Source organism: Derxia lacustris (assembly GCF_002105195.1).
In the GTDB taxonomy this organism is placed as follows: Bacteria; Pseudomonadota; Gammaproteobacteria; order Burkholderiales; family Burkholderiaceae_E; genus Derxia; species Derxia lacustris.
The window spans coordinates 627,998-677,282 of sequence record NZ_MUHU01000008.1; the positions used below are offsets into that span (position 1 = coordinate 627,998).

The 49,285-nt window shown below is 68.4% G+C and carries 49 protein-coding genes and 2 riboswitches (1 of these 51 only partly in view); of the genes, 23 read left to right on the top strand and 26 right to left on the bottom strand.

The window, feature by feature from the left end:
• From uca to B9P64_RS09425, 11 genes are all read right to left on the bottom strand, one after another.
• Window positions 1-2,165, bottom strand: the 5' portion of a protein-coding gene (uca, locus tag B9P64_RS09375) for an urea carboxylase (RefSeq protein WP_085315939.1). The gene continues 1,507 nt to the left of window position 1, outside the view; 2,165 of the gene's 3,672 nt are visible here — the first part of the coding sequence; the start codon lies at window positions 2,163-2,165; its stop codon lies off the left edge, out of view.
• A 72-nt stretch (window positions 2,166-2,237) separates the two neighbouring features.
• Window positions 2,238-2,933, bottom strand: coding sequence for an urea amidolyase associated protein UAAP2 (locus tag B9P64_RS09380; RefSeq protein ID WP_085315940.1), 696 nt, complete (start codon window positions 2,931-2,933; stop codon window positions 2,238-2,240).
• Between the two features lie 11 nt (window positions 2,934-2,944).
• Window positions 2,945-3,679: an urea amidolyase associated protein UAAP1 gene (locus B9P64_RS09385; RefSeq protein ID WP_085315941.1), complete on the bottom strand. Its 735-nt coding sequence runs from the start codon at window positions 3,677-3,679 to the stop codon at window positions 2,945-2,947.
• Complete coding sequence (locus B9P64_RS09390; protein WP_085315942.1) at window positions 3,676-4,521, bottom strand: ABC transporter ATP-binding protein; 846 nt, start codon at window positions 4,519-4,521, stop codon at window positions 3,676-3,678. Before B9P64_RS09390 ends, B9P64_RS09385 begins: the two co-directional genes overlap by 4 nt.
• A 7-nt stretch (window positions 4,522-4,528) precedes the next feature.
• Complete coding sequence (locus B9P64_RS09395) at window positions 4,529-5,395, bottom strand: ABC transporter permease (RefSeq protein ID WP_085315943.1); 867 nt, start codon at window positions 5,393-5,395, stop codon at window positions 4,529-4,531.
• Between the two features lie 65 nt (window positions 5,396-5,460).
• Window positions 5,461-5,594, bottom strand: a riboswitch (guanidine-I (ykkC/yxkD leader).
• Window positions 5,595-5,664: 70 nt separating this feature from the next.
• Window positions 5,665-6,141, bottom strand: coding sequence for a helix-turn-helix domain-containing protein (locus B9P64_RS09400; protein ID WP_085315944.1), 477 nt, complete (start codon window positions 6,139-6,141; stop codon window positions 5,665-5,667).
• Window positions 6,138-6,902, bottom strand: coding sequence for an SDR family NAD(P)-dependent oxidoreductase (locus B9P64_RS09405; RefSeq protein ID WP_085315945.1), 765 nt, complete (start codon window positions 6,900-6,902; stop codon window positions 6,138-6,140). Before B9P64_RS09405 ends, B9P64_RS09400 begins: the two co-directional genes overlap by 4 nt.
• Window positions 6,899-8,065, bottom strand: coding sequence for an aromatic ring-hydroxylating oxygenase subunit alpha (locus B9P64_RS09410; protein ID WP_176256778.1), 1,167 nt, complete (start codon window positions 8,063-8,065; stop codon window positions 6,899-6,901). The genes B9P64_RS09405 and B9P64_RS09410 overlap by 4 nt, the downstream gene beginning before the upstream one ends.
• Before the next feature lie 34 nt (window positions 8,066-8,099).
• On the bottom strand, window positions 8,100-9,461 hold the full coding sequence (gene glnT, locus B9P64_RS09415) for a type III glutamate--ammonia ligase (protein ID WP_085315947.1): 1,362 nt from the start codon (window positions 9,459-9,461) through the stop codon (window positions 8,100-8,102).
• 41 nt (window positions 9,462-9,502) lie between these two features.
• A complete protein-coding gene (locus tag B9P64_RS09420; RefSeq protein ID WP_085315948.1) occupies window positions 9,503-10,291 on the bottom strand; it encodes a FadR/GntR family transcriptional regulator in 789 nt (262 codons plus the stop codon).
• A gap of 78 nt (window positions 10,292-10,369) precedes the next feature.
• Window positions 10,370-11,431, bottom strand: coding sequence for an alpha/beta fold hydrolase (locus B9P64_RS09425; protein WP_085316031.1), 1,062 nt, complete (start codon window positions 11,429-11,431; stop codon window positions 10,370-10,372).
• A 179-nt stretch (window positions 11,432-11,610) separates the two neighbouring features.
• Window positions 11,611-11,739, top strand: a riboswitch (guanidine-I (ykkC/yxkD leader).
• A gap of 47 nt (window positions 11,740-11,786) precedes the next feature.
• Here B9P64_RS09425 and B9P64_RS09430 point away from each other — a divergent pair.
• The 9 genes from B9P64_RS09430 (at window position 11,787) to B9P64_RS09470 (ending at window position 21,293) form a co-directional block, all read left to right on the top strand.
• Window positions 11,787-12,812, top strand: a complete 1,026-nt coding sequence (locus tag B9P64_RS09430; protein WP_085315949.1) for an ABC transporter substrate-binding protein — start codon at window positions 11,787-11,789, stop codon at window positions 12,810-12,812.
• A 23-nt stretch (window positions 12,813-12,835) separates the two neighbouring features.
• Window positions 12,836-13,867, top strand: a complete 1,032-nt coding sequence (locus B9P64_RS09435; protein WP_085315950.1) for a fatty acid desaturase family protein — start codon at window positions 12,836-12,838, stop codon at window positions 13,865-13,867.
• 55 nt (window positions 13,868-13,922) lie between these two features.
• Window positions 13,923-14,702, top strand: coding sequence for an SDR family NAD(P)-dependent oxidoreductase (locus tag B9P64_RS09440; protein WP_085315951.1), 780 nt, complete (start codon window positions 13,923-13,925; stop codon window positions 14,700-14,702).
• On the top strand, window positions 14,702-15,628 hold the full coding sequence (locus tag B9P64_RS09445; RefSeq protein ID WP_085315952.1) for a DMT family transporter: 927 nt from the start codon (window positions 14,702-14,704) through the stop codon (window positions 15,626-15,628). The genes B9P64_RS09440 and B9P64_RS09445 overlap by 1 nt, the downstream gene beginning before the upstream one ends.
• Entirely contained in the window at window positions 15,625-16,404 is a 780-nt protein-coding gene (locus B9P64_RS09450) for a creatininase (protein ID WP_085315953.1), read from the top strand. The genes B9P64_RS09445 and B9P64_RS09450 overlap by 4 nt, the downstream gene beginning before the upstream one ends.
• Window positions 16,405-16,443: 39 nt before the next feature.
• Window positions 16,444-17,268: an N-acyl homoserine lactonase family protein gene (locus B9P64_RS09455; protein WP_085315954.1), complete on the top strand. Its 825-nt coding sequence runs from the start codon at window positions 16,444-16,446 to the stop codon at window positions 17,266-17,268.
• 82 nt (window positions 17,269-17,350) lie between these two features.
• Window positions 17,351-18,181, top strand: coding sequence for an alpha/beta fold hydrolase (locus B9P64_RS09460; protein WP_085315955.1), 831 nt, complete (start codon window positions 17,351-17,353; stop codon window positions 18,179-18,181).
• Window positions 18,168-19,640, top strand: coding sequence for a PAS domain-containing sensor histidine kinase (locus tag B9P64_RS09465; RefSeq protein ID WP_085315956.1), 1,473 nt, complete (start codon window positions 18,168-18,170; stop codon window positions 19,638-19,640). The genes B9P64_RS09460 and B9P64_RS09465 overlap by 14 nt, the downstream gene beginning before the upstream one ends.
• Window positions 19,641-19,694: 54 nt before the next feature.
• Window positions 19,695-21,293, top strand: a complete 1,599-nt coding sequence (locus tag B9P64_RS09470; RefSeq protein WP_085315957.1) for an ABC-F family ATPase — start codon at window positions 19,695-19,697, stop codon at window positions 21,291-21,293.
• Window positions 21,294-21,380: 87 nt separating this feature from the next.
• On the opposite strand, the gene B9P64_RS09475 is transcribed toward B9P64_RS09470, so the two are convergent.
• The 3 genes from B9P64_RS09475 to B9P64_RS09485 form a co-directional block, all read right to left on the bottom strand.
• Window positions 21,381-22,367 (bottom strand): EpsD family peptidyl-prolyl cis-trans isomerase, encoded by a 987-nt coding sequence (locus B9P64_RS09475; protein WP_085315958.1) that lies wholly within the window; start codon window positions 22,365-22,367, stop codon window positions 21,381-21,383.
• Between the two features lie 97 nt (window positions 22,368-22,464).
• Window positions 22,465-22,968 (bottom strand): PEP-CTERM sorting domain-containing protein, encoded by a 504-nt coding sequence (locus tag B9P64_RS09480; protein ID WP_085315959.1) that lies wholly within the window; start codon window positions 22,966-22,968, stop codon window positions 22,465-22,467.
• A gap of 715 nt (window positions 22,969-23,683) precedes the next feature.
• Complete coding sequence (locus tag B9P64_RS09485) at window positions 23,684-23,923, bottom strand: hypothetical protein (protein WP_085315960.1); 240 nt, start codon at window positions 23,921-23,923, stop codon at window positions 23,684-23,686.
• A gap of 105 nt (window positions 23,924-24,028) precedes the next feature.
• Here B9P64_RS09485 and B9P64_RS09490 point away from each other — a divergent pair, with 105 nt between their 5' ends.
• Window positions 24,029-25,087, top strand: coding sequence for an RNA methyltransferase (locus tag B9P64_RS09490; protein ID WP_085315961.1), 1,059 nt, complete (start codon window positions 24,029-24,031; stop codon window positions 25,085-25,087).
• Here the strand turns inward: B9P64_RS09490 and B9P64_RS09495 are convergent.
• Entirely contained in the window at window positions 25,071-26,642 is a 1,572-nt protein-coding gene (locus B9P64_RS09495; protein WP_085315962.1) for a methyl-accepting chemotaxis protein, read from the bottom strand. The genes B9P64_RS09490 and B9P64_RS09495 overlap by 17 nt on opposite strands.
• A 163-nt stretch (window positions 26,643-26,805) precedes the next feature.
• Complete coding sequence (locus tag B9P64_RS09500) at window positions 26,806-28,953, bottom strand: TonB-dependent receptor family protein (protein ID WP_085315963.1); 2,148 nt, start codon at window positions 28,951-28,953, stop codon at window positions 26,806-26,808.
• Between the two features lie 193 nt (window positions 28,954-29,146).
• On the opposite strand from B9P64_RS09500, the gene B9P64_RS09505 reads away from it, so the two are divergent.
• Window positions 29,147-30,238 carry a potassium channel family protein gene (locus B9P64_RS09505; RefSeq protein WP_085315964.1) on the top strand — a complete coding sequence of 364 codons (1,092 nt, stop codon included), beginning with the start codon at window positions 29,147-29,149 and terminating at the stop codon, window positions 30,236-30,238.
• A gap of 12 nt (window positions 30,239-30,250) precedes the next feature.
• Here the strand turns inward: B9P64_RS09505 and B9P64_RS09510 are convergent, their stop codons facing one another.
• Complete coding sequence (locus tag B9P64_RS09510) at window positions 30,251-31,267, bottom strand: zinc-binding alcohol dehydrogenase family protein (RefSeq protein WP_085315965.1); 1,017 nt, start codon at window positions 31,265-31,267, stop codon at window positions 30,251-30,253.
• Window positions 31,268-31,364: 97 nt separating this feature from the next.
• Here B9P64_RS09510 and B9P64_RS09515 point away from each other — a divergent pair, with 97 nt between their 5' ends.
• Window positions 31,365-32,321 (top strand): LysR family transcriptional regulator, encoded by a 957-nt coding sequence (locus B9P64_RS09515; protein ID WP_085315966.1) that lies wholly within the window; start codon window positions 31,365-31,367, stop codon window positions 32,319-32,321.
• Between the two features lie 51 nt (window positions 32,322-32,372).
• Here B9P64_RS09515 and ftsB read toward each other — a convergent pair whose 3' ends face one another.
• The 5 genes from ftsB to B9P64_RS09540 form a co-directional block, all read right to left on the bottom strand.
• Window positions 32,373-32,741: a cell division protein FtsB gene (ftsB, locus tag B9P64_RS09520; protein ID WP_085315967.1), complete on the bottom strand. Its 369-nt coding sequence runs from the start codon at window positions 32,739-32,741 to the stop codon at window positions 32,373-32,375.
• A gap of 28 nt (window positions 32,742-32,769) precedes the next feature.
• Window positions 32,770-34,053: a phosphopyruvate hydratase gene (gene eno, locus B9P64_RS09525; RefSeq protein WP_085315968.1), complete on the bottom strand. Its 1,284-nt coding sequence runs from the start codon at window positions 34,051-34,053 to the stop codon at window positions 32,770-32,772.
• A 21-nt stretch (window positions 34,054-34,074) separates the two neighbouring features.
• Window positions 34,075-34,359 carry a DUF1330 domain-containing protein gene (locus B9P64_RS09530; protein ID WP_085315969.1) on the bottom strand — a complete coding sequence of 95 codons (285 nt, stop codon included), beginning with the start codon at window positions 34,357-34,359 and terminating at the stop codon, window positions 34,075-34,077.
• A 96-nt stretch (window positions 34,360-34,455) separates the two neighbouring features.
• Entirely contained in the window at window positions 34,456-35,310 is an 855-nt protein-coding gene (gene kdsA / locus B9P64_RS09535; RefSeq protein WP_085315970.1) for a 3-deoxy-8-phosphooctulonate synthase, read from the bottom strand.
• Between the two features lie 49 nt (window positions 35,311-35,359).
• Window positions 35,360-37,051, bottom strand: a complete 1,692-nt coding sequence (locus B9P64_RS09540) for a CTP synthase (RefSeq protein WP_085315971.1) — start codon at window positions 37,049-37,051, stop codon at window positions 35,360-35,362.
• A 158-nt stretch (window positions 37,052-37,209) separates the two neighbouring features.
• Here B9P64_RS09540 and B9P64_RS09545 point away from each other — a divergent pair, with 158 nt between their 5' ends.
• Window positions 37,210-37,965, top strand: a complete 756-nt coding sequence (locus B9P64_RS09545) for a heparan-alpha-glucosaminide N-acetyltransferase (RefSeq protein ID WP_085315972.1) — start codon at window positions 37,210-37,212, stop codon at window positions 37,963-37,965.
• Window positions 37,966-37,977: 12 nt separating this feature from the next.
• On the opposite strand, the gene B9P64_RS25655 is transcribed toward B9P64_RS09545, so the two are convergent.
• The 4 genes from B9P64_RS25655 to B9P64_RS09565 all read right to left on the bottom strand — a co-directional run bounded on the left by B9P64_RS25655 (window position 37,978) and on the right by B9P64_RS09565 (window position 40,067).
• Entirely contained in the window at window positions 37,978-38,148 is a 171-nt protein-coding gene (locus tag B9P64_RS25655) for a hypothetical protein (protein WP_176256780.1), read from the bottom strand.
• Between the two features lie 173 nt (window positions 38,149-38,321).
• On the bottom strand, window positions 38,322-38,663 hold the full coding sequence (locus B9P64_RS09555) for a hypothetical protein (protein ID WP_139826225.1): 342 nt from the start codon (window positions 38,661-38,663) through the stop codon (window positions 38,322-38,324).
• Window positions 38,664-38,690: 27 nt separating this feature from the next.
• On the bottom strand, window positions 38,691-39,647 hold the full coding sequence (gene hslO / locus B9P64_RS09560) for an Hsp33 family molecular chaperone HslO (protein WP_085315975.1): 957 nt from the start codon (window positions 39,645-39,647) through the stop codon (window positions 38,691-38,693).
• 15 nt (window positions 39,648-39,662) lie between these two features.
• Window positions 39,663-40,067 carry a hypothetical protein gene (locus tag B9P64_RS09565; RefSeq protein WP_085315976.1) on the bottom strand — a complete coding sequence of 135 codons (405 nt, stop codon included), beginning with the start codon at window positions 40,065-40,067 and terminating at the stop codon, window positions 39,663-39,665.
• 78 nt (window positions 40,068-40,145) lie between these two features.
• Between B9P64_RS09565 and B9P64_RS09570 the strand changes: the two genes are divergently transcribed.
• The 10 genes from B9P64_RS09570 (at window position 40,146) to B9P64_RS09615 (ending at window position 49,155) form a co-directional block, all read left to right on the top strand.
• On the top strand, window positions 40,146-40,946 hold the full coding sequence (locus tag B9P64_RS09570) for a ferritin-like domain-containing protein (protein ID WP_085315977.1): 801 nt from the start codon (window positions 40,146-40,148) through the stop codon (window positions 40,944-40,946).
• A 218-nt stretch (window positions 40,947-41,164) separates the two neighbouring features.
• A complete protein-coding gene (locus tag B9P64_RS09575) occupies window positions 41,165-41,800 on the top strand; it encodes an OmpW/AlkL family protein (protein ID WP_235839940.1) in 636 nt (211 codons plus the stop codon).
• A gap of 135 nt (window positions 41,801-41,935) precedes the next feature.
• The gene (locus tag B9P64_RS09580; RefSeq protein WP_085315979.1) at window positions 41,936-42,826 is read left to right on the top strand and encodes an alpha/beta fold hydrolase; all 891 of its coding nucleotides are present in this window, start codon (window positions 41,936-41,938) and stop codon (window positions 42,824-42,826) included.
• Window positions 42,823-43,719, top strand: a complete 897-nt coding sequence (locus B9P64_RS09585; protein WP_085315980.1) for a 3',5'-nucleoside bisphosphate phosphatase — start codon at window positions 42,823-42,825, stop codon at window positions 43,717-43,719. The genes B9P64_RS09580 and B9P64_RS09585 overlap by 4 nt, the downstream gene beginning before the upstream one ends.
• Before the next feature lie 17 nt (window positions 43,720-43,736).
• Window positions 43,737-44,363: an L-threonylcarbamoyladenylate synthase gene (locus B9P64_RS09590; RefSeq protein ID WP_085315981.1), complete on the top strand. Its 627-nt coding sequence runs from the start codon at window positions 43,737-43,739 to the stop codon at window positions 44,361-44,363.
• Window positions 44,364-44,415: 52 nt separating this feature from the next.
• Window positions 44,416-45,069 carry a site-2 protease family protein gene (locus B9P64_RS09595; protein WP_085315982.1) on the top strand — a complete coding sequence of 218 codons (654 nt, stop codon included), beginning with the start codon at window positions 44,416-44,418 and terminating at the stop codon, window positions 45,067-45,069.
• A gap of 39 nt (window positions 45,070-45,108) precedes the next feature.
• Complete coding sequence (locus tag B9P64_RS09600; protein WP_268877144.1) at window positions 45,109-46,302, top strand: tryptophan--tRNA ligase; 1,194 nt, start codon at window positions 45,109-45,111, stop codon at window positions 46,300-46,302.
• Window positions 46,303-46,359: 57 nt separating this feature from the next.
• Window positions 46,360-47,241 (top strand): 4-hydroxy-tetrahydrodipicolinate synthase, encoded by an 882-nt coding sequence (dapA, locus tag B9P64_RS09605; RefSeq protein ID WP_085315984.1) that lies wholly within the window; start codon window positions 46,360-46,362, stop codon window positions 47,239-47,241.
• Window positions 47,242-47,270: 29 nt separating this feature from the next.
• Window positions 47,271-48,359 carry an outer membrane protein assembly factor BamC gene (bamC, locus tag B9P64_RS09610; protein ID WP_235839941.1) on the top strand — a complete coding sequence of 363 codons (1,089 nt, stop codon included), beginning with the start codon at window positions 47,271-47,273 and terminating at the stop codon, window positions 48,357-48,359.
• 19 nt (window positions 48,360-48,378) lie between these two features.
• Complete coding sequence (locus B9P64_RS09615; RefSeq protein ID WP_085316032.1) at window positions 48,379-49,155, top strand: MBL fold metallo-hydrolase; 777 nt, start codon at window positions 48,379-48,381, stop codon at window positions 49,153-49,155.
• Window positions 49,156-49,285: the final 130 nt, after the last annotated feature.

The following is a 49,285-nucleotide window of genomic DNA, read 5'->3' on the forward strand; positions in this document are numbered from 1 at the left end:
AAGCCGCCGAGGCTCGGGCCGTCGGGGCCGAGCAGCACCGGCATGTCGCCGGTGAAGTCGATCGAGCCGATCGCGTAGGCGTTGTCATGCAGGTTGGACGGATGCAGGCCGGCTTCGCCGCCGTCGCTGCGCGCCCATTGCGGCCTGGGGCCGATCAGGCGCACGCCGGTGCGGCTGGAGTTGTAGTGCACCTCCCACGCGGTGCCGAACAGCATCTCGATGTCGGCCGGCGTGAAGAAATCGGGCGCGCCATGCGGGCCGTAGAACACGCCGATCTCCCAGTCGTGGGGCAGCGCGGGCAGCTCGATGCGTGGTGCGGCTTGTGGCGGCGCGGCGCTGGCTTCGCCCAGATGCAGCATGTCGCCGGTGCGCAGCGCGCGGCCGCCGTGGCCGCCGACCTGGCCGAGGGTGAAGGTGCTCTTGCTGCCGAGGTAGTCGGGCACGTCGATGGCGCCCGCGAGCGCCAGATAGGCGCGCACGCCGCTGCCCGCCGCCCGGCCGATGGCGAGCGTGCTGCCGGCGGCAATCTCGTGCGCCATGCCGAAGGCCAGCGCTTGCGGTGCCGCGCCGTCGATCGAGCTGAGCGTCGCCTCCATCGCCGCGCCTGCGAGCGCGATCCGCGCCGCGCAATGAAAGCGCAGCACCGGCCCGGCCATCGTGATTTCGAGCCCCGCCGCGCCCTCGTCATTGCCGACCAGCCGGTTGGCAATGCGCAGCGACAGGTCATCCATCGGCCCCGACGGCGGCATGCCCACATCCCAGTGGCCGAGCCGGCCCGGCCAGTCCTGCACCGTGGTCTGCACGCCGGGCTCCAGCACTTCCACCGCGCGCTGCGCGAATGCGAAGCCGCCGAGCCAGCGCGTCGTCTGCTCGCCGCGCGCGAAGGTGTCGCTGGCCGCGATGGCGCGCAGATAGCCGAGATTGGTCTCGATGCCGCCGATGCGCGTGGCTGCGAGCGCCGCGCCCAGCTGCGCGATGGCGGTGTCGCGGTCGGCGGCGGTGACGATGAGCTTGGCGATCATCGGGTCGTAGTTGGGCGGCACCAGGCTGCCGCGCTCGATCCAGGTTTCCACGCGCGCGTCGGCGGGCCAGGCCACTTCGGTGAGCAGCCCGCTGCTGGGCTGGAAGTTGCGCGCCGGGTCTTCGGCGTAGAGCCGCGCCTGGATCGAATGGCCGCTGAACTCGGGCACGAAGCCGCTCAGGTCCAGCTCGCCGGCGGCCTGCCTGACCATCCATTCCACCAGGTCGATGCCGGTGATCTGCTCGGTGACGCCGTGCTCCACCTGAAGCCGCGTGTTCACCTCCAGAAAGTAGAACTCGCCGCTCGCCACGTCGTAGACGAACTCGACCGTGCCGGCCGACTGGTAGCCGATGCTGCTGCCGAGCGCCGCCGCCGTCGCATGCAGCCGGCCGCGCTGGTCGGCGCTCAGGCCGGGCGCAGGCGCTTCTTCCACCACCTTCTGGTTGCGCCGTTGCAGCGAACAGTCGCGCTCGCCGAGCGCCACCACCTTGCCGCGACCGTCGCCAAAGATCTGCACCTCGATGTGGCGCGCCTGCTCGATGTACTTCTCGACGAACATGCCGCCGGACTTGAAGGCGCTGGTCGCAAGCCTTTGCACGCTGGCGTAGGCGGCGTCGAGCGCGGCGGCATCGCGCACCAGCTGCATGCCGATGCCGCCGCCGCCGGCCGTGCTCTTGAGCATGACCGGGTAGCCGATGCGCGCCGCCTCGGCCCGCGCCGCCTCCACATCGGGCAGCAGCCCCGAGCCCGGCGACAGCGGCACGCCGGCGGCGAGCGCCAGCGCGCGCGCCGTGTGCTTGAGGCCGAAGTCGCGCATCTGCGCTGGCGTCGGGCCGATGAAGACGATGCCGGCCGCGGCGCAGGCCTCGGCGAACTCGGCGTTCTCGGACAGAAAGCCGTAGCCCGGATGGATTGCCTGCGCGCCGGTGCGCCGGGCCGCGTCGAGGATGAGATCGACGCGCAGATAGCTCTCGCTGGCAGGCGCCGGGCCGAGCCGTACCGCCTCGTCCGCTTCGGCAACGTGAAGCGAATGCCGGTCGGCATCGGAATGGACGGCAACCGATTGCACGCCCATGCGGCGCAGCGTGCGGATCACGCGGCAGGCGATGGCACCGCGATTGGCGATCAGAACCTTGTCGAACATCGAAGCTCGCAGCGCGGGTCGTCCCGCGACGTGTGAGGAGGCGGACGGCGGGTCGTCCCGCCGTCCGGTGCTTCAGGCGAGCACGGTGGCGGGCGCATCCCAGATGAGCAGTTGCACCGGCGTGGGATTCCAGCCGTTGCAGGGGTTGTTGAGCTGCGGGCAGTTGGAGATGAGGCAGACCACGTCCATCTCGGCGCGCAGCTCGACGTACTTGCCCGGCGCCGACACGCCGTCTTCAAACGTGAGCCCGCCCTGCGGCGTGACCGGCACGTTCATGAAGAAGTTGATGTTGGCGGCGATGTCGCGCTTGCCCAGGCCCAGCCGCGCGAGCGGGCCGCCGGCGCAGGCACAGCGTGCCAGCGTGCGCAGATAGGTATCGCGGCAGCTGTGCATCGGGCGCTTGTCGAGCGCATAGCGCACGGTGTTGCTCTCGGCCGCGCAGGCGCCGCCGAGCGTGTCGTGGCGGCCGCAGGTGTCGGCGACGATGGTCAGCATCGGCTGGCCCTCGTTGCTCATCAGCACGCTGCCGGCGGTGAGGTAAAGGCCGCCTTGCGCCGCAATCGTGTCCTGCGCGCTGTAGCGCTCGGTCGGGTCGGCGGCGCTGAAGAACAGCGTGTCGACCGCCTGATTGCCTTCGATGTCGAAGATGCGGAAGGTCTGGCCGGCCTTGATCTCGTGCAGCCAGCCTTCGCCGGCCGGCACGGTCTCGATGTACGCGGCGTCTTCGGCGCGCAGCGCGCTCTCGACGAGGTTGAAGCTGGTGGTCATCGTCGCGCTCCTCAGGCCGCGTAGAAGCGTTCGGTGTTGATGAAGCCGCGCATGTTCTCGGGGCAGTGCAGGCGGCAGGCGTCCTCCGGGCCGGCGGTGCCGGAGCGCCAGGCTTCGATGCGCACCGGGCCGGGCGCATAGCCGGGCGACGGGTCGAGCGCATGCGGCGCGGCCGACAGCACGACGAGGCAGCTCATCTCGAAGCGCAGATCGACCTGCGCGCCGGCCTTGCGGTGGCCGGCGTCGAAATGCAGCGCGCCGGCGTCATCGGCCACCACCTTGCTGAACAGGTTGAACGTGGCGCCGAGGTCCTTCTTGCCGAGCCCGTATTTGCCCAGCTCGATCAGCAGCCCGTCGCGGCCGTTGCGGAACATGCCATTGCGCGCTTCCTGATAGCTGCATTCGCCGTACTTCTTTGCGATGCCGGCGGCGTCGCTCGGACCGCAGAGCGGGTCGTGCCAGCCCAGGCTGTCGGCGGCAATCGAGGCCATCACCCGGCCCATGTCGGAATAGAGCGCATGGCCGGCCGTCAGGTGCGCCGTGTGCTGGGCCTTGAGCGTGTCGGGCAGGTTGTAGCGCTCCAGCCTCTCCTCGGCGTTGAACAGGATCAGCGCCAGGTTGGCGCGGCCTTCTAGGTCGGTAAAGCGCAGCGTGGTGCCGCGGCGCACCACGCCGGACCAGTGGGTGCCGCCCGGAATGTCGGCATCCCAGAGCAGCAGTTGCGGCTTGATGGCGGGCAGGCTCATGCGTCTGCCTCCAGTGCCGTGCCGGCGGTGAGCTTGTCGAGCAGGTCGAGATCGGTCTTCATGCCGGAGGTTTCGCGGATGCGTTCGAGAATGGTTCGCTTGAGCGCGAGGAAGTCGGGGGCGAGCTTCATGTCCTGCGTGCGCTGGGCCGGCAGCGGCACGGCATGGATGCTGTCGATGCGGCCCGGACGCGGCGCCAGCACCACCACGCGCGAGCCAAGGTAGATCGCCTCGTCCACGTCGTGGGTGACGAAGACGATGGTGGTCTTCTCGACCTTGGCCAGATGACGGATCAGGTCGTGCATCACGTCGCGCGTCTGCGCGTCGAGCGCGCCGAAGGGCTCGTCCATCAGCAGGATCGGCGGGCGCGGCATGAGGGCGCGCGCGATGGCCACGCGCTGTTGCATGCCGCCCGACAGCTGGTTGGGCCAGGCGTCGCGCACATGGCCGAGGCCCATCACGCGGATCAGCGTGTCGGCACGGCCGCTGGCGGCCTCGACGCTGGCCGAGGTGGAGTCGGCCGTGTGCGCCTTGAGCTTGCGCGAGAAGCGGATGTTGTCGGTGACGCTCAGCCAGGGGTAGAGGCTGTAGTGCTGGAACACCATCGCGCGGTCCACGCCGGGGCCGTCGACCGGCACGCCGTCGATGCAGACATCGCCGCAGGTGCGCGTCTCAAGCCCGCCGATGATGCGCAGCAGCGTGCTCTTGCCGCAGCCCGACGCGCCGACCAGCGTGACGAACTCGCCCGGCTCGATGCTCAGGTCGATGCTCTCCAGCGCGTCGGGCCCGCTGCTGCCGGCATAGCGCTTGTTGAGGCCGATGACGTTGATATGCCTTGCCATGTTCGCCTCAGCGCAGGTAGAGCCAGGGGAAGGCCCGGCGATGCAGGGCGCGAAAGGTCTGGTCCATCGCGAGGCCGATGAGGCCGATCACGATGATCCCGGCGAAGATCTTGTCGGTCTGCAGATAGCGCTGCGCCTTCATGATCGAGTAGCCGAGGCCCGAATTGGCCGCCACCAGCTCGGCCACCACGAGGTAGGTCCAGGCCCAGCCCATGGTCACGCGCAGGGTGTCGAGTAGCGCCGGCTTGGCCGACGGGATGATGACTTCGGTGAGCAGCTCAAGCCGGGTCGCGCCCATGGTCTGCGCTGCCTCGATCTGCTGCATCGGCACGCGGCGCACGTCCTCGGCCATCATCAGCACCATCTGGAAGAAGGTGCCGATGAAGATGATCGCGATCTTCGAGCCCTCGTCGATGCCGACCCAGATCATCACCAGCGGGATGAAGGCGGCGGCCGGCATGTAGCGGATGAAATCGGTCAGCGGCTCGAACATGGCCTGCACTGGCCGGTAGCTGCCGATGAACACCGCGAGCGGCATGGCGATGACGGCCGACGCCAGCCAGCCGCCGGTCACGCGATAGATGCTGATCCAGGCGTCGGCGGCGAGGTCGTCGTTGAGCCATTCCCAGCCGCGCTCGACCACGCTGAACGGGCCGGGCATGAAGTGCGGATCCATGATTTCGCTGGCCGCGAGCAGCCACCAGCCGAACAGCGGCACGACCAGGCCGAGCGTGGCAAAGATCCAGAACTGCCGGCGCGTGAGTGCGCCGCGGATGATCCAGATGCTGGGCGCGGCAGGCTTGCGCGCGACGACTGCGGCCTTGATGGGCGGCGGTGCGGGGCGGCTGCCGTCCGTGGACGCGAGAGGGGGCATGCGGGGCTCCAGGGGTTGGCGAAGGGCAATGCGCGGAGGGCGGCAGGCAAGGAACCTGTTTCGCGTCCTCCCGGGCTTTTGTCCCTCCGTGGAGCCCCGCGAAGGGCTTGCGCCCGGCGGGACCGGGTAGCTCTCGGACCAGACATGCATGGCGTTTGCATCTTTTGCGCCCTGCATCGGAACCCTAGCGACCCTCAAGTTCGGTGCAGTGAACTGCGCCTCTCCGTGACGACTGGGTTAGCAGATGGCGTGCCAGCGCCAAAAGTGTTTCAGGCCGATGGCGGCGCGGCGCGGCGGACGCGATCCGCACGGCTTTCGTGCATGGCGCTGCCGCTGCGCACGCGGATCGGGCGGGCGGTCTCGCGGCGCAGGCGCGCGGCGAAGTCGGCCAGCTCGCGCGGGCCGGGCGGCGCGCGATGCACGAGAAAGTACTGCTCGCCGTCGGCGGCAAGCGCGACCAGCGCGGTTGGCGATCGATCGGGCGAGGCCGGGTCGGCGCGCAGCGCCAGCGTCGCGCACGGCAGGCCGGCGACGCCGAGCGCCATGGCAGCCGGCTTCTTGTGCAGCAGGCCCCAACGCTTGAGCAGCAGGCCGGCTTCGCGCTCGCTCATCGGCGCGTGGCCGAGCTGGGCCGCGAGCCTTGCCAGCGCACGCCGGCTCCAGAGCGCATGGTCGATATCGCATTGCTCGGGCGTGAGCACGCAGACGAGGCGGCGCAGCGCGTCGAGCAGCGGCGCGTCGTTCACAGCGCCGCTCCGAGTCCGCCATCGACATAGAGGATCTGGCCGTTCACATAGCGCGCGCCGTCGCCGCAGAGGAACACCGCCGCGCCGACCAGATCGTCGAGCTCGCCGAAGCGGCCGGCCGGAATCTTGGGCAGCATCGCCGCCTGCCAGCCGGGCGCCTCGTAGAAGGCGTCGGTCATGGCGGTGCGGAAGTAGCCGGGGCCGATGGCGTTCACGCGCAGGCCGAGCGGTGCCCATTCGGTGGCGAGCGCGCGCGTCAGGCCGAGCACGCCGTGCTTGCTCGCGCAATAGGGCACGGCGGTCGGGATGCCGAACTGCGACGCGATGGAGCCGATGTTGACGATGGCGCCCGGCGCGCCGCGCTTGAGCATGAGCCGCGCCGCCGCCTGGGCGCAGAAGAACGGCGCCTTGAGATTGGTGTCGACGATGCGGTCCCAGACGGCTTCTTCAACGTCGAGCGAGGCGCAGACCTGCTCGACGCCGGCGTTGTTGACCAGCGCATCCAGCCCGCCGAGCCGCTCGGCGAATTGCGCGAAGGCTGCGCCGACAGCCGCGCCATCGGTCACGTCGAGCGTGAGCGCCACGCACTCGGCGCCGAGCGCCTCGATCTCGCGCGCCGTCTGCGCCAGATCGGCCTCGGAGCGCGCCGCAATGCCGATCCGCGCCCCGGCCCGTGCCAGCCCGAGCGCCAGCGCCTTGCCGATGCCCCGGCTCGCGCCGGTCACGATCACCGCCTTGCCGGCGAGCGCTGCCGTCGTCATGCCGTGACCTTGGCCGCCACATAGCGGTTGAGCTGCCAGATCGCCTTCTCCAGATGGCTCAGCCGGCCCGGCTTGACCATGCCCGAGTGCGCGCCGATCTGCTGCATCGCGTTGACGCCGATGTCCTCCAGATTGATCGCATGCTGGATCGCGGTCTGCTGCGCGATGACCTCGTCGTAGTTCTCCATCTGCAAGGTGTCGGGATGCAGCAGCACATAGGTTTGCAGCAGCGTGCGGTCGGCCGCCACCGGCTGAACGCGGAACCAGATCACGCGGTCCGGCATCACATGCATCAGGTGGAAGGGGTAGACGTAGTAGAGCCGGAATGCCTGCTGCTCGGACTCGCCGCTCAGCCCCGGAAAGTGCGGCAGGCCGTACTGGAAGGCCACTTCCTCGCGGCCCGGGCGTGGCGCCGCATGGCCCAGCGTCCAGGCCGGCCGGCTGTCCTCGACCCAGCTCATGCGCGCCGGGAAATTGGGCTCGAAGCTGGCCGCGTGCGCGCCGAGATGGTGGTAGCACTCCATGAAGGTCTCGACCACGATCTTCCAGTTGAACTCGCATTCGTACTGAAGATCGATTGCCAATGCCAGTTTGTCGGTCTGCCAGCTCGCCATGCTGGCCGCCATGTCGGCGATCTGCGGCGCGAGCGATTCGGCCTTGCCGTCGAGGTTGACGTAGACGAAGCCGCCGATGACCTCGCTGCGGTATTCGGGCAGCGGATAGTCGGCGGCGTCGAAGCCGCGCGCTTCCTCCATCAGCGGCGCGTTCAGGCATTTGCCGTCGAGCGCAAAGGTCCACTTGTGGAACGGACAGGCAAAGCTGCGTGCATTGCCGCAGCCTTCCACCAGCGGTGCCCAGCGGTGCGGACAGATGCGCGACAGCACGCGGATGCGCTCGCCGTCGTTGACGATGACCATCAGCTCGCCGAGCAGGTTGAGCGTCTGATAGTCGCCCTTGCTGCGCAGCTGGCTCACATGCGCCACGCAGATCCAGCCCGGCTTGAAGATCTTCTCGACCTCCAGCGCGAACAGCCCCGGATGCGTGTAGGCCGACGGCGGAAAGGTCTGCGCCTCCTCCAGCGGCTGGCTGCCGATGCGCGCCACTTCGGCGAGCAGCGCGTCGAGGCTGGCGGCGTTGGGTTGGAAGTCGATCACGTTGCCCATGTGGCGCTCCTGATGGCGGCGTTGTCGAGGAAGGTCAGAGGAATTTGAGATAGCGGTCGAGTTCCCAGTCGGAGACATGGTTGTGGTACTCGACCCATTCGCGCCGCTTGAAATCGATGAAGCTTTTGGCCATGAGCGGGCCGAACACCTTGTGCGACAGCGGATCGGCCTCGAAGGCATCGACCGCGTCTTCGAGGTTGCGCGGCAGCCAGCGGATGCCCTTGTCGCGCAGCTCGGCGTCGGTGTAGCGGTACATGTTTTCGAGATGGGGCGGGCCGGGTTCGAGCCGCTCCTTGATGCCTTCGAGCCCGGCCGCGAGCAGCATCGCCGCGCCCAGATAGACGTTGCTGCTGATGTCGGCGGCGCGGCATTCAACCCGCCCGCCGGCGAGCGGAATGCGCAGCATGTTGGTGCGGTTGTTGTTGCCGTAGCAGACGAAGATCGGCGCCCAGGTAAAGCCCGAGGACGAGCCCTGGCGGATCAGCCGCTTGTAGCTGTTGACCGTCGGCGCGATGGTGGCGCAGATGGCCGGCGCGTGTTTGAGCACGCCCGCGATGAAGTGATAGGCCAGCTCGCTCACGCCGCAGCCGCGCGGATCGTGCGCGGTCTTGAACAGGTTCTCGCCGGTCTCGATGCTGGCCAGCGACATGTTGTAGTGCGCGCCGCTGCCGGTGCGGTCGGCGAAGGGCTTGGGCATGAAGGTGGCGTACCAGCCGCGCTTCTTCGCCATCTCGTTGACCATCAGCCGGAACAGCGTCACGCGGTCGGCCATGGTCATCGCGTCGGCATACATGAAGTCGGTCTCGAACTGGCCGTTCGCGTCCTCATGGTCGAACGAGTACACGTCCCAGCCCAGCTCGTTCATGGCCGTGACGATCTCGTCGACGATGCCGTAGTTGTCGAGCAGGCCGCGCACGTCGTAGCAGGGCTTGGCCAGCGTGTCGCCCTCGGCGATGGGCACGGGCTTGCCGTCGGGTCCGTCCTTGAGGATGAAGAACTCGGTCTCGATGCCGAGGTTGAAGGTGTAGCCCATCGCGGCGGCTTCATCGGTCACGCGCTTGAGGATGTTGCGCGAGCAGGCCTCGAAGGGCTGGCCCTTGAGCCACAAATTGCTCGGCGCCCAGGCCAGCTCGCGGTTCCACGGCAGCTGCACGATGGCGTCGCGGTCGGGATGGGCGCTGACTTCCTCGTCGCTCACTTCCTGCGGCACGCCGTCGAGCGCGGCGCCGGTGAACAGCTCCGAGCCTTCCATCATCTGGTCGAAATGGCTCAGCGGAACCGCCTTGGCCTTGTTGACGCCATGCATGTCGACAAAGCTCGCGAGCACGTATTTCACGCCCTTGGCCTTGAGGCTTTCGACGACGGCGGCGTGCGGGCTCGTGTTGAGGTCCTTCATTGCTTGCTCTCCGGGTGAAGCTCGGTGGGTAAAACCTGAAATCAGCGCGCGCCGGCCTTGGGCAGCAGGCCGCGCAACATGCTTGCGGTCGCATCCAGATGGCGCGCCATCACCTCGCGCGCGGCAGCGCCATCGCGCGCCAGCACCGCTTCGACGATGCGGTCGTGATAGGTCGACGAATGCGCGAGCGCGCCCTTGGTCGACGGGATGTGCTGCATCAGCCCGGACAGCCGCGAATGCGTCTGCGCCATCCAGGCTTCGAGGCCGCGCGAGCCGGTGGCATGCGCCAGGCCAATGTGGAACAGCGTGTCGAGCGGCCGGTATTCGCGCAGGTTGTGCTCGGCCTCGTGCATGAGCGCGTTGAGATTGCGCAGCTGCTCGATGTCGGCCGGGCGCGCGTTCTTGGCGGCCAGCTCGGCCACGCCGGTCTCGATGACATGGCGCTGCGCGATCCAGTCTTCGAGCACCTCGCGCTCGACCCGCACCTCGGCCAGCTCGGTCGGCGTGAGCGTGGGCACGGTCTTGCTCACGAAGGTGCCGCCGCCGCGACCGCGCCGGCTTTCGATGAAGCCGCCGCTTTCCAGCCCCTTGAGCGCGGCGCGCAGCGTGAGTCGGCTCACGCCCATCAGCGTCGCCAGCTCGCGCTCGGGCGGCAGCTGATCGCCGGCCAGCAGCAGGCCCATCTTGATCGCCGAACCGAGCCGCTCGATGGTCGACTCGAACGGATTTACCGAGCGGTCGTCGCCGCGCAGCAGCGCCTCGGCGCCTTGCAGCGGCTCGGGCTTCCTGGGGTTGGCGGCGACGGTGGCGGGCTTGCGCAAGGCGGGCATGGGCAGTGGCCTCGATTGCTTAATGGTTCAACCATAGATGTTTAAAGCTGAAGAAGTCAACGCTTTGCATCTTTGATTTCAGCGCGCGGCAAGCAGCGCCTGAACCTGCGCGCGGATGAACTCCAGATCGGTGCCGCCCTGCCTGGGATTGCCGGCGCGATGGCCCCAGTAGGACGGGATCGGCGCGAGCGTCGCGTTGCGGAGCAGCGCGGCTTCGCGCCGGTTGTCCTCGACGCGGAAGTAGAGATCGGTCTCGCCCGGCATCAGCAGCACGCGCGCCCGGATCGAGTGCAGCGCGGCTTCGGTGCTGCCCCCGAATCGGGCATGCGCACCGATGTCGCCCGCATGCCAGGTCGCGAATTGCGCGAGCAGGTCGTTGGGATTGCGCGCCCGATACCAGTCGATCCATGAGCGCTGCAAAAAGTCATCGAGCGAGGCATAGCCGCCTTCGAGCCAGCCGCTCTCGCGATACCAGTCCTGCGACATGCACCAGCTTGCATAGACGCGCGCCATCGCCTCCAGCCCGCGCAGGCCGGGGCCGTCGAACCAGCCGTCGACGCAATCGGCATCGGCCTGCAGGGCGGCGCGCACGCCCTCGATGAACATGCGGTTGTGCGTCGAGCAGCGCGCCGTGGCGCAGACGGCGGCGATGCGCTCGACCATCTCCGGATGCGCCGCTGCCCAGTGCCAGGCAGTCATGCCGCCCATCGACCAGCCGTAGACGAGCGCAATGCGGTCGATGCCGTAGACCTCGGCGAGCATGCGGCGTTGCAGCTCGACATTGTCGTAATAGGTCACGAGCGGGAAGCCGCGCTGCGGGCTGCCGTCGGCGGCGCTGTAGCTCAGCGCACCGTGGCTCGGCGAAGTGGAAATGCCGTTGCCCAGCAGGTCGGGCACGACGATGAACCAGCGCGACGCGTCGAGCACGCCGGCCTCGATCAGCCAGGCCAGATCGCCATGACGCGCGCTGTACGACGTGGGATAGACGATCACGTTGTCGCGCGCTGCGTTGAGCTGGCCGAAGGTCTGCCAGCCGAGCGTGACGCGCGGCAGCACGACGCCGGATTGAAGGACGAAGTCGTGCTGGGTGAACAGACGATCTTCGGACGCGAGTGGGCGAGGGCGGTCGGGTGCGTTCATCGGCGGGCCGCGCATGCAACGCTTGCGCCATCCGCTCGGCCGGCAGTCGTCCGACCGGCGGCGCGGCCGGATGCGCCGATGTGGCGCGGCGCTTGCTAACTCTGCAACCCGGGTGAGACCGCTTCAGCGCGTCGCCCGCCCGGCTTCGGCTGGCGCGGTGCGATGGCGGCAGCGGCCGCACTAAGGGGCACTAGGGTTCCGGTCCGCAGCGCTGCAAGGCTGTGCGGATGACTGGTCCGAGAGTGCCCGGCTACGCCACCGGCCAGCGCCGGAGCGCAGCTACACGGAGGGATAAAAGCCCGGGAGAGCCAAGCGCGTCTCTCCCATTGCGCCCAACCCTCCCAGGAGTCCTTCCGTGAGCTTCTCCGCAGCGCCCAAGTCTTCCGCCACTTCGATCAATCTGCTGCGCCGTGCGCTCGTCACCGCGATCGCGGCGGTCGGCATTGCCGCGCCGTTTGCCGCGCAGGCGGCCGGTCCGCTCAAGATCGGCACCACCACCTGGATCGGCTACGGCCCGTTCTTCGTCGCCGAGACGATGGACTACTACAAGAAGTACAACGTCAAGGTCAGCTTCCAGTCGTTCAGCGATCCGGCGCTGATCCCGCCCGCCATCGCCAGCGGCTCGGTGGAAGGCGGCATGCTCACCTATGACCAGGTGATCGGCGTGGTCGCCAAGGGCCAGACCATGAAGGTCATCATGCCCATCGACTATTCGAACGGTGGCGACGCCATCGTGGCGCCGGTGGGCGTGGCCGACGTGGCGGCGCTCAAGGGCAAGACCATCGCCTACAACACGCTGTCGCCGAGCGACTTCCTGCTGTCGTATGCGCTGAGCACCCAGGGCATGAGCGAGAAGGACATCAAGCCGGTCAACATGACGCCCGACGCGGTGCCGGCGGCCATCCTGTCGAACAAGGTGAACCTCGGCGTGACCTACGAGCCCTTCGTGAGCACGGTGCTGGGCCAGGGCGGCAAGAAGTTCAAGGTGCTGTACTCGTCCAAGGACGCGCCGGGTCTGATCGCCGACGTGCTGGTGTTCGATGCCAAGTCCATCGCCGGCCGCAGCGCCGAGATCAAGGGCGTGATCCAGGCCTATGTCGATGCGCTCGACTACATCAAGAAGAAGCCCGACGAGTCGGCCAAGATCATCGGCAAGGCCATGGGCGTGTCGGCCAAGGAAGTGAAGGAGCAGTGGAGCGGCGTGTACAACATTCCGCTCGGCGAGATGCCCAAGGCCTTCCTGCCGGCCAAGGACACCACCTCCTACTACGCAAGCGGCGAGGTCATCGCCAAGATCCTCGTGGCCAAGGGCCAGATCGCCGCCGCGCCCAAGCCGGAAGACACCTTCGACGGTCAGTTCGTCAAGTCGCTCCAGAAGTAAACCTTCATCCGGCAGGCATCTTCATGAGCAAGACCAAGGGGGGCGCCTGGGCGCTCCGCCATGCCGACGGGCTGTGGCCGAATGCGCTGGCGCTCGGCGCGATGCTGGCGGGCTGGATCGGCGGCGTGCTGCTGATGGCGCTGGGTCCGGCCTGGGCCTGGCCGCTCGGCGTGCTGCTGACCGCCGAGGGCCTGGTGCTCGCGGCCTACTACCTGCACGAGTTCGCGCATCACGCGATCTTTGCGACCAATGTGGCCAACGAGCGCCTGGGGCTGGCGATGACCTGGATCACCGGCAGCTGCTATGCGCGCTTCGGCGAGCTGCGCTTCAAGCACATGCGGCATCACATCGACCGCGCCGATGTCGTCACCTTCGAGTACAAGGCCTTCCTCGCGCGCAGCCCGCGCTGGGTCGGGCGAATGTTCGAGGCGCTGGAATGGGCCTATGTGCCGGCGGTCGAGCTGCTGATGCACGGCTACGTGATGCTGCTGCCCTTCCTCGCCGAGGACCGCAGGCCGAGCCGGGGCCGGGTGCTGGGCGTGCTTGCGGTGCGCGTGGCGGCGTTTGCGCTGCTGGGCTGGTGGTCGCTGCCGGCGCTGCTCGGCTATGCCGTGGCCTACTGCCTGATGCTGCATGTGCTGCGCTTCGTCGATGCCTATCAGCACACCTATGACGCGGTGCCGCTGCTGGCCGGCGGCGTGCCGCACGATCCCAAGCGCGACCGCGCCTACGAGCAGCGCAACACCTACAGCAACGTGGTGTCGGCCGGGCATCCGCTGCTCAATCTGCTGCTGCTGAATTTTCCGTATCACAACGCGCATCACGAGCGGCCGGTCGAGCCCTGGTATCGGCTGCCGGCGCTGCATGCGCGGCTCTATCCGCAAGGCAATCCGCAGGTGATACCGATGCGCGAGCTGATCGGCGCGCATCACCGCTATCGCGTCGTGCGGCTGCGCTCCGACGACTACGGCGACGTGGTCGAGACGCCCGACGGCCGGCTCGATGCGAGCGGCTTCTACGGCGCGGTTGGCGTCTCCTTTCTCACGGCGGTCTGAACATGCTTGCAGCGAACGAGATGCGCGCCGCGCGGCGCGCGGGGAGGGTGCGCGCATGAATCTCCCGTCGACGGGTTTTGCGCCCGACCTGCTCGCGGGCCGGGTGGCGGTGGTGACCGGCGCGGCGAGCGGCATCGGCCGGGCGACGGCCATTGCACTCGCGGCGGTCGGCGCGCAGGTGGCGGTCTCGCACTGGCGCGCGCAGGAGGCGGCTGCCGAGGTCGTCGCGGCCATCGCTGCGGCCGGTGGCCACGCAATCGCCGTCGAGGCCGACGTGACCAGCGAGGCCCAGGTCGAGGCGCTCTACGCGCATGCCGAGGCCGAACTCGGCGAGGTCGGCATCGCAGTGCATGCGGCTGGCGTGATCCAGGAAAAGTCCTTTCTCGACACGACCGCCGCCGACTGGGATTTCGTCGTCGGCACCGATCTGAAGGCGGTGTTCCTGTGCTGCCGCGCGGCTTTGGTGCGCATGGCACCGCGCGGGCGCGGCACGGTCATCAACATCGCGTCCGAGCTTGGCTTTCTGGGGCGCGCGCAGTACGCGCCGTATTGCGCCGCCAAGGCCGGCGTGATCGGGCTTACGCGGTCGCTCGCGCGCGAGTTCGCGCCGGCGCTGCGCGTGAATGCGATTGCACCCGGCCCGATCGCCACGCCGATGCTGTCGCTGGAGCACATGAGCGCCGAGGTGCTGGCGCGCGAGATCGCCATCCCCGCCGCGCGCGCCGGCAGGCCCGAGGAAGTGGCGGCGACCGCCGTGTTCCTCGCGTCCGATCTGGCCAGCTTCTTCCACGGTCAGGTGCTGGGGCCGAACGGCGGCGCCTGGATGGGCGGCTGATGGCGCCGCATCTGTGGCCGGCAGCGGTGCTGCTGTTCTCGGCGCTGCTGTGGGGGCTGGCGTGGTGGCCGATCCGCCAGTTCGCCGAGCTGGGGTTGTCGGGGCCGGCGCTGTCGCTGGCGAGTTATGGCGGCATCGGCATGCTGGGCCTGCCCTGGCTGTGGCGCGAGCGTGCGGCCTGGTGGCCCGAGCGCGGCTTTCTGCTGCTGACGCTGCTGGCGGGCGGGCTGTGCAATGCCGGCTTCGTCTATGCGCTCATGAACGGCAATGTGGTGCGCGTGATGCTGCTGTTCTACCTGTCGCCGGTGTGGTCGGTGCTGGGCGGCGCGGCCTTCTTTGGCGAGCGCATCGATGGTCGGCGCGCGCTGGCGCTGCTGCTGGCGGTGAGCGGCGCGGCGGTGCTGATCGTCGGGCCGGCGTGGTCGGAGCTGGGTGCGATCGCGCTGTCGGCGTCGGACTGGGTCGCGCTTGGCGCGGGCGTGGCGTTTGCCGCCAACAACCTCACGATGCGGCGCGCGGCGGGCATTCCGGGCGCGTCCAAGACGGTCGCGGTCTTCCTTGGCTGCGGGCTGGTGTCGGCGGCGATGCTGGCCGGCGGCATCGCTGGCGGTCAGCCGATCTGGACCGTGCCGCTCGTGGTCGGGCTCGCGGGCTTTGCGCTGCTGTGGCTGCTGGTCGGCACCTTCACCACGGTCTACGGCGTCACGCGGCTGGAAAGCGGCCGGGCCGGAATCATTTCCCTCGTCGAGCTGCTGGCGTCGACCGTGTCGGCGGCCTGGCTGCTCGGCACGCCGCTGCGCGCGCCCGAATGGATCGGCGCGCTGCTGATCGGCATCGGCGCCTGCATCGAGGCGGTCGGCGACCGGCGCGGCGCGCCCAACGGATCCCCGGGCGCCTGCCCGGATTGCACGGAGAGCCCGAGATGAGCCTTTGGATGAACGAGATGACCTGGGTCGAGTACGAGCGCGAGGTGATCGCGCGCCGGCCGACCGTCTTTCTGCCGGTGGGCGCGCTGGAGCAGCACGGGCCGCATCTGCCGCTCGGCACCGATGCGCTGCTGGCCACGGCCGTGGCGCGCGATGCGGCAGCGCGGGTCGGCGGCATCGTGGCGCCGGCGCTGTCCTACGGCTACAAGTCGCAGCCCAAGTGCGGCGGCGGCCAGCATTTCTGCGGCACCACCAGCCTCGACGCGGCCACGCTCGTGGGCCAGGTGCGAGACGTGCTGCGCGAATTCGCGCGGCATGGCCTCGCGCGCGTGGTCATCGTCAACGGCCATTACGAGAACCAGTGGTTCCTCATCGAGGGCATCGATCTGGCGCTGCGCGAGCTGCGTCCGGCGCCGGGTGCCTTCTCGGTGATGCGGCTGGAGTACTGGGACTTCACCACGCCCGAGACGCTGGCGACGGTGTTTCCCGACGGCTTTCCGGGCTATGCGCTGGAGCATGCGGCGGTCATCGAGACCTCGCTGATGCTGCATTACCACCCGGCGCTGGTGCGCATGGACAAGCTGCCCGCCGATCCGCCGGCCGACTTTCCTCCGTATGACATCCACCCGGCGCGGCCCGAATGGGTGCCGCCGTCGGGCGTGCTGTCGTCGGCGCGCGGCGCCACCGCCGAGCATGGCGCGGCGATGGCCGAGGAGCTGGGCGCGCGCATCGCGGCAGCGGTCGCGGCCGAGTTCGGGCTCGCCGCCAGCGCCTGAGCCGCCACACTTCCCGCATCGCCAACCGGAGCCGAAACCATGACCGCCGTCCGCAAACTCTGGCCGCTGCTGGTCGCCACCATGCAGTACGACAAGTCGCTGTCGCTGCGCCACCAGCCGCATGGCGAGACGGTCGAGGCGCCGGTGCTCGCCTATCTGATCGAGACCGGCAACGGCCGCATCCTCTACGACGTGGGCTGCGACTACGCCAAGCTCGCCGAGGCGGCGCGCTACTACGATCCGGCGCACTTTCCCTTCGGCCCGCCGGTCATCACCGAGGAGCAGCGCATCGAGGCGCGGCTCGCGCGGCTCGGCCTCACGCCGGCCGACATCGACGTGGCCTTCCTCGGCCATCTGCACTTCGACCATGCGGGCGGCATCGGCGCCTTCGGCGGCTGCGAGGTGCATGTGCAGCGCGCCGAACTCGATGCCGCGCTCAGCGGCGCCGACGGCGGCGTATTCCTGGACGAGCTGGCCGGCCATGCCGGCTGGCAGGTGAAGTCGGGCGAATACAGCCTCGTCGACGGCGTCGATGCCATCGCCACGCCGGGCCACAGCGCCGGCCACATGTCGCTGCGCATCGTGCTGCCCACGGGCGCGCCGGTGCTGCTCTGCGGCGATGCGGCCGATCTGACCGAGAACCTCGACCGCGAGATCGCGCCCGGCCTGCTCTGGCGCGGCGTGCCCGATGCCGACGGCGTCGCGCCCATCGCCGAGGCCGAGGCCGAACGGACCGCGCTCGCCAGCATCCGCAAGCTCAAGGCGCTGGCGGCCGATGACGGCGCCGAACTCTGGCCCAACCACGATTTCGGCTTCTACCGTCGCATGCAGTGCCGCTGCCCGTTTCCCGCGCATCACGCATGAATTGCACAGTCGGCAGATAACGGTTCGCCCTGTCTTGACGCATCGCGTCTGCGCGAAGGAGAGTCCCCGGCACTATCGAGCAATGCACAAGAAGTTGGAGACGGCGGTGGATGTCCTGAGGCGCAATCATGTGCGGGTGCAAGGCGAGGGGCCCAGAACGATCGTGTTTGCGCATGGCTTCGGTTGCGATCAGCGCGCCTGGCGGCATGTGACGCCCGATTTCGAGCGCGATTCGCGCGTGGTGCTGTTCGATTACGTCGGCTGCGGCCAGAGCGACATCGGCGCCTACGACCCGGCGCGCTACCAGAGCCTCGACGGCTATGCGCAGGATCTGCTCGACGTGGTGGGGATGGTGGCCGACGACCGGCCGGTGAGTCTGGTGGCGCATTCGGTCAGCGGCATGGTCGGCGTGCGGGCCGCCCAGAGCGAGCCCGGCCGCTTCGACCGCATGGTGATGATCGGACCGTCGCCGCACTACCTCAACGATCCGCCCGACTACTTCGGCGGCTTCGAGCCGGCCGATGTCGCCGCGCTGCTCGACCTGATGGAACGCAATCTGGCCGGCTGGGCCGGCAGCCTCGCGCCGCAGGTCATGCTCAACGACGACCGGCCCGAGCTGACGCAGGAACTGGCCGACAGCTTCTGCGCCGGCGATCCGGCCGTCATCCGCAACTTTGCCGACACCGTGTTCTACAGCGACAGCCGGACCATTCTCGCGGCCCATGCCGTGCCCACGCTGCTCATGGAATGCGTCGGCGACATCATTGCGCCGCCCTTCGTGCTGGCCTATCTGCACCGCCATCTGCACGGCAGCCTGCTGGTGAAGGTGGCCGCTACCGGCCATTTCCCGCATCTCAGCCATCCCGGCGAGACGACGGCGGTGATTCGCGGCTATCTCGATGCCCGCGCCTGACGCGGTCGCCCTGGGCGACACCTCGCGGCTGCCCTGCGGCTGGTTTGCCATCGACGACGCCGGCACGATCCTGGCCGTCAATCCGGCGCTGGTGCGGCTGCTCGGCATCGCGGCCGGCGATCTGGTCGGCCGCAGCGCCGAATCGCTGTTCACGCTCGAAAGCCGGGTGCTCTACACCGCGCATGCGCTGCCGCTGCTCAAGCTGCGCGGCGAGCTGGCCGAGGTGACGCTGAGCCTGCATGGCACCGCCGGCCCGGTCGATGCGCTGGTCTATGCGCGGCGCGAGCCGCGGGGCGATGCAGCGGTGAGCGAATTCGTGGTGGCGCGGCTGCATGAGCGCAAGCGGCTGGAGGACCAGCTGCTGACCGCGCGGCGCGCCGCCGAGCAGGTGCCGGGCATCGTGTTCCAGTGCCAGCGCAAGCCCGACGGCAGCCTCGGCTTTCCCTACCTGACCGAGGCGGTGCGCGGCATGTACGGCCTGGCGCCGGTACAGCTGCGCGCGGGCGGCGAGCGGTTGTTCGAGCGCATCGTGCCGGGCCAGCGCGACGCGGTGCTGGCAGCGATGGCGCGCTCGGCCGAGGCGCTGCTGCCCTGGCGCGCCGAGTATCAGGTCGAGCATCCGGCGGGCGTGCTGCGCTGGCATGAGATCAATGCCGCGCCACGCCGCCAGCCCGACGGCGGCATGCTCTGGCACGGCTTCATCGCCGACGCCACCGAGCGCCGCGCGCTCGACGCCTCGCTGCGCGCCCAGCAGGTGGCCGAGTCGGCCAGCCGCGCCAAGAGCGACTTCCTCGCCCGCGTGAGCCATGAATTGCGCACGCCGCTCAACGGCATCCTCGGCTTTGCCCAGCTGCTGCTGATCGAGGACGACGCGCTCAGGCCGGCGCAGCGCCGCAAGGTCGGTCACATCGCCCAGGCCGGTCACCATCTGCTGCTGCTCATCAACGACATGCTCGACATCACCCGCATCGAGGCCGGCAAGGTCGAGGTGAGCATCGCGCCGGTCGATGTGTTCGACGTGGTGCAGGAGTGCGTGCAGCTGGCCACGCCGCTGGCCGGCAAGGCCTGCGTCGAGCTGTCCATCGATGCGCCCTGCGGCTGCCGGGTACTGGCCGACGGCAACCGGCTGCGTCAGGCGCTGCTCAATCTGGTGAGCAACGGCATCAAGTACGGCGCGAGCGGCGGCGCGGTCTGCGTGGCCGTGCTGGCCGAGCCGGAGCGGGTGCGCATCGAGGTGCGCGACAAGGGACCGGGCATCGCGCCCGAGCAGCTCGGCGCGCTGTTCGAGCCGTTCAACCGGCTCGGCGCCGAGCGCGGTCCGGTCGAGGGCACCGGGCTGGGCCTGGTCATCACGCGCGGACTGGTCGAGCTGATGGGCGGCGCGATCGAGGTGAGCAGCGTCGTCGGCAGCGGTTCCACCTTCGCGCTGCTGCTGCCGCGCGCGGGCGAGGCCCAATAGGCGACTGTTAGACTCGGCCGACGTTTTTCCACCGCCTCTTTCTCCTCCGCCGCAATGCTCTCCACCGCGAACATCACGATGCAGTTCGGGGCCAAGCCCCTGTTCGAAAACATTTCCGTCAAGTTCGGCGACGGCAACCGCTACGGTCTGATCGGCGCCAACGGCGCCGGCAAGTCGACCTTCATGAAGATCCTCGGCGGCGATCTCGACCCCTCCGCCGGCAATGTCAGCCTCGACCCCAACGAGCGGCTCGGCAAGCTGCGCCAGGACCAGAACGCCTTCGAGGATGTGCGCGTGCTCGATGTGGTGCAGATGGGCCATGTGGAAATGTGGGCCGCCATGACCGAGCGCGATGCGCTCTATGCCAATCCCGAGGCGACCGACGACGACTACATGCGCGCCGCCGATCTCGAAACCCGCTATGCCGAATTCGGCGGCTACACGGCCGAGGCCCGCGCCGGCGAGCTGCTGCTCGGCGTGGGCATTCCCATCGAGCTGCACACCGGCCCGATGAGCGCGGTGGCGCCGGGCCTCAAGGTGCGGGTGCTGCTGGCCCAGGCGCTGTTCAGCGATCCGGACATCCTGCTGCTCGACGAGCCGACCAACAATCTCGACATCAACACGATTCGCTGGCTTGAGGACGTCATCAACCAGCGCAACTCGACGATGGTCATCATCAGCCACGACCGGCACTTTCTGAACCAGGTCTGCACGCACATGGCCGATCTGGACTACGGCCAGCTGCGCACCTACGCCGGCAATTACGACGACTACATGCTGGCTTCGGTGCAGGCGCGCGAGCGTCAGATGGCGGCCAATTCCAAGGCCAAGGACCGCATCCAGGAGCTGTCCGACTTCGTGGCGCGCTTCTCGGCCAACAAGTCGAAGGCGCGTCAGGCCACCTCGCGCCTCAAGCAGATCGACAAGATCAAGGCCGAGGCGGTCGAGGTGAAGCCGTCGTCGCGCCAGAACCCCTACATCCGCTTCGAGCAGGAAAAGAAGCTGCACCGGCTGGCCTTCGAGGCGATGGGCCTGAGCAAGAGCTACGACAAGCCGCTGTTCAAGAACTTCGACTTCGTGGTGAATGCCGGCGAGAAGGTCGCGATCATCGGTGCCAACGGCGTGGGCAAGTCGACGCTGCTGAACATCGTGGCCGGCAAGGTCCAGCCCGACCGCGGCGAGGTGAAGTGGGCCGAGAACGCCGACGTGGGCCTGATGGCGCAGGACGTGTTTCCCGACTTCGACAGCGACAAGAACCTGACCGACTGGGTGCAGAGCTATACCAAGCCCGGCGACGACGACCAGGTGGTGCGCGGCATCCTCGGCCGGCTGCTGTTCCAGGGCGACGACGTGAAGAAGCCGGTGCGCATCCTGTCGGGCGGCGAAAAGCACCGCATGAGCTTTGGCCGGCTGATGCTCGGCAAGCACAACGTGATGCTGATGGACGAGCCGACCAACCACCTCGACATGGAATCGATCGAATCGCTCCAGGTGGCGCTCGAAAAGTACGACGGCACGCTCATCTTCGTGAGCCATGACCGTCAGTTCGTGAGCGGCGTGGCCGACCGCATCATCGACGTGCGCGGCGACGGCACGATCGTCGACTTCAGCGGCAACTACGAGGACTACCTGCGCTCGCAGGGCGTCGAGTAAGCCGGTTGCGGCAGGCGCGGGTCGCTGCCCGCGCCGCGCGCCCACGCTGGCGCTCGCCGGCGCTGCGTCCGGCGAGCGCCACTGGCATCAGCGCAGCGAGTCGATGCCCTTGCGGATCGCCGCGTCGTCGATCTTCTTCTCGCCGCTGGCGGGGGCCGGCGCCGGGGCGGCCGGCGCGGCTGGTGCTGCCGGCTCGGGCGCGGCGGCGGCCGGCGCAGGCACCGCGTTGAACTTGGGCGCCAGCGTCACCTTGGCGTCGTTGCGCCATTGCGTGGCCAGCCGCTGGCGGGTTTCGGTCAGGCGCTGGGTCGCGATGAAACGCTCGATGCGCGGCTTGGCATCCTCGAACCGGATCGGCACCGGCTCGCTCGAACGCAGGAACAGCAGCCGGCCAAAACCGGGCGAGGGCACGACCAGCGGCAGGCGCTGGGTCCAGCTGCCGAGCTTGGACACGGTGCCGAGCGGAATGTCCTCGGGCCGCACCGCCGAGATTTCATGGCGGAATTCGACCTGGGCCGAAGTCAGCTTGCGGATCGCGGCATCGAGCGACAGGCTGCCCGAGGTCAGATCGCTTTCGAGCACCTTGATGCTCGGCAGCGCCAGCAGCAATTCATCGGCGAAATACACGCGCCTGTCCTTGAACATCAGCGGATAGGTTTCGTAATAGAAAGTCTTGACCTCTTCGGCACTCGGCTTGCCGATGCCGCTGGAAAGCTTTTCGAATGCCAGCTGGGCGAGGATTTCGCGCCGCGTGCTGTCGCTGGCATAAATGAATCGCTCATCCTTGTCGGCGCCATCCGAAATGGCCTTTTGCGCCGCGATTTCATCGTCAACCAGCTTGTCGAGCGCCTGACGGGCGACGACGGGATTGTCGGCATTGGCGGCGGCAGCCGGATTGCGGCGAATCAGGAATTCGAGTTGATGCGAGGTCAGCTCGGTGCCGTTGACGGTTGCGACCACCTGGCTCGATTCGGCCTTGGGCGGGCCCGACTTGCTGCACGCAGCCAGCAGCAGGATTCCGATCAGGCTGGCGCAGCACCGCATCGCGTTCTTCACTCGGGTCTCGACGATCATCAGTAGATTGCTTGGTGGAATCGGCGGAATCGCCGGGAAAATGCCGCCACATCGGGTGGCGGCATTCGGGACTTTCCGGAATGGAAAGCTTCGGTAATTACTTGCCGGTGGCCTTGCGGCGGCGCAGCCACAACGAGGCAATGCCGAAGCCGGCAAGCGCGATCGGCGCCGGTTCAGGCACGACCGTATCGGTCATGTCGATATGGCCCTTGAGGAAGGTCACCGGATACTGCGGAAAGGTCGAGGTCCACGAGCCACTCGCAAGGATTCGATAGGTGCCGAATCCAAGGCCGGAATAGCTGAAGGTGGCGACGCCGGGATCGGAATCGGTCGCGTGCGTATCGACGATTTCGGTTCCGCTGAAGGTGACCCGCGCCAGCTGAAAGCTGATCGGGCCGACCGAAATGGTGTCGAATGCGGTCACCGAACCGACGACATCGGACAAGGCGTTATCGACGGTGAAAGTGCCGACCAGGTAATTGGTGAAAGTCGGCGCGACATAAGCCTGCGGGTAGAAGTCTTGCGACTTCACATCGGCATGCGCCGCGCCGATCGCACCGAGCGACAGCAGGGTCGAGCAGAGGAGTGCCTTGAGTTTCATGAAAGCCTCTAGCGAACTTGAAAAAACCGCGAATCGGAATTCGCGGCGGGAGTCGCCCGCTCCAGTTGATGCAATGCTTGAAACGTCGATATTCCGACACATGATCGCAAGCCCGCACTTCCAGTCATATCAAACCGCAGCCAATCCAGAACCGAGCGCGATCGAGTCTAGTCGCGTGCTGCGGTGCGTCAATGCAGCAAACCGGATGTGAATTCGGCTTGAAGAAATCGATCACGGTTTCCTTGCCGCAATTCTCATCGACCGAATGCCGGGTTTTTGCATGCGAAATGAAACCTGAATATGAAATCGCGCGTAAAGCTATGTTGGTACTTGCTCGCGAAATGCCGCGCCGCTTGCCCGGCAATCCGGTTAACCCGCAAGGGTTAGGCTGCGGCAGATAGCGGAATTGGGCCGGACCGGCGCCGCCGAGGATAAGCGGTGAACGCGATTGCGGCGCCGGCCCGATCGAATATCTGTGACGCCGGCCGCGTGCGGCAGAAGTTGCCGTGGTCCGACGCCGCAGGCAGGGCGGTTGCCGGGGCTGGCGCCGCGGTCGCCGACGCGCCAACCGGTTTTGCCGCCAATTGATGCGGCAAATGCCGGGCAGTTGCGGACATGAATGCAAACGGGCCCGGCGCCGGCAATTCATCGAATGCCGGCGCCGGGCCCGTGCCGATCGGCGGAATCGTCAGCCGATTCCGGAACGACCGATCGATCAGTCCTGCAGACCCCAGGGCTGGCTGCTCGGCACGAATTGCGCCTTGATGCCTTTCTTTTCGATCGCTTCGAGCGTCGGATAGAAAGTGGCTTCATGCATCAGCGTGCCGCCCTTGTGCTTGACGGCGACATATTTGGCGACCTTGTCGACTTCGGTATGGAAGCCATTTCCGGGATCGTTGGCGTCGCGGATATTGCCGTCCCAATCGATGAAATAGCCTTCGGGCGTGCTGCTCATGGGAATTCTCCTGTGGGTTCTGTCGCGGTTGTCGCAAACCTCTCGACCGTATGCCAAGACCATGCCAATCGAATGGCAGCTGCGCGGGCGGGCACAATGCGGCCGATGCAAATCGAGCAAATTCATCAGCGGCTTGGTGCCCACGGTGCCAAGCCTTGTCATGTCCGCCGACTGCTGCGGCGTTGGGCGCTGGCCTTGCCGGCGGGGCAGGGCCGCATCCGGCCGGAGGACATTCCGCCGCTCGATGCGCGCGCGGAATTCGCGGCGGTGGAGGCCGAGCTGGCTGGGCTGGCGCGCGTGCGCTCCGAGCATCCGGGCGAGGACGGTTCGGCGCGGCTGCTGGTCGAGCTGGCCGACGGCCAGACGGTGGAAAGCGTGCTGCTGCCGCGCGACGGCGTCTGCGTGTCGTCGCAGCTGGGTTGCGCGGTCGGTTGCGTGTTCTGCATGACCGGGCGCTCGGGCCTGATCCGCCAGCTCGGCAGCGCGGAAATCGTCGCCCAGGTGGCGCTGGCACGCGCGCGCCGCCCGGTGAAGAAGGTGGTGTTCATGGGCATGGGCGAGCCGGCGCACAACCTGGACAACGTGATCGAGGCGATCGAGCTGCTGGGCACGGTGGGCGGCATCGGCCACAAGAGCCTGGTGTTCTCGACGGTCGGCGACGAGCGCGTGTTCGAGCGCCTGCCGCTCGGGCCGGTCAAGCCGGCGCTGGCCTTGTCGCTGCACAGCACCCGGCCCGAGCTGCGCGCGCAACTGCTGCCGCGCGCGCCGCGCATCGATCCGGCCGAGCTGGTGGAACTGGGCGAGCGCTATGCACGCGCCACCGGCTATCCGATCCAGTACCAGTGGACGCTGATCGAGGGCGTGAACGACGGGCCGGACGAAATCGACGGCATCGCGCGGCTGCTCAAGGGCCGCTATGCGCTGATGAATCTCATCCCCTACAACACGGTCGAGGCGCTGGAATTCCGCCGGCCGTCCTGGGAGCAGGCGGCCGAGATGGCGCGCCAGCTGCATCGGCGCGGCGTGCTGACCAAGCTGCGCCATTCGGCCGGGCAGGATGTGGACGGTGGCTGTGGCCAGCTGCGCGCCCGGGCGCTGGACGGCGACGCCATCGTGGCGCCGCCCATCCGTCGCGCGGGCGCCGGCCTCAACCCTCCAGCGTGAAGTTGCCCACGAGCTGGGTCATGCTCCGGGCCTGTAGCCGCAGGCTGTCGGCGGCGGCGGCGCTCTGTTCCACCAGCGCCGCGTTCTGCTGCGTGCTGGCGTCGAGCGAGCCGACCGCCTGATTCACCTGCGCGATGCCGCTGGCCTGCTCGCCGGTGGCGGCGGCGATCTCGCCGATCAGCCCGCTCATGCGGGCTACCTGGGTGACGATGCGCGACATGGTGGCGCCGGCCTCGCCTGCCAGCGAGCTGCCCGTGCCCACGCGCTGCGACGAGGTGTCGATGAGCAGCTTGATCTCCTTCGCGGCCTCGGCCGAGCGGCTGGCCAGCGACCGCACCTCGGCCGCCACCACCGCGAAGCCGCGCCCCTGCTCGCCGGCCCGCGCGGCCTCGACCGCGGCGTTCAACGCGAGGATGTTGGTCTGGAAGGCGATGCCGTCGATGACGCCGATGATGTCGCCGATGCGCCGGCTCGACTCCGAAATCTCGTCCATGGTCGTCACCACGCGCTCGACCACGCGGCCGCCTTCGTCCGCCACGCGCGATGCCTCGCTCGCCAGCTGGCTGACCTGCTGCGCACTGGCCGCGTTGGTGCGGACGTTCTCGGTCATCTGCTGCATTTGCGCGGTGGTCTGCTGCAGCGCGCTGGCCTGCTGCTCGGTACGGCGCGACAGGTCCTGATTGCCGGTGGCGATCTGCACCGACGCGGTCGCGATGTTCTCGGCCGAGCCGCCGACGCGGGCGATGAGCCCGACCAGATTGGCCTGCATCGCGCCGAGCGACGCCATCACGCTGCCGGCAGGCGCACCGTCGGCCTCGGCGATGCGGCGCAGGTCGCCGCCGGCCACCCGGCCCACGATGTCGCCGAGCAGCGCCGGTTCGCCGCCGAGCGAGCCGAGGATGCTGCGCGTGACGAGCCAGCCCAGCGTGCCGGCCAGCGCCAGCGCCACGAGGGCAATGCCGCCCAGCCACAGCCGCTTCGAATGCAAGGCGGCGAGCGCAACGCCGCCGCGCTCTCGCTGCACCGTCGCCACGATGTCGGTGTAGTCGTCGAGCACGGTGTTGAGCTGGTCGAGCAGCGGAATGCATTCATCGTTCATGCGCGCGACGGCCTGCTCGCGCTCGCCGCGCAGGGCCAGCTGCATGACGGAAGTCGCCACGGGCTGGTAGCGCAGCTCGACCTCGTTGACCTGCTGCGCGATCTTGCGTGCCCGGTCGCTCATGTCGGTGGCCTCGGCGACCAGCCGGTTGTAGCGCGCGAGCAGCTGTGTCACGCGTTCGTCGGCGGCCTGCGCGGCGGCGGCATGGCGCTCGCGCGAGGCGCTGTCGGTGGCGAGCAGCGCATTGCGCACGGCGATCGCGCGGTCCTTGGTGGCATGGCCGAGCTGACTCACCAGCTGGCCGCGTTCGCCGATGCCGTTGATGTAGGTGAAGAACTGGTCGTTGGCGGCGGAAAGCGCCAGCATGCCGATGATGGCAATCGTCAGGCAGGCGGCGGCGAGTGAACCGAAACCGAGGGCAAGTTGCCGCCGGACGGTGATCCGGGACAGGTTCATGGGAGTCCTTGTGCGAAGGGTTGTTGGTGTTAACCCTTAATGTCGCCAAGGACTTGGATGTTCCAACCGCGCGCCGGCGCCGGAATCTCCTTGCTTATCGATGCATCGGAACCGCCACCGGCGCGGCACGCGCGCGGGCGTTGGCCGGCGCCAACGACGGTCGTCAGAAGCTCAGCGCGCCCGACAATCCGGCCAGCCAGTTGCGTGCAGGCGCCGGTTCGAAGTAGCGCTGGTTGCCTTCGTTGACGATGACCGAGCCGGCGTACTGGCGGTCGAACACGTTGTCGACGCGGCCGAAGCCGGTCACGGTCCAGCCGGCGCGCTTGACCACATAGCCGGCGCCGAGGCCGACCGTGCCGTAGGCGCCGGCCGCATCGCTGTTGCCGTCGTTGACGTACACCTTGTCGACGAAGCGGCCCTCGATGCTGGCGCGCGGGCCTTCGACCGGCGCCCAGGCCAACTCGGCAAAGCCTTGCTGGCGCGCGACGCCCGGAATGCGGTTGCCGGCCGGAATGGTCGTGGTCGGCGTCGTGCAGGGCGTGGCCGTGCAGGTGCGGAAGTTCTCGCGATAGGTGGCGTTGACCAGCGTGTAGGCGATCTGCGTGCGCAGGTCGTGCGCGTACTCGGCCGACCAAGCCAGCTCCAGCCCCTGGCGCCGGGTGCTGCCGGCGTTCTGGTAGGTGGCGCGACCGCCGCTGTTGGTCAGCGTGACGATCTCGTTCTCGTTGCTGGTGCGGAACGCCGCCACCGTGAGCAGGCCTGTGCCGTGACGCCACTTGGCACCGGCCTCGTAGTTGTCGCTGCGCGAGGGTTGCAGGCCGAAGTTGAGGCCGGTGGCGCCGTTGGCGCGATAGGCGAGTTCGTTGAGCGTCGGCGTCTCGAAGCCGCGGCCGGCGGTCGCGTACAGGCGCAGGTCGGGCGTGGCCGCGTATTGCAGGCCGACGACCGGCAGCGTGGCGTTGTAGTCGGTGCTGCCGCTGTCGTTGGGGTTGATGCCGACGATGTAGCGGTCGGCCGACTTCACGCCGATATGGCTGTGGCGCACGCCGGCGTCGAGCTTCCAGTCGGTGGCGAAGCGCCATTCGGCCTGCACGTACTGGTCGACGTTCCAGCTGGTGTTGTTCTCGTTGCGGCGCAGCGCGCCTTGCACGCCGGTGATGCTGCCGAGGAAGTTCTGATAGCCCTGACGGTTCTCGTCGAGCGCATCGGCGGCGACGCCGACCACCAGCCGGAGCGGCCGGCCGGCGAGGTCGCCCTTCCAGTTCCAGCGCGCGTCGGCGCCGTAGTACTCGCGGCCGAGGGCGATGATGCCGCCCGGATGCAGTGCCGGCGTCTGGGTGCCGACCGGGATGGCCTGAAACTGGGTCGTGGCGCGGTGGCCGTCGTAGGCCATCACGCGCAGGCTGTTGGCGCCGTCGATGTCGCGCTCGTAGGTGATGCCGCCCTGCGTCTGCTGCACCGTCTTGCGGGTGTCGAAGGTGAGCGCCACGGCCTCGACGCTGCGCGGATCGCGCTGATAGTTGGCGCGCGTCAGGCCGAGTGGATCCTGCGCATTGAGGTTGACGTAGTTGGCCACCAGCGTCAGGCGGCTCCATTCGTCGGGCTTGGTGACCAGCTTGGCGTTGTAGATGTCGCGCTGGGTGACGCTGTGGGCGCGATAGCCGCCGGTCTCGAAATGGCTGCCGCTCACGGTGTAGCCGAGGCCGCCGGTCTCGCCGCTGAGCTTGAGGCTCTGGCGCTGGGTGCCGAAGGAGCCGAAGGCATAGCCGCCCTCGATGGTGGCCGGGCCCTTGCCGTCGGCGGTGAAGACCTGGATCACGCCGCCGGCGCTGTTGCCGTACAGCGCCGAGAACGGGCCGCGCAGCACCTCGATGCGGTCGACCGAATTCAGGTCGATGTTGCTGAGCTGGCCCTGGCCGTCGGGCAGCGTGGCCGGAATGCCGTCCACATAGATGCGCACGCCGCGCACGCCAAACGCCGAGCGCGCGCCGAAGCCGCGGATCGACAGCTGCTGGTCCTGCGCATAGTTCTGGCGGTCGCGCAGCGTGAGGCCGGGCACGCCGCCAAGGCTTTCCGACAGGTTCACCTGCAGCTTGCCGTCGCGCGCGCGGGCGCCGTCGACCACATCGACCGAGCCGGCAGCTTCGAACGGCGAAGTCTCGATGCGGGTCGAGCGCACGACCACCGGATCGAGCGTGGTGGTGGCGGTCTGCGCCGATGCCGGCGCGACAAGGCTGGCGAGCGCGGCGGCGCAGCAGGCGAGGGCGAAGGGCGGCAGGCGGCGCTGCGGAGCGAGAGCGGACTGATTCATGGCAATGGCGAACCCGGCGCGGCGGCGTGCGCTGCGGCGGGACGGTCTCCTGGTTTGTTTTGCATGGCGCCGGGGAAGGCCCCCGGCGGGGTGGGGCGCCATGCTAGCAGCCGGCTTCGGGCTTGCCCTTGCGCAAGCCGGGGCCGGCTTGCGATGCGCTAAGGTCGGTCACGACCCGCGCTCCAGAACAACGATGAAACACCGCCGCCCGCTCACGCTCGCCAGCCTCGCGCTGCGCCAGGAACTCCGCTATGTGGCGCTGGCCTTCGCCACCATCCTCACCGTGGGCGCGTTCGGCTTTCGGCATATCGGCGGCGGCGCGACCACGCTGTTCGACGGCTTCTACATGACCTTCATCACCGTGGCGACCATCGGCTATGGGGAGATCGTCGACCTGAGCCAGAAGCCCTGGGGCCGGGTGTTCAACGTCTGCGTCGCGGTGTCGGGCATCGGCGCGTGGACCTACATGTTTTCCATCATCACCGCCGTGCTGGTCGAGCGCAGCCTCGATCCCGAGCGCAGGAGACAACGCATGGTCAAGGCCATCGACAAGCTGCAAGGCCACTATCTGGTGTGCGGCATGGGCCGCGTGGGCGGCAATGTGGCGCGCGAACTCAACGCCACCCGGCGCGGCTATGTGGCGGTCGACGATGCGCAGGAGGTGCTCGATCACCACATCGAGCGCATGCGCGAGATCGGCCATGAGCCCTATGCCATCGCCGGCGATGCGGCAGACGACGACACGCTGATCGAGGCCGGCATCAAGCACGCGGCCGGGCTGTTCGCGGTGACCGGCGAGGATGCGAAGAACCTGGTCATCGTGCTGACGGCCAAGCAGCTCAACCCCAGGCTGCGCGTGGTGGCGCGGGTGCATGACGTGCGCAACATCGAGAAATGCCGCCGCGTCGGCGCCGACGAGATCGTGGCGCCCGACTTCACTGGTGGCTTGCGCATCGCCTCGGCCATGCTGCGGCCGCATGCGGTCAACTTCATGGACCAGATGCTGCGGCGCGGCGACAGCCTGCGGGTGGAGGAGATTGCGCTGCCGGCCGAGCTGGGCCGGGTCACGCTGGCCGAGCTGGCACCGCCGGCGCGCGACTATGTGGTGGTGGCGGTGCGCGACGGCGCCGCGCCACGCCCGCATCCGCTGCTGTCCCAGGGCGACGACTGGGAGTTCAGCCCGCCGGCGCAGCAGGAGGTGGTCGGCGGTCAGGTGCTGATCGTGATCGCCACACCGGCCGGACGCGAAATGATCGAGCGGCGCGCCAGGGCGCTCGCGGGCTGAGCCGGGCCGGCGTCAGCCGCCAAAGCTTTCGAGCACGCGCTTGCCGATGCTGCTGCCGCTTTCCAGCTGGCGGTGGGCGGCGCGCAGATTGGCGGCATCGATGACGCCGACGCTGGCGGTCAGCGTCGAGCGGATGACGCCGGCATCGACCAGCCCGGCCAGTTCGTCGAGCAGCCGGTGCTGGGCCGCCATGTCGGCGGTCTGGAACATCGAGCGCGTGTACATGAACTCCCAGTGCAGCGACACGCTCTTGCGCTTGAGCAGGCGGATGTCGGGCGGCGTGGCCGGATCGTCGATGAGCGCGATGCGGCCCTGCGGCGCGACGGCTGCCGCCAGCGCGGCGAAATGGCGCTCGGTCTGGGTCAGGCTGGCGATGTAGCGCGGCGCCACGCCCAGCCGCGCGAGTTCGGCATCGAGCGGCTGGCGGTGATCGACGACGTCATGCGCGCCAAGCTCGCGGCACCAGGCGGCGCTTTCGGGCCGCGAGGCGGTGGCGATCACGCGCAGGCCGGTGAGCTGGCGCGCCAGCTGGATCAGCACCGAGCCGACGCCGCCGGCCGCGCCGACGATCAGCAGCGCCTCGCCGTCGGCGCCGCCGCGCGGCACTTGCAGCCGGTCGAACAGCAGCTCCCAGGCGGTGATGGCGGTGAGCGGCAAGGCGGCCGCAGCGGCCCAGCCGAGGCTGGCCGGCTTGCGGCCGACGATGCGCTCGTCCACGCATTGCAGCTCGGCATTGGAGCCGGGCCGGGTCAGGTCGCCGGCGTACCAGACCTCGTCGCCGGGCCGGAACAGCGTCACCTCGGCGCCGACCGCGCGCACCACGCCGGCGGCATCCCAGCCCAGCACGCGCGGGCTGCCGTCGGGCAGGGCGGCATTGGCGCGCACCTTGGTGTCGACCGGGTTGACCGACACCGCGCGCACCTCGACCAGCAGGTCGCGCGGGCCGGGCTGCGGCTCGGGCAGATCGATGTCGATGAGCGACTGCGGATCGTCGATCGGCAGCGGACGGGGGGCGGCGATGGCTTTCATGGCGGGCTTCCGGGTTGCGATGCGAGGCAGTCTGCGCGCCGTGCCGGGCGCCGTGTAGCCTGCGCCGGGCCGATTCACTTTCAATCGAAATTTGAAGATGAGCCCCTCATTGCCGGCCCTGGCCGATCTCCAGCTGTTCGTGCGCGCGGCCGAGCTGGGCAGTCTTTCGCAGGCCGCGCGCGAGCTGGAGCTGCAACCGGCGGCGGCGAGCGCCAGCCTCAAGCGGCTGGAGCAGCGGCTCGGCGCGCGGCTGATGCTGCGGTCGACGCGGGCGCTGCGGCTCACGCCCGACGGCGAGCGCTTCATCGCGCATGCGCGGCGGGCGCTGGCGGCGCTCGGCGACGGTCTCGAAAGCCTGGCCGCCGACCGCGCCGAGTTGCGCGGCGAATTGCGCGTCTCGGCGCCGTCCGATTTTGGCCGCAGCTGGCTGCGCGGCTGGCTCGACGCCTTTCAGCAGGCACATCCGCAGGTCCGGCTCAGCCTCGCGCTGTCGGACCGGCTGGTCGACTTCTACCGCGAGCCGGTCGATCTGGCGCTGCGCTACGGCGTGGCGGCCGACAGCGGCCTGATCGGTCGGGCGCTGCTGGCCTCGAACCGGCGCGTGCTGGTGGCGTCGCCCGACTATGTGGCGCGCTGCGGCGCACCGGCCACGCCCGACGACCTTGTCGCGCATGCCTGCGTGGCCTGGATGCAGAGCCCGGTTGCCGGCAGCGCGCGGGTGCACGATCGCTGGCGCTTCTCGCGCGGCCGCGAGCGGCGCGAGCCGAAGATCGTGCCGAGCTGCGTCAGCGACGACGGTGCGCTGGTGCGCGACTGGGCCGTGGCCGGACGCGGTCTGGCGTTCAAGTCCTGGATCGATGCGGCCGACGATCTGGCGGCTGGCCGGCTGCTGCGCTTGCTGCCCGATTGGCTCGGCGAGCCGGCGCCGCTGCATCTGCTGTATGCCAGCCGCGAACATCAGCCAGCGCTGCTGCGCGCGGCGATCGCGCATCTGCTGGCGCAGGCCGCACCGCTCGAACAGCGCGCCAGCGAGGCGGCGGGAACGGGGGAGTGAGGCGGGAGGGGTGGTCGCCCGCGCATGGCGCGGCGGGCGACGGGCCGGGCGTCAGTGCCGCGCGGCTGGAGCAGCAATAGCCGCCGGTCGGGCCGCCGGCTTGACCGGCTTGGCCTGTTCGAGCGGCTGGTTCACCGGGGCCGGCGCATTCGCATCGAGGATCTGCACGAAGACTTCATCGTTGCGGATCATGCCGAGCTGCAGGCGCGCCCTTTCCTCGACCGCCGCCGTGCCGTCGCGCAGATCGCGCACCTCGGCGGCGAGGCGCGCATTGCGCATGCGCAGCCCGGCGATGCGGGCCTGCGCAAGCAGCACCTGGTCCTCGCGTTCCCGCACCTGCTTCCAGCCGCCCGGGCCGAACCAGAGTGGGTACTGGATCAATGCCAGCGGGATGAAGACGACGACAGCTATCCAGCGCATGGCGGGGAACGCAGGCAGTCAACCGCGCTCAGCGCAGGTTGTAGAAGGCCGAACGGCCGGGGTAGGAAGCCACGTCGCCAAGGTCTTCCTCGATGCGCAGCAGCTGGTTGTACTTGGCCACGCGATCCGAACGCGACATCGAGCCGGTCTTGATCTGGAGGGCGTTGGTGCCGACGGCGATGTCGGCGATCGTCGCGTCCTCGGTCTCGCCCGAGCGGTGCGACACCACGGCCGTGTAGTTGGCGCGCTTGGCCATCTCGATGGCGGCGAAGGTCTCGGTCAGCGTGCCGATCTGGTTGATCTTGATGAGGATCGAGTTGGCGATGCCCTTGTCGATGCCTTCCTTCAGGATCTTGGTGTTGGTGACGAACAGGTCGTCGCCGACCAGCTGCACCTTCTTGCCGAGTTCCTTGGTCAGGTGGGCCCAGCCGTCCCAGTCGTTTTCGGCCATGCCGTCTTCGATGGTGATGATCGGGTACTTGTCGACCCAGGTCGCCAGGATGTTGGTCCAGTCGGCGGCATTGAGCTTCAAGCCCTCGCCGTCGAGGTGATAGAAGCCGTCCTTGTAGAACTCGCTCGATGCGCAATCGAGGCCGAGCGCCACTTGCGTGCCCGGCTCGTAGCCGGCGCGCTGGATCGCCTCGATGATGATCTTGATGGCTTCCTCATGGCTCGTGAGCGACGGGGCGAAGCCGCCTTCGTCGCCGACGGCCGTGTTCAGGCCCTTGTCGTGCAGCAGCTTCTTGAGCGAGTGGAACACCTCGGCACCGGTGCGCACGGCTTCGCGGAAGCTGGTCGCGCCGACCGGCAGGATCATGAATTCCTGCAGGTCGAGGTTGTTGTCGGCGTGGGCACCGCCGTTGATGATGTTCATCATCGGCACCGGCAGGGCCATGGCGCCCGAGCCGCCGAAGTAGCGGTACAGCGGCAGGCCGCTGTCTTCGGCGGCGGCCTTGGCCACGGCCATCGAGACCGCCAGCGTGGCATTGGCGCCCAGGCGCGACTTGTTGTCGGTGCCGTCGAGGTCGATCAGCGTCTTGTCGAGGAAGGCCTGCTCGGTCGCGTCGAGGCCGATGATCGCTTCGGCGATTTCGGTGTTGACGTTTTCCACCGCCTTGAGCACGCCCTTGCCGAGGTAGCGGCTCTTGTCGCCGTCGCGCAGCTCGATGGCTTCACGCGAGCCGGTGGACGCGCCCGACGGCACGGCGGCGCGGCCGAGCGCGCCCGACTCCAGCAGCACGTCGCATTCGACGGTGGGATTGCCGCGGCTGTCGATGACCTCGCGGCCAATGATGTCGACGATCGTTGACATGGTTTTCCTTGGGAACGGTGGTTAGAAACCTTCGACGATGACCATGCTGAACGCTGCCGCGTCGCCACGAACATTGCGGGCGCGCTTGTATTGCGGCGAGTCGTACCAGGCACGCGCCTGGGGCATCGACGGAAACTGGAGGATGGCCATGCGCTGCGGCGCCGGGCCTTCGAGGACTTCCATGCGGCCGCCGCGCACCAGCGGCTTGGCGTCATAGGCGGTGGCGGCGAGCTTGGCGAGCTTCTGATACTCGGCGTACTGCGCCGGCTTCTTCACATCGATGCTGACGACGACGTAGGCAGGCATGGGCTGGGGGGAGGCTGGATTGCGGCGGATTCTGCGTGAACCCTGCCGCCTGGGAAACGCCGTATGACGCAGTGCAACGAATTGCACCGCGCCAGATCAGGCGAAATTGCTTTCGAGGAAGCCGGCGCGCTTGGTCAGCGCGTCCAGCTCCTTGAGCACCGCGAGCAGTTCGGGCATGCGCGCGAGCGGCACGGCATTGGGGCCGTCGCTCATGGCCTTGGCCGGATCGGGATGGGTTTCCATGAACAGGCCCGAGATGCCCACCGCCACCGCCGCGCGCGACAGCACCGGCACGAATTCGCGCTGGCCGCCCGAGCTGGTGCCCTGGCCGCCCGGCAGCTGCACCGAATGCGTCGCGTCGAACACGACCGGGCAGCCGGTCTCGCGCATGATCGCCAGCGAGCGCATGTCGCTGACCAGGTTGTTGTAGCCGAAGCTCACGCCGCGTTCGCAGGCCATGAACACGTCATCGGCGAGGCCGGCTTCGCGGGCCGCTTCGCGCGCCTTGTCGATCACGTTCTTCATGTCGCCGGGCGCGAGGAACTGGCCCTTCTTGATGTTGACCGGCTTGCCCGACTGGGCGCAGGCGCGGATGAAATCGGTCTGGCGGCACAGGAAGGCGGGCGTCTGCAGCACATCGACGACGGCCGCGACGGCCGCGACTTCATCCTCGGTGTGGATGTCGGTCAGTACCGGCACGCCGATCTTGGCGCGCACGTCGGCGAGGATTTCGAGGCCCTTGTCCATGCCCAGGCCGCGAAAGCTCTTGCCCGAGCTGCGGTTGGCCTTGTCGAAGCTCGACTTGTAGATGAAGGGAATGCCGAGGCCGGCGGTGATTTCCTTGAGCCGGCCGGCGGTCTCGTGCGCGAGGTCGCGCGACTCGATGACGCAGGGGCCGGCAATCAGGAAGAAGGGTCGGTCAAGGCCGACTTCGAAGCCGCAGAGTTGCATCTGTCTCCTCGACAGGGTGCGACGGGGCGGACGCGCCGCCCCGCGTGGTTTAGGCCACTGCCTTGAGCGCCGAGGTGCCCGGCTGGGCGCCTTCCTTGTGGGCGTTCGCGGCCTTGATGTACGAGATGAACAGCGGATGGCCGTCGCGCGGCGTGCTGGTGAACTCGGGATGGAACTGCACGCCGACGAACCACGGATGCTTGAGCGCACCGTCGTGCTGGGGCAGTTCCATGATTTCGCACAGACCCTCGGTGGGCGTGCGCGCGGCGATCACCACCCCAGCCTGTTCCAGCCGCTCGATGTAGTTGTTGTTCACCTCGTAGCGGTGACGATGGCGCTCGTTGACTTCGGGACCGTAGATGCTGGCGGCGAGCGTGCCCGGCTTGAGCGGCACGCGCTGCGAGCCGAGGCGCATGGTGCCGCCCAGGTCCGAGTCCTCGTGGCGGGTCTCGATCTTGCCGCTTGCGTCCTGCCATTCGGTGATGAGCGCCACCACCGGATGCGGCGAATCGGGCTCGAACTCGGTCGAGTTGGCACCTTCGAGGCCGGCCGCGTCGCGCGCGATCTCGATCATGGCGATCTGCATGCCCAGGCAGATGCCCAGGTAGGGAATGCCGCGTTCGCGCGCAAACCGGGCCGCTGCGATCTTGCCTTCGACACCGCGCTTGCCGAAGCCGCCCGGCACCAGGATGGCGTCGTACTTGGCGAGCGATTCGGGGCCGGCGGCCTCGATTTCCTCGCTGTCGACGTACTCGATGTTCACGCGGGTATGCGTGTGGATGCCGGCGTGGGTCAGCGCCTCGGTCAGCGACTTGTACGACTCGGTCAGGTCGACGTACTTGCCGACCATGCCGATGGTCACTTCGCGCTGCGGGTTCTCTAGCGAATCGACCAGCTTGTCCCACACGCTCAGATTGGCGCGGCCGGCCGAGATGCCGAGCGTCCAGCAGATGATGTCGTCGAGCTTCTGCTCGTGCAGCATCTTGGGGATCTTGTAGATGCTGTCGGCATCCCAGACCGAGATGACGGCGTCGAGCGGCACGTTGGCGAACAGGCTGATCTTGGCGCGGTCGTCGTCCGGAATCGGGCGGTCGGCGCGGCACAGCAGCACGTTCGGCACGATGCCGATCTCGCGCAGCTTCTGCACGCTGTGCTGGGTCGGCTTGGTCTTGAGCTCGCCGGCGCTGGCGATATAGGGCACCAGCGTCAGATGCACGAAGGCGCAGCTGTTGCGGCCCAGGCGCAGGCCGAGTTGCCGCGCGGCTTCGAGGAAGGGCAGCGATTCGATGTCGCCCACCGTGCCGCCGATTTCCACGATGGCCACATCGGCCTTGCCGTCGAAGGAGGCGCGCGCGCCGCGTTCGACGAAATCCTGGATCTCGTTGGTGATGTGCGGAATCACCTGCACCGTCTTGCCCAGATATTCGCCGCGCCGTTCCTTGCGGATGACGCTTTCGTAGATCTGGCCGGTGGTGAAGTTGTTGACCTTGCGCATCTTGGCGCTGATGAAGCGCTCGTAGTGGCCAAGGTCGAGGTCGGTCTCGGCGCCGTCCTCGGTCACGAACACTTCGCCGTGCTGAAACGGCGACATCGTGCCGGGGTCGACATTGATGTAGGGGTCAAGCTTGAGGAGCGTTACTTTCAGGCCGCGCGATTCGAGGATCGCCGCGAGGGAAGCAGCTGCGATGCCCTTGCCGAGGGAAGACACCACGCCACCGGTGACGAAAACATACTTGGTCATAGAGCCTCACCGGGAAATGGAAATTATAGCCAGTCGCGCATGCCACGCCGGTGAAAGCCGGTGCCGCCGGTCCGTGAACGGGCCGGACAGGGGCTGTGGGAGACTGCGCGGCTGCCGTCCGGCCTGCGCCGTTCCTGCCACTTCTTGCGCCATTTCGAATGCGATTCGCCACCCGTTCCAGCCCGTCCAACCGCGTCGACGCGGTCGATGCCCTGCGCGGTCTTGCGGTGGCGATGATGGTCGCCTACCACTTCTGCTACGACCTCGGCATGTTCGGTCTGGCGCGCTGGAGCACCGCCGACATGGTCACGCAGGCCGGCTGGATCGGCTGGCGCACCGCGATCGTCAGCATGTTCCTCACGCTGGTGGGCGTGTCGATGGCGCTGCGCCGGGCGCGCGGCGTGGATGCGCGTGGCTTCTGGCTGCGCTGGCTCAAGATTGCCGGCGCGGCGGCGCTGGTGTCGCTGGGCAGCTGGGTGATGTTCGGGCCGCGTTTCATCTATTTCGGCGTGCTGCATTTCGTGGCGGTCGCGTTGCTGCTGCTGCGCGCCAGCAGCGGCCTGGGCGTGGCGGCAAATGCGCTGCTCGGGCTGGCGGCGCTGGGGGTGGCCGCGCTGCCGGGCCGGGCGGCATGCGATGCCGCGCCCTGCAACATCAGCGGGCTGTATCTGCACAAGCCGTGGACCGAGGATTTCGTGCCGCTCGCGCCCTGGCTCGGACCGGCTTTCCTGGGATTGGCGCTCGGCCTGCTGTGGCTCAAGCGCGGCCTGCCGGTGCCGGCGGCGCTGGTGCGCCTGGCCGCGACCGGGCCGGTGCGCATGCTTTCAGTGCCCGGGCGCTGGAGTCTGAGCATTTATCTGGTGCATCAGCCGGTGCTGATCGGCGCGCTGATGGGCTGGCGCGCCTTGCACTGACGGGGCTGCCGGTCAGACGAGCGCAGTCAGCGCATCGACGCCCAGCGCGACAAAGTCGTCGTCGCCGCTGCGGCTCAGGCACAGCAGCAGGAAGACGACGGTGGAGAACCAGAGGATGCGCAGATAGGCGCGTTCGAGCGGATCGAGCAGGGAGTCGTCGTCGCGGGAGTTGTGGTCGGGCATGGCGGCGGGCGCGGACAGATCGGCGAATGAGGTGCCGGCCCGGGGACGCATGACGGCGGCCGCACTGCCACCGCCGTCATGCATCAGGCCCGCGCCGGCGGGATGCTGCGACGCAAAAATCGCACCGCTTGCGCCCGAGCGACCGCCCGGGCCGACTGCCGGCGCCACTGCCGCTACCAGCGCCGTCCGATGCCGACGCTGACCCCTGGCTGCCAGCCCCAGCCATAGCCGCCCCAGTAGGGATAGGGGTAGGGCTCGGGCCGCAGATAGGCCTGGCTGCGGGCCCGGATGCGCGCCAGATCGGCGGCATTGCGGTCGGCGGTTTCCTGGTCGCGCAGCACCTGGGCCGAGATGGCGGCTTCGCGCTTGATGCGCTCGTCGTCGCTGGTGACCACCACGGCTGGCGGCGCGGCCGCAGGCAGGCGGGCGATCGGGCCGCCCGGTGGCGGGCTGGCGCAACCGGCCAGCGCCAGCGCGAGAAGGCCGGCGCATCCGGCCAGACGAAGTGCATTCATGCTTGCCTCCTGCATCGATGCGGCAGTTCAGTGGCGCTGATCGCCGCTGCTGCGGACGCCCTCGGCCGCGCTCGGCGCCGAGAACAGTTGCGCGACATCGACCGGATCGAAGTCGTAGCCGGTATCGCAGTACTCGCAATTGACCTTCACCGCGCCCAGCTCCGCGATGATCGAGTCGATCTCTTCGCGGCCGAGCGACCGCAGCATGCGGCCCACGCGCTCGCGCGAGCAGGCGCAGGAAAATTGCACCGCCCGCGCCGGCAGGATGCGCGCTTCTTCCTCCCAGAACAGCCGGCGCGCGATCTCGTGCGGCGGCAGCGCCAGCAACTCGGCCTGGGTGACGGTGTCGGACAGATGCTGCAAGTGCGACCAAGCCTCGCTGTCGGCCTCGAACTGGGCGGCGCGGGCTTGCGCGGCCGCCTCGTCGAGGTCGGCGGCGCCGCCTTCGGCCGGCATGCGCTGCATCAGCAGGCCGGTCGAGCGGCTTTCGTCGCAGGCGAGCCAGAGCCGGGTCTCGATCTGCTCGGAGCGCGCCATATAGCCTTCGAGCACCTCGGCCACGCTGTTGCCGTCGAGCGGCACGATGCCTTGATAGGGCTGCTGATGCGGCTGGCGATTGCTCGGGTCGAGCGTGATCGACATGCGGCCGTTGCCCTGGGCATTGACCATGTCGCGCAGGCTGGCGTCGTCGGGCACGCTGGCGCTGTCGCCGATGCGGGCCGTCGCGCGCACGCCGAGAGTGGAGTTGCACTCGGCCACGGCCAGCTTGACCGGCCCGTCGCCGAACAGCTGGATCACCAGCGAGCCGTCGAACTTGAGCGTGGCCGACAGCAGCACCGACGCGGCCAGCATCTCGCCGAGCAGCCGGCGCACCGGCGCCGGGTAGTCGTGCAAACCGACGATGTGGCGCCAGCTGTCGTCCAGGCTCACCAGTTCGCCGCGGACCGGCGCCTTGTCGAAGATCAGTTTTCTCAGTTCATCCATGGGAATCGTGCGCCGTCACAAGTAGCCGAAGGCATCGCGGATCTGCTGGTCGTCGGGCAGGGCGCCGGGCTTGAAGCGCGCCACGCGCAGGCCGGCCGCGGTCAGCAGGTTTTCGTGCCGCGGGTCGAGCGTGCCGAGCACGGCCACGCCGATCGGACGGGCATCGCGGCCGAGCACGGCGAAATCGAGCTGGCTGTCGGCGAGCGTGGCGTCGTCGCTCTCGATGAGCTGGGCGACGCTCGGCTGGGCCAGGATCATCGCGCTCGGCAGCGCCGACTGGAGCCGGGCGAACAACTGGCGCTGGGCCTCGTCGAGCGGGCGCCGCACCATCGGCGGGCGCACGGCCACGACCGGGCGCGCCGACTTCTTCCACAGCACGAACACGACAGCGAGGACGACGAGCAGGAGCAGCAGCTTCATGAGCGGTGTGAGGGCGGCTGGCTAGAATGGTTCGGACAAATCCGGCGCACCGTCCGGTACGCCTCGGTCGATCTTCTCATGCCTGCTTTCGAACTCCGTGCCGCCGCGCTGGCGGCGCTTGCCTGCTCCGATCCCGATGAAAAATGCGCGCTCGTCGCCGCGCTGGCGGCCACGCGCCGGGCCGGCGGCGCGCTCGACGCTGCCGCTGCGCTGACCGATCCGGGCACGCTGCCCGGCCGGCCGCCCAGGCCCGAACTGGTGCATGCGCGCGATGTGGCTTCGCGCGGCGTCGGCAGCGTCGAGGGCCGGGCGGCGCTGCTGCATGCGCTCGCGCACATCGAGTTCAACGCCATCAACCTCGCGCTCGATGCGGTCTGGCGTTTTGCCGGCATGCCCTCCGATTTCTACGACGACTGGCTGCTGGTCGCCGCCGAGGAGGCGCTGCACTTCGGCCTGCTGCGCGAACGGCTGCGCGCCCACGGCCACGACTACGGCGATTTCGCCGCCCACAACGGCCTGTGGGACATGGCCGAGCGCACCGCCGCCGATCCGCTTGCGCGCATGGCGCTGGTGCCGCGCACGATGGAAGCGCGTGGCCTCGACGTGACGCCGGGCATCCGGGCGCGGCTTGCGTCGGCCGGCGATGCCGAGTCGGCTGCGGTGCTCGACATCATCCTGCGCGACGAGATCGGCCATGTGCGCATCGGCAACCGCTGGTACGACGCGCTCTGCGAACGCGCCGGCGTCGCAGCCGACAGCGCGCATCTGGCGCTCGCCGAGCGCTATCGCGTCGGCCTGCCGCGCGCGCCGTTCAACACCGCCGCACGGCTCGATGCCGGCTTCACCTCGGCCCAGCTCGACGCCTTTGCCCGCCGCTGACGCGCCTCGGCTGGCGTCGTGCAAGCGGATGTTGCCGGCACGCCACGGCGCCAGTTGATGCGCATCAAGCCGCCATCCGCCTCCGCACAGGCCCGGTCTGCCGCTTGCGAAAGCGCAAACGGGCACCTCGGCCGGGCCCCAAGAATCCGCTCCATGCACTGCCGCACACGGCCCAGCACACCGGGCCAGAACAACACCCATACCTCATGGAGCCAAGGATGAACGCCTTCCTCAAGACCTCGCTGATTGCCGGCCTGATCGCCGCCGGCTTTGCCGCGCTGCCCGCCCAAGCCGCCGGTGACAGCCCCTGGCTCGTGCGTGGTCGCCTGCTGTTCATGCAGACCGCCGAGAAGTCGGATGCCGTGCCGGGCGTCGCCCAGGCCGACGCGATCCGCGTCGCGAGCAAGGTCTTCCCCGACTTCGACATCAGCTACTTCTTCACGCCGAACATCTCGGCCGAACTGGTGCTGACCTACCCGCAAATCCACGACGTCGAACTCAACGGCGGCAAGATCGGCTCGCTCAAGCACCTGCCCCCCACGCTGCTGGCCCAGTACCACTTCGACACTGGCACGGCGTTCGTGCCCTATGTCGGCGCCGGCGTGAACTACACCCGCATCTGGGGCGTGACCTGGGATCCGGCGGTCAAGCCGCTGAACCTGAGCCTGGAAAACAAGTCGATCGGCCCGGCCCTGCAAATCGGCGCCGACTACAAGCTCGACAAGGTCTGGTCGCTCAACGCCGACATCAAGTACATCAAGCTCGAATCCGATCTGTCCTCCAACGGCAAGAAGATCAGCACCGTGTCGCTGAATCCCTGGCTGTTCGGCGTGGGCGTCGGCTACCGCTTCTAAGTTTTTTCGATCGCGCCATGGCGGCGGGCCCACAAGGCCGCCGCTGTTTCCCGCCAGTCCCGGCGTCAGCCATGACGCAAGGCTGGCGGTATTTTTTTGCGCGGCAGCAATCGCGGCACCGCTACCATCGGTGCGATGACTCCCAGCCGTTCCCGTTTTCTCGACCTGCGCGGACTGCGCATCCATCTGCGCGAATGGGGCCCGGCCGACGGCAGGCCGCTGGTGCTGCTGCACGGCTTTCTCGACGTGTCGGCCTCGTTCCAGTTCCTGGTCGATGCGTTTGCGCATGAGCGCCGCTGCATCGCGCTCGACTGGCGTGGCTTTGGCCTGAGCCAGCACGCCACCGACCAGCCGGCGGTGCAGTCCTACTGGTTTCCCGACTACCTCGCCGATCTCGATGCGCTGCTCGACCGCATCGCGCCCGATGCGCCGGTGCATCTGCTCGGTCACAGCATGGGCGGGCTGATTGCGGCGCTCTATGCCGCCGCGCGTCCCGCGCGCATCCGCAGCGCGAGCCTGCTCGAAGGTTTCGGGCCGCCAGCCACGGTGCCGACCGAGGCGCCGCGCCGCTATGCGCGCTGGCTCGATCAGTTGCGCCATGCCACGCCCTGGGGCCGCTATGCCAGCCTCGACGAGGTGGCCGGGCGTATCCGCCGCAACCATCCGCAACTGGGCGCCGAGCGCGCGCGCTGGCTCGCCGAGCACTGGGCCGCGCCCGAGCCCGACGGCACGTTCGCGCTGCGCGCCGACCGCGCCCATCGCCTCGCCAATCCCACGCTGTTCCGCCGCGAGGAGGCCGAAGCCTGCTGGGTCGCCATCGAATGCCCGGTGCTGTGGATCAGCGCCAGCGCCGGCCAGGCCCGTGGCGATGCTGAGATGGCGTCACGCGGCGCCAGCCTTGGTAACGCGACCCGACTGGAAATCGCCGGCGCCGGCCATATGGTTCACATAGAAGCCCCCGAAGCCTGCGCCGCCGCCATCGACGGCTTCATCGCGCGCGTCGAAGCGCAGGAGAACACGCCATGACCGCCATCCGTCTCAGCCATCCGCCGCAGCGCCACACGCCGTTCGACCCGTACCGGATCAATGTCGATCTGCACTGCCATTCCAACGTGTCCGACGGCGTGCATACGCCCGAGGACATCGCCGAGCGCGCGCATGCCAACGGCGTGGAATGGCTTGCGCTCACCGATCACGACGAGCTGGGCGGCGTGGCGCGCGCCGGCAAGCGCGCCGCCGAGCTGGGCATGGGCTTCATCCATGGCGTCGAGGTGTCGGTGACCTGGGCCGGCGAGACGGTGCACATCGTGGGCTTGGGCGTCGACATCGAGAACGCGGCGCTGGTCGACGGACTGGCGCGCACGCGCGGCGGCCGCGCCGGCCGCGCGCAGGAAATGGCCGACGGGCTCGCGGCGGTCGGCATTCCGGGCGCGCTCGAAGGCGCGATGAAGTACGTGGGCAATCCCTCGCTCATCTCGCGCAGCCATTTCGCGCGCTGGCTGGTCGAGATCGGCCGCTGCGACGATGTGCGCGAGGTGTTCGGCAGCTATCTGGTCGAGGGCAAGCCGGGCTATGTGCCGCACCGCTGGGCCCGGCTGCCGGAGGCCATCGGCTGGATTCGCGGCGCGGGCGGCGTGGCGGTGATCGCGCATCCGGGCCGCTACCGCTTCACCGATCTGGAACGCCACGCCTTCATCACCGAGTTCCGCGACTGCGGCGGCGAAGGCATCGAAGTGCTCTGTGCCTCGCACACGCCAGACGATGCGCGGCGTGCCGTGCTGGCCGCGCGCGAATTCAATCTCAAGGCCTCGCGCGGAAGCGACTTCCACGGCGCGGGCGAATCCCGGGTCGAACTCGGCAAGCTCGGGCCGCTGCCCGACTCGGTCGAGCCGATCTGGGCCCAATGGGGCATCGGCTAAACCGCTGCCATCACGACATGACGCAACGCTTCGCCATCCATCCGCTCGATCCGCAACCCCGCCTCGTCAAGCAGGCGCTCAAGGTCATCGAGGCCGGCGGCGTGGTCGCCGCGCCGACCGACTCCAGCTATGCGCTGGTGGCGCGGCTCGACGACAAGAACGCCGCCGACCGCATCCGCCGCATCCGCAACATCGACGACCGGCGCCATCTCACGCTGCTGTGCCGCGATCTGTCGGAGATCGCCAACTACGCGCAGATCGACAACCGGCAGTACCGCCTGCTCAAGGCCACGACGCCGGGCGCCTACACCTTCATCCTGGAGGCCACGCGCGAGGTGCCGCGCCGGCTCAGCCATCCGTCGCGCAAGACCATCGGCATTCGCGTGCCGCAGCATTCGGTGATGCTGGCGCTGCTGGAGGAAGCGGGGCAGGGTCTGCTGTCGTCGAGCCTGCTGCTCGACGGCGACGACTATCCGCTCAACGACCCCGATGACATCTGCGACCGGCTCAAGGGCCAGGTCGATCTCGTCATCGATGCGGGTGCCTGCGCCGGTCGCGGCACCACCGTGGTCGACCTGACTGGCGAGGCGCCGGTGCTGATCCGCGAGGGCAGCGGGCCGCTCGGGCCGCTCGGGCTCGACTGAACGCCGGGCAGCAGTCGCCGGACGGCCATGACCCCCTTGCTATGATCGGCCGATGGACGATCTCATCCAGACCATCACGGTCTACGCAATTCCGGTGATTTTCGCGATCACCCTGCATGAAGCCGCGCATGGTTTCGTCGCCCGCATGTTCGGCGACTCGACCGCCTGGATGCTCGGGCGCGTGAGCCTCAATCCCATGCGCCACATCGATCCGGTGGGCACGCTGCTGGTGCCGGCGCTGCTGTTGATCTCGGCGCGCATTGCGGGTGGAGGCGGCTTCATGTTCGGCTGGGCCAAGCCGGTGCCGGTCAACTTCGCCAATCTGCGCAACCCCAAGCGCGACATGATCTGGGTCGCCGCCGCCGGGCCCGCCGCCAATCTGCTGATGGCCTGCGGCTGGGCCGCGCTTTACCGTCTGCTCGATGCGGCAGGCATCGACGAAGCCTTCTTCTTCTCTATGGCCAAGGCCGGCATCACCTTCAACATCATGCTGATGGCGCTCAATCTGGTGCCGATTCCGCCGCTCGATGGCGGCCGCATCCTGATCGGTCTGCTGCCGCGCAAGCTGTCCAACGCCTATGCGTCAGTGGAGCGCTACGGCTTCGTGATCGTGCTGGTGCTCATCGTCACGGGCCTGCTGTCCACGCTGATGATGCCCTTCGTGTCCATCGGCATCTGGTTCATCCAGAGCCTGTTCCAGTTCTGACGCCGGCTTCCATTTCCTCTTTTTCGACGGGATTCCTCCGTGCAAGACCGTGTTCTTTCCGGCATGCGCCCGACCGGCGCGCTCCACATCGGCCACTTTCATGGCGCACTCAAGAACTGGGTGCGGCTGCAAGCCGACCATGAATGCTTTTTCTTCGTCGCCGACTGGCATGCGCTGACCACGGTCTACGACGACCCGTCGATCATCGCCAAGTCCACCACCGAGATGGTCACCGACTGGCTCGCTGCCGGCCTCGACCCCGAGCGCGCGACCATCTTCGTGCAGAGCCGCGTGATCGAGCATGCCGAGCTGTTCCTGCTGCTGTCGATGCACACGCCGCTCGGCTGGCTGGAGCGCGTGCCGACCTACAAGGACCAGATCGAGAAGCTCAAGGAGAAGGATCTCGGCACCTACGGCTTTCTCGGCTATCCGCTGATGCAGGCGGCCGACATCCTCATCTACCGCGCCAAGCATGTGCCGGTCGGCGAGGATCAGGTGCCGCACATCGAACTGACGCGCGAATGCGCGCGCCGCTTCAACCATCTGTACGGCCGCGAACCGGGCTTTGAAGACAAGGCCATCGAGGCATCGAAGAAGCTCGGCAAGGCCGGCAAGCAGGTGCTCGAAGCGCGCGTGAAGTACCAGCAGGACGGCGATGCCGAAGCGCTCGCCGCCGCACGCACGCTGGTAGAAGAAGCCAAGAGCATCTCCGCCGCCGACCGCGAGCGGCTGCTCGGCTTTCTCGAAGGCAGCACCAAGCAGGTTCTCGTCGAGCCGCGTGCGCTGCTCACCGAAGCCTCGCGTCTGCCCGGCCTCGACGGCCAGAAGATGAGCAAGAGCTACGGCAACACCATCACCCTGCGCGAAGAGCCCGACGCGGTGCGCAAGAAGGTGAAGGTCATGCCGACCGACCCGGCGCGCGTGCGCCGCACCGATGCCGGCGACCCCGACCGCTGCCCGGTCTGGCAATTCCATCTCGTGTACTCCGACGACGCGACCAAGCAGTGGGTGCAGACCGGCTGCCGCAGCGCCGGCATCGGCTGCATCGAGTGCAAGACGCCGGTGGCCGACGCCATCGTCAAGGAACTGGAGCCGATGCGCGAACGCGCCGAGCCCTATCTGGCCCGGCCGTCGCTGGTGCGCGAGGTGCTCGATGCGGGCAACGCCCGCGCTCGCGCGATCGCCGGCGACACCATGCGCGATGTCCGCGCAGCGATGGGACTGGGCGCCTGAACGGCTGCCGCAGACCCATCAAGTACAATCCAAAGCTTTGAATTCACGGCCAAATCCATGATTTACGGCAGCATTGTCGCCATCGTCACGCCCATGCAGCCTGACGGCGCACTCGATTTCGATGGCTTGCGCAAGCTCGTCGACTGGCATGTCGCCGAAGGCACCGACGGCATCGTGATCGTCGGCACCACGGGCGAATCGCCCACCGTCGATTTCGACGAGCACATCGAGCTGGTGCGCGTGACGGTCGAGCAGGCCGCCGGCCGCGTGCCCGTCATCGCCGGCACCGGCGGCAACGCCACCAAGGAAGCCGTCGCGCTGGCCAAGGCGGCGCGCAAGGTTGGCGCCGATGCGCAACTGTCGGTCGTGCCCTACTACAACAAGCCGACGCAGGAAGGGCTGTTCCAGCACTTCAAGGCCGTGGCCGAGGCGGAAGACCTGCCGCTCATCCTCTACAACGTGCCCGGTCGCACTGTGGCCGATCTGCAGAACGCCACCGTGCTGCGGCTCGCCGAACTGCCCGGCGTCATCGGCCTCAAGGACGCCACCGGCGACCTGGTGCGCCACACCGAGCTGCTGCGCAGCCTGCCGGCCGGCAAGGACTTCGGTCTGTACTCGGGCAATGACGACACCGCGCTGCCCTACATCCTGCTCGGCGGTCACGGCGTGATTTCCGTCACCGCCAACGTGGCGCCGCGTGGCATGAGCGAGATGTGCGCCGCCGCGCGTGCCGGCGAAATCGCCAAGGCGCGCGAGATCAACAACCGTCTGTACGACCTGCACACCAAGCTCTTCGTCGAATCGAATCCGGCGCCGACCAAGTGGGCGCTGGAGCGCATGGGGCGCATCGGCGCCGGCATCCGCCTGCCGCTGGTCGCCTTGTCGGACGCCGCCCGGCCGACCGTCGAAGCCGCGCTCGCCAGCGCCGGCGTCCTGTAATCCCTTCCCAAGACTTCATGTCCTCATCCGTGTCCGTTCCCGCCCTGCGGATCGGCGTCGCGACCCTCGTCGCGCTCGCCTTCGCCGGTTGCACGACCAACTTCGAAGGCCCGAAGATCGATTACAAGAGCGAAGCCAAGGCCCAGGCGACGCCCAGCCTCGAAGTGCCGCCCGACCTCAGTTCGGTGCCGCGCGACGAGCGCTTTGCCGTGCCGCAGAGCGCCAGCGCAGTCGCGGCTGCCAAGGCTGGTGAAAGCGCGGCAGCGGCGGCCCAGGTGCTGCCGACCAGCCCGCTCGCTCGCGTGGTCCGTGACGGCAATCTGCGCTATCTGCTGGTGCAGCGCACGCCGGATCAGGTCTGGCCGGTGCTGCGCAGCTTCTGGACCGACAACGGTTTCGTGCTGCGGCTGGAAGATGAACAGTCCGGCGTGATGGAAACCGACTGGGCCGAGAACCGCGCCAAGCTGCCGCAGGATTTCCTCCGGCGCACGCTCGGCAAGGTCTTCGACTCGATCTACGACACCGGCACGCGCGATCTCTTCCATGTGCGGCTCGAGCGCGTGGGCGACGGCACCGAGGTCTATGTGTCGCATCGCGGCATGGAGGAAACGGTCGTCGCGACCAAGGATTCGACGCGCTGGGAGCCGCGCCCGAGCGATCCCTCGCTGGAAGCCGAATTCCTGCAACGACTGCTGGTGCGTTTCGGTACCGACGAGACCAAGGCCAAGTCCGAGGTCGCGGCGATCAGCGCGGTGCAGCCGGCACCGCGGGCTCGCATCGCCGGCGATGCACTTGAACTCGACGATGGCCTGGAACGTGGCTGGCGCCGGGTTGGCATCGCGCTCGATCGCGGCGGCTTCACCGTCGAGTCGCGCGACCGTGCGGCTGGCGTCTATGGCGTGCGCTTCGTGCAGCCGGGCAAGGAGACCGAGGAAGACCCGGGCTTCTTCTCGCGCCTGTTCGGTGCCAAGCCCGATCGCGCGGTGCGCCAGTACAAGATCGCGGTGAAGGCTGCCGGCAATGGCACGCGGGTGCAGGTGCTGTCGGCCGAAGGTGGTGTCGACAAGTCTGAAGCCGCGACGCGCATCCTCGAACTGCTCCAGGGCGAGCTGAAATAAACCGCGCATGACCGGGCGCTTGCGCTATTCGAGCGTCGGCAGCGGAAGCGAGGGCAATGCCCTCGTCATCGAGGCGCTGGCGAGCGGTCGTGCAACCCGCGTGATGCTCGATTGTGGCTTCGGCGTGCGCGAACTGGGGCGCCGGCTTGAGGCGCGCGGCATCGATCCGGCCTCGCTCGACGCCGTGCTCATCACGCATGAGCACGGCGATCACGGCGCCGGCGCGGCGCGTTTTGCCCGGCGCTACCGGGTGCCGGTCTATTCATCGCATGGCACCGGCATGGCGCTGCGGCTGAACGAGGAAGCCGATGTCGACTGGCGCGTGCTGTGCAGCCACACCGCGTTCGCGCTCGGCGATCTCCAGATCACGCCCTTCCCGGTACCGCACGATGCGCGCGAACCGACCCAGTTCACCTTCAGCGACGGCCGCAGCAAGCTCGGCGTGCTGACCGATGCGGGCAGCATCACCGCCTGCATCCTGGCGATGCTGGCCGGCTGCGACGGTCTGGTGCTGGAGTGCAATCACGATCCCGACCTGCTCGCGGGATCGGCCTATCCGTCGAGCGTGCGGCGGCGCATTGCCGGCGATTACGGCCACCTGTCGAATGGCACGGCGGCAAGAATTCTGGCGTCGATCGACCGCAGCCATCTGAAGCGCCTGCATGCGGCGCACCTGAGCCGGCAGAACAACCGGGCTGAACTGGCCGCCGGGGCGCTCGCTGAAGTGCTCGGCTGCACCGCTGCGGAAATCGAGATTGCCGATCAGGAAAACGGCTTTGCCTGGGTCGAACTTTGAACGTCAACGCGTTTGCCGCACCCATGAAAAAGCCGACCCGAAGGTCGGCTTTTTTTGCGGCCGAGAAATTACTTCTTTTCTTCGGTGGCGGGAGCCGGGGCCGGCTCGGCGGCGGGGGCCGGCGCCGAGC

Coding starts and splice junctions, on each gene's coding strand:
- B9P64_RS09435 (WP_085315950.1), top strand. CDS start 12,836: ATGAGCAAGACCAAGGGGGGCGCCTGGGCGCTCCGCCATGCCGACGGG.
- B9P64_RS09570 (WP_085315977.1), top strand. CDS start 40,146: ATGCCTGCTTTCGAACTCCGTGCCGCCGCGCTGGCGGCGCTTGCCTGC.
- kdsA (WP_085315970.1), bottom strand. CDS start 35,310: ATGCAACTCTGCGGCTTCGAAGTCGGCCTTGACCGACCCTTCTTCCTG.
- B9P64_RS09385 (WP_085315941.1), bottom strand. CDS start 3,679: ATGAGCCTGCCCGCCATCAAGCCGCAACTGCTGCTCTGGGATGCCGAC.
- B9P64_RS09420 (WP_085315948.1), bottom strand. CDS start 10,291: ATGCCCGCCTTGCGCAAGCCCGCCACCGTCGCCGCCAACCCCAGGAAG.
- B9P64_RS09405 (WP_085315945.1), bottom strand. CDS start 6,902: ATGACGACGGCAGCGCTCGCCGGCAAGGCGGTGATCGTGACCGGCGCG.
- eno (WP_085315968.1), bottom strand. CDS start 34,053: ATGTCAACGATCGTCGACATCATTGGCCGCGAGGTCATCGACAGCCGC.
- B9P64_RS09465 (WP_085315956.1), top strand. CDS start 18,168: ATGCCCGCGCCTGACGCGGTCGCCCTGGGCGACACCTCGCGGCTGCCC.
- B9P64_RS09410 (WP_176256778.1), bottom strand. CDS start 8,065: ATGGGCAACGTGATCGACTTCCAACCCAACGCCGCCAGCCTCGACGCG.
- B9P64_RS09575 (WP_235839940.1), top strand. CDS start 41,165: ATGAACGCCTTCCTCAAGACCTCGCTGATTGCCGGCCTGATCGCCGCC.
- B9P64_RS09495 (WP_085315962.1), bottom strand. CDS start 26,642: ATGAACCTGTCCCGGATCACCGTCCGGCGGCAACTTGCCCTCGGTTTC.
- B9P64_RS09530 (WP_085315969.1), bottom strand. CDS start 34,359: ATGCCTGCCTACGTCGTCGTCAGCATCGATGTGAAGAAGCCGGCGCAG.
- B9P64_RS09540 (WP_085315971.1), bottom strand. CDS start 37,051: ATGACCAAGTATGTTTTCGTCACCGGTGGCGTGGTGTCTTCCCTCGGC.
- B9P64_RS09445 (WP_085315952.1), top strand. CDS start 14,702: ATGGCGCCGCATCTGTGGCCGGCAGCGGTGCTGCTGTTCTCGGCGCTG.
- B9P64_RS09455 (WP_085315954.1), top strand. CDS start 16,444: ATGACCGCCGTCCGCAAACTCTGGCCGCTGCTGGTCGCCACCATGCAG.
- B9P64_RS09500 (WP_085315963.1), bottom strand. CDS start 28,953: ATGAATCAGTCCGCTCTCGCTCCGCAGCGCCGCCTGCCGCCCTTCGCC.
- B9P64_RS09440 (WP_085315951.1), top strand. CDS start 13,923: ATGAATCTCCCGTCGACGGGTTTTGCGCCCGACCTGCTCGCGGGCCGG.
- B9P64_RS09595 (WP_085315982.1), top strand. CDS start 44,416: ATGGACGATCTCATCCAGACCATCACGGTCTACGCAATTCCGGTGATT.
- B9P64_RS09565 (WP_085315976.1), bottom strand. CDS start 40,067: ATGAAGCTGCTGCTCCTGCTCGTCGTCCTCGCTGTCGTGTTCGTGCTG.
- B9P64_RS09380 (WP_085315940.1), bottom strand. CDS start 2,933: ATGACCACCAGCTTCAACCTCGTCGAGAGCGCGCTGCGCGCCGAAGAC.
- dapA (WP_085315984.1), top strand. CDS start 46,360: ATGATTTACGGCAGCATTGTCGCCATCGTCACGCCCATGCAGCCTGAC.
- B9P64_RS09450 (WP_085315953.1), top strand. CDS start 15,625: ATGAGCCTTTGGATGAACGAGATGACCTGGGTCGAGTACGAGCGCGAG.
- B9P64_RS09510 (WP_085315965.1), bottom strand. CDS start 31,267: ATGAAAGCCATCGCCGCCCCCCGTCCGCTGCCGATCGACGATCCGCAG.
- B9P64_RS09485 (WP_085315960.1), bottom strand. CDS start 23,923: ATGAGCAGCACGCCCGAAGGCTATTTCATCGATTGGGACGGCAATATC.
- B9P64_RS09590 (WP_085315981.1), top strand. CDS start 43,737: ATGACGCAACGCTTCGCCATCCATCCGCTCGATCCGCAACCCCGCCTC.
- B9P64_RS09395 (WP_085315943.1), bottom strand. CDS start 5,395: ATGCCCCCTCTCGCGTCCACGGACGGCAGCCGCCCCGCACCGCCGCCC.
- B9P64_RS09555 (WP_139826225.1), bottom strand. CDS start 38,663: ATGAATGCACTTCGTCTGGCCGGATGCGCCGGCCTTCTCGCGCTGGCG.
- B9P64_RS09390 (WP_085315942.1), bottom strand. CDS start 4,521: ATGGCAAGGCATATCAACGTCATCGGCCTCAACAAGCGCTATGCCGGC.
- ftsB (WP_085315967.1), bottom strand. CDS start 32,741: ATGCGCTGGATAGCTGTCGTCGTCTTCATCCCGCTGGCATTGATCCAG.
- B9P64_RS09480 (WP_085315959.1), bottom strand. CDS start 22,968: ATGAAACTCAAGGCACTCCTCTGCTCGACCCTGCTGTCGCTCGGTGCG.
- hslO (WP_085315975.1), bottom strand. CDS start 39,647: ATGGATGAACTGAGAAAACTGATCTTCGACAAGGCGCCGGTCCGCGGC.
- B9P64_RS09425 (WP_085316031.1), bottom strand. CDS start 11,431: ATGAACGCACCCGACCGCCCTCGCCCACTCGCGTCCGAAGATCGTCTG.
- B9P64_RS09475 (WP_085315958.1), bottom strand. CDS start 22,367: ATGATCGTCGAGACCCGAGTGAAGAACGCGATGCGGTGCTGCGCCAGC.
- B9P64_RS09490 (WP_085315961.1), top strand. CDS start 24,029: ATGCAAATCGAGCAAATTCATCAGCGGCTTGGTGCCCACGGTGCCAAG.
- B9P64_RS09580 (WP_085315979.1), top strand. CDS start 41,936: ATGACTCCCAGCCGTTCCCGTTTTCTCGACCTGCGCGGACTGCGCATC.
- B9P64_RS09585 (WP_085315980.1), top strand. CDS start 42,823: ATGACCGCCATCCGTCTCAGCCATCCGCCGCAGCGCCACACGCCGTTC.
- B9P64_RS09470 (WP_085315957.1), top strand. CDS start 19,695: ATGCTCTCCACCGCGAACATCACGATGCAGTTCGGGGCCAAGCCCCTG.
- B9P64_RS09505 (WP_085315964.1), top strand. CDS start 29,147: ATGAAACACCGCCGCCCGCTCACGCTCGCCAGCCTCGCGCTGCGCCAG.
- B9P64_RS09460 (WP_085315955.1), top strand. CDS start 17,351: ATGCACAAGAAGTTGGAGACGGCGGTGGATGTCCTGAGGCGCAATCAT.
- glnT (WP_085315947.1), bottom strand. CDS start 9,461: ATGAAGGACCTCAACACGAGCCCGCACGCCGCCGTCGTCGAAAGCCTC.
- B9P64_RS09545 (WP_085315972.1), top strand. CDS start 37,210: ATGCGATTCGCCACCCGTTCCAGCCCGTCCAACCGCGTCGACGCGGTC.
- B9P64_RS09515 (WP_085315966.1), top strand. CDS start 31,365: ATGAGCCCCTCATTGCCGGCCCTGGCCGATCTCCAGCTGTTCGTGCGC.
- B9P64_RS25655 (WP_176256780.1), bottom strand. CDS start 38,148: ATGCCCGACCACAACTCCCGCGACGACGACTCCCTGCTCGATCCGCTC.